Origin of the sequence: Achromobacter sp. RTa (assembly GCF_000757485.1) — a bacterium.
Lineage (GTDB): Bacteria > Pseudomonadota > Gammaproteobacteria > Burkholderiales > Burkholderiaceae_B > Achromobacter.
In genome coordinates, this window is sequence record NZ_JPYO01000045.1 from 196121 (window position 1) to 252991 (window position 56871).

The 56871-nt window shown below is 66.9% G+C and carries 49 protein-coding genes and 2 pseudogenes (1 of these 51 running past the window's edge); 26 read left to right on the plus strand and 25 right to left on the minus strand.

Features of this window, described 5'->3' with window-relative positions:
* Positions 1–113: 113 nt before the first annotated feature.
* Positions 114–1295, minus strand: coding sequence for a cyclopropane fatty acyl phospholipid synthase (gene cfa, locus JL37_RS25215; protein ID WP_043547720.1), 1182 nt, complete (start codon positions 1293–1295; stop codon positions 114–116).
* A 354-nt stretch (positions 1296–1649) separates the two neighbouring features.
* On the opposite strand from cfa, the gene JL37_RS25220 reads away from it, so the two are divergent.
* From JL37_RS25220 to greB, 3 genes are all read left to right on the plus strand, one after another.
* Positions 1650–2585: an alpha/beta fold hydrolase gene (locus tag JL37_RS25220; protein WP_043548201.1), complete on the plus strand. Its 936-nt coding sequence runs from the start codon at positions 1650–1652 to the stop codon at positions 2583–2585.
* A gap of 95 nt (positions 2586–2680) precedes the next feature.
* On the plus strand, positions 2681–3526 hold the full coding sequence (locus tag JL37_RS25225) for a 3',5'-nucleoside bisphosphate phosphatase (protein WP_043547721.1): 846 nt from the start codon (positions 2681–2683) through the stop codon (positions 3524–3526).
* A gap of 71 nt (positions 3527–3597) precedes the next feature.
* Entirely contained in the window at positions 3598–4149 is a 552-nt protein-coding gene (gene greB / locus JL37_RS25230) for a transcription elongation factor GreB (protein ID WP_043547722.1), read from the plus strand.
* A 399-nt stretch (positions 4150–4548) separates the two neighbouring features.
* Here the strand turns inward: greB and JL37_RS25235 are convergent, their stop codons facing one another.
* The 3 genes from JL37_RS25235 to JL37_RS25245 form a co-directional block, all read right to left on the minus strand.
* On the minus strand, positions 4549–5577 hold the full coding sequence (locus JL37_RS25235; RefSeq protein ID WP_043547723.1) for a DctP family TRAP transporter solute-binding subunit: 1029 nt from the start codon (positions 5575–5577) through the stop codon (positions 4549–4551).
* Between the two features lie 75 nt (positions 5578–5652).
* Complete coding sequence (locus JL37_RS25240; protein WP_043547724.1) at positions 5653–6951, minus strand: TRAP transporter large permease; 1299 nt, start codon at positions 6949–6951, stop codon at positions 5653–5655.
* Positions 6948–7499, minus strand: a complete 552-nt coding sequence (locus tag JL37_RS25245; protein ID WP_043547725.1) for a TRAP transporter small permease — start codon at positions 7497–7499, stop codon at positions 6948–6950. The genes JL37_RS25240 and JL37_RS25245 overlap by 4 nt, the downstream gene beginning before the upstream one ends.
* Positions 7500–7862: 363 nt before the next feature.
* On the opposite strand from JL37_RS25245, the gene purL reads away from it, so the two are divergent.
* Complete coding sequence (gene purL, locus JL37_RS25250) at positions 7863–11912, plus strand: phosphoribosylformylglycinamidine synthase (protein WP_043548202.1); 4050 nt, start codon at positions 7863–7865, stop codon at positions 11910–11912.
* 111 nt (positions 11913–12023) lie between these two features.
* Here the strand turns inward: purL and JL37_RS25255 are convergent, their stop codons facing one another.
* Positions 12024–12950 (minus strand): LysR family transcriptional regulator, encoded by a 927-nt coding sequence (locus JL37_RS25255; RefSeq protein WP_043547726.1) that lies wholly within the window; start codon positions 12948–12950, stop codon positions 12024–12026.
* Between the two features lie 172 nt (positions 12951–13122).
* Here JL37_RS25255 and JL37_RS25260 point away from each other — a divergent pair, with 172 nt between their 5' ends.
* From JL37_RS25260 to JL37_RS25305, 11 genes and pseudogenes are all read left to right on the plus strand, one after another.
* Entirely contained in the window at positions 13123–14334 is a 1212-nt protein-coding gene (locus tag JL37_RS25260; RefSeq protein WP_081955203.1) for an ABC transporter substrate-binding protein, read from the plus strand.
* A gap of 30 nt (positions 14335–14364) precedes the next feature.
* Positions 14365–14880, plus strand: a complete 516-nt coding sequence (locus tag JL37_RS25265) for a thiamine pyrophosphate-binding protein (protein WP_043547727.1) — start codon at positions 14365–14367, stop codon at positions 14878–14880.
* Positions 14881–14894: 14 nt separating this feature from the next.
* A complete protein-coding gene (locus tag JL37_RS25270; protein WP_043547728.1) occupies positions 14895–15491 on the plus strand; it encodes a thiamine pyrophosphate-dependent enzyme in 597 nt (198 codons plus the stop codon).
* A gap of 31 nt (positions 15492–15522) precedes the next feature.
* Positions 15523–16953, plus strand: a complete 1431-nt coding sequence (locus tag JL37_RS25275) for an aldehyde dehydrogenase family protein (protein ID WP_043547729.1) — start codon at positions 15523–15525, stop codon at positions 16951–16953.
* Positions 16949–17431 (plus strand): annotated as a pseudogene (locus tag JL37_RS31085) (NAD(P)-dependent oxidoreductase); the annotation flags it as partial. The gene JL37_RS25275 and the pseudogene JL37_RS31085, both read left to right, overlap by 5 nt.
* Before the next feature lie 78 nt (positions 17432–17509).
* Positions 17510–17920, plus strand: a pseudogene (locus JL37_RS31090) (NAD-binding protein); the annotation flags it as partial.
* A 102-nt stretch (positions 17921–18022) separates the two neighbouring features.
* Positions 18023–19651, plus strand: a complete 1629-nt coding sequence (locus JL37_RS25285) for a methyl-accepting chemotaxis protein (protein WP_043547731.1) — start codon at positions 18023–18025, stop codon at positions 19649–19651.
* Between the two features lie 404 nt (positions 19652–20055).
* Entirely contained in the window at positions 20056–21525 is a 1470-nt protein-coding gene (locus JL37_RS25290) for a M20 family metallopeptidase (protein ID WP_043547732.1), read from the plus strand.
* A complete protein-coding gene (locus tag JL37_RS25295) occupies positions 21522–22079 on the plus strand; it encodes a DUF1415 domain-containing protein (protein ID WP_043547733.1) in 558 nt (185 codons plus the stop codon). The genes JL37_RS25290 and JL37_RS25295 overlap by 4 nt, the downstream gene beginning before the upstream one ends.
* A gap of 146 nt (positions 22080–22225) precedes the next feature.
* On the plus strand, positions 22226–23212 hold the full coding sequence (locus JL37_RS25300; RefSeq protein WP_043547734.1) for a tripartite tricarboxylate transporter substrate binding protein: 987 nt from the start codon (positions 22226–22228) through the stop codon (positions 23210–23212).
* Between the two features lie 9 nt (positions 23213–23221).
* Positions 23222–24517 carry an acyl-CoA thioester hydrolase/BAAT C-terminal domain-containing protein gene (locus JL37_RS25305; protein ID WP_043547735.1) on the plus strand — a complete coding sequence of 432 codons (1296 nt, stop codon included), beginning with the start codon at positions 23222–23224 and terminating at the stop codon, positions 24515–24517.
* On the opposite strand, the gene JL37_RS25310 is transcribed toward JL37_RS25305, so the two are convergent.
* Positions 24514–25515 carry a DUF4105 domain-containing protein gene (locus JL37_RS25310; protein WP_043548204.1) on the minus strand — a complete coding sequence of 334 codons (1002 nt, stop codon included), beginning with the start codon at positions 25513–25515 and terminating at the stop codon, positions 24514–24516. The two genes, JL37_RS25305 and JL37_RS25310, sit on opposite strands and share 4 nt — an antisense overlap.
* A gap of 49 nt (positions 25516–25564) precedes the next feature.
* Positions 25565–26962 carry an HdeD family acid-resistance protein gene (locus JL37_RS25315; protein WP_043547736.1) on the minus strand — a complete coding sequence of 466 codons (1398 nt, stop codon included), beginning with the start codon at positions 26960–26962 and terminating at the stop codon, positions 25565–25567.
* A gap of 257 nt (positions 26963–27219) precedes the next feature.
* Between JL37_RS25315 and JL37_RS25320 the strand changes: the two genes are divergently transcribed.
* Positions 27220–27624: a DUF1801 domain-containing protein gene (locus JL37_RS25320; protein ID WP_043547737.1), complete on the plus strand. Its 405-nt coding sequence runs from the start codon at positions 27220–27222 to the stop codon at positions 27622–27624.
* 24 nt (positions 27625–27648) lie between these two features.
* Here JL37_RS25320 and JL37_RS25325 read toward each other — a convergent pair whose 3' ends face one another.
* From JL37_RS25325 to JL37_RS25340, 4 genes are all read right to left on the minus strand, one after another.
* Positions 27649–28584, minus strand: a complete 936-nt coding sequence (locus tag JL37_RS25325) for an SMP-30/gluconolactonase/LRE family protein (RefSeq protein WP_052097593.1) — start codon at positions 28582–28584, stop codon at positions 27649–27651.
* 32 nt (positions 28585–28616) lie between these two features.
* Entirely contained in the window at positions 28617–30008 is a 1392-nt protein-coding gene (locus JL37_RS25330; RefSeq protein WP_043547739.1) for an FAD-binding oxidoreductase, read from the minus strand.
* A gap of 276 nt (positions 30009–30284) precedes the next feature.
* Complete coding sequence (locus JL37_RS25335) at positions 30285–31586, minus strand: UDP-N-acetylglucosamine 1-carboxyvinyltransferase (RefSeq protein WP_043547740.1); 1302 nt, start codon at positions 31584–31586, stop codon at positions 30285–30287.
* A gap of 88 nt (positions 31587–31674) precedes the next feature.
* Positions 31675–32667: a GlxA family transcriptional regulator gene (locus tag JL37_RS25340; protein WP_043547741.1), complete on the minus strand. Its 993-nt coding sequence runs from the start codon at positions 32665–32667 to the stop codon at positions 31675–31677.
* Between the two features lie 190 nt (positions 32668–32857).
* On the opposite strand from JL37_RS25340, the gene JL37_RS25345 reads away from it, so the two are divergent.
* Positions 32858–33469: a cysteine hydrolase family protein gene (locus JL37_RS25345; protein WP_043547742.1), complete on the plus strand. Its 612-nt coding sequence runs from the start codon at positions 32858–32860 to the stop codon at positions 33467–33469.
* Positions 33470–33482: 13 nt separating this feature from the next.
* On the opposite strand, the gene JL37_RS25350 is transcribed toward JL37_RS25345, so the two are convergent.
* From JL37_RS25350 to JL37_RS25370, 5 genes are all read right to left on the minus strand, one after another.
* Entirely contained in the window at positions 33483–33797 is a 315-nt protein-coding gene (locus JL37_RS25350; protein WP_081955228.1) for a cupin domain-containing protein, read from the minus strand.
* Between the two features lie 100 nt (positions 33798–33897).
* Entirely contained in the window at positions 33898–35163 is a 1266-nt protein-coding gene (locus JL37_RS25355; RefSeq protein WP_043548205.1) for an FAD-binding oxidoreductase, read from the minus strand.
* A gap of 35 nt (positions 35164–35198) precedes the next feature.
* On the minus strand, positions 35199–36491 hold the full coding sequence (locus JL37_RS25360) for an MFS transporter (protein ID WP_043547744.1): 1293 nt from the start codon (positions 36489–36491) through the stop codon (positions 35199–35201).
* A gap of 87 nt (positions 36492–36578) precedes the next feature.
* The gene (locus JL37_RS25365; protein WP_043547745.1) at positions 36579–37193 is read right to left on the minus strand and encodes a helix-turn-helix domain-containing protein; all 615 of its coding nucleotides are present in this window, start codon (positions 37191–37193) and stop codon (positions 36579–36581) included.
* A 91-nt stretch (positions 37194–37284) separates the two neighbouring features.
* Entirely contained in the window at positions 37285–38067 is a 783-nt protein-coding gene (locus JL37_RS25370) for a DUF899 domain-containing protein (RefSeq protein ID WP_043547746.1), read from the minus strand.
* 277 nt (positions 38068–38344) lie between these two features.
* Between JL37_RS25370 and JL37_RS25375 the strand changes: the two genes are divergently transcribed.
* Positions 38345–38824, plus strand: a complete 480-nt coding sequence (locus JL37_RS25375) for a VOC family protein (RefSeq protein WP_043547747.1) — start codon at positions 38345–38347, stop codon at positions 38822–38824.
* A gap of 63 nt (positions 38825–38887) precedes the next feature.
* On the opposite strand, the gene JL37_RS25380 is transcribed toward JL37_RS25375, so the two are convergent.
* On the minus strand, positions 38888–39868 hold the full coding sequence (locus JL37_RS25380) for a DNA/RNA non-specific endonuclease (RefSeq protein ID WP_052097594.1): 981 nt from the start codon (positions 39866–39868) through the stop codon (positions 38888–38890).
* Between the two features lie 238 nt (positions 39869–40106).
* Between JL37_RS25380 and JL37_RS25385 the strand changes: the two genes are divergently transcribed.
* The 3 genes from JL37_RS25385 to JL37_RS25395 all read left to right on the plus strand — a co-directional run bounded on the left by JL37_RS25385 (position 40107) and on the right by JL37_RS25395 (position 43432).
* Positions 40107–41282, plus strand: coding sequence for a diguanylate cyclase (locus JL37_RS25385; RefSeq protein WP_043547749.1), 1176 nt, complete (start codon positions 40107–40109; stop codon positions 41280–41282).
* 15 nt (positions 41283–41297) lie between these two features.
* Entirely contained in the window at positions 41298–42161 is an 864-nt protein-coding gene (locus JL37_RS25390; RefSeq protein ID WP_043547752.1) for a prephenate dehydratase domain-containing protein, read from the plus strand.
* A 125-nt stretch (positions 42162–42286) separates the two neighbouring features.
* Entirely contained in the window at positions 42287–43432 is a 1146-nt protein-coding gene (locus JL37_RS25395; protein WP_043547754.1) for an alpha-hydroxy acid oxidase, read from the plus strand.
* A 24-nt stretch (positions 43433–43456) separates the two neighbouring features.
* Here the strand turns inward: JL37_RS25395 and JL37_RS25400 are convergent, their stop codons facing one another.
* The 4 genes from JL37_RS25400 to JL37_RS25415 are packed head-to-tail and all read right to left on the minus strand — an operon-like array spanning position 43457 to position 48220.
* Positions 43457–44347, minus strand: a complete 891-nt coding sequence (locus JL37_RS25400) for an NAD(P)-dependent oxidoreductase (RefSeq protein ID WP_043547755.1) — start codon at positions 44345–44347, stop codon at positions 43457–43459.
* Positions 44347–46089 (minus strand): dihydroxy-acid dehydratase, encoded by a 1743-nt coding sequence (gene ilvD, locus JL37_RS25405; RefSeq protein ID WP_043547757.1) that lies wholly within the window; start codon positions 46087–46089, stop codon positions 44347–44349. Before ilvD ends, JL37_RS25400 begins: the two co-directional genes overlap by 1 nt.
* A 26-nt stretch (positions 46090–46115) precedes the next feature.
* Positions 46116–46895 (minus strand): SDR family NAD(P)-dependent oxidoreductase, encoded by a 780-nt coding sequence (locus JL37_RS25410; RefSeq protein ID WP_043547759.1) that lies wholly within the window; start codon positions 46893–46895, stop codon positions 46116–46118.
* A complete protein-coding gene (locus JL37_RS25415; RefSeq protein WP_043547760.1) occupies positions 46892–48220 on the minus strand; it encodes an MFS transporter in 1329 nt (442 codons plus the stop codon). Before JL37_RS25415 ends, JL37_RS25410 begins: the two co-directional genes overlap by 4 nt.
* Positions 48221–48488: 268 nt before the next feature.
* Between JL37_RS25415 and JL37_RS25420 the strand changes: the two genes are divergently transcribed.
* Positions 48489–49460, plus strand: coding sequence for a LysR family transcriptional regulator (locus tag JL37_RS25420; protein ID WP_156124398.1), 972 nt, complete (start codon positions 48489–48491; stop codon positions 49458–49460).
* A 9-nt stretch (positions 49461–49469) separates the two neighbouring features.
* Here the strand turns inward: JL37_RS25420 and JL37_RS25425 are convergent, their stop codons facing one another.
* The gene (locus tag JL37_RS25425) at positions 49470–51737 is read right to left on the minus strand and encodes a hypothetical protein (protein ID WP_043547761.1); all 2268 of its coding nucleotides are present in this window, start codon (positions 51735–51737) and stop codon (positions 49470–49472) included.
* Positions 51738–51829: 92 nt separating this feature from the next.
* Between JL37_RS25425 and JL37_RS25430 the strand changes: the two genes are divergently transcribed.
* From JL37_RS25430 to JL37_RS25440, 3 genes are all read left to right on the plus strand, one after another.
* Positions 51830–52756, plus strand: coding sequence for a LysR family transcriptional regulator (locus tag JL37_RS25430; RefSeq protein WP_043547762.1), 927 nt, complete (start codon positions 51830–51832; stop codon positions 52754–52756).
* Positions 52757–52869: 113 nt separating this feature from the next.
* Positions 52870–53838, plus strand: a complete 969-nt coding sequence (locus tag JL37_RS25435; RefSeq protein ID WP_043548208.1) for a tripartite tricarboxylate transporter substrate binding protein — start codon at positions 52870–52872, stop codon at positions 53836–53838.
* Between the two features lie 74 nt (positions 53839–53912).
* On the plus strand, positions 53913–54713 hold the full coding sequence (locus JL37_RS25440) for a hypothetical protein (RefSeq protein WP_043547763.1): 801 nt from the start codon (positions 53913–53915) through the stop codon (positions 54711–54713).
* Positions 54714–54718: 5 nt separating this feature from the next.
* Here JL37_RS25440 and JL37_RS25445 read toward each other — a convergent pair whose 3' ends face one another.
* Complete coding sequence (locus tag JL37_RS25445) at positions 54719–55141, minus strand: hypothetical protein (RefSeq protein WP_043547764.1); 423 nt, start codon at positions 55139–55141, stop codon at positions 54719–54721.
* 122 nt (positions 55142–55263) lie between these two features.
* On the opposite strand from JL37_RS25445, the gene JL37_RS25450 reads away from it, so the two are divergent.
* Positions 55264–56013 (plus strand): SDR family oxidoreductase, encoded by a 750-nt coding sequence (locus tag JL37_RS25450; RefSeq protein WP_043547766.1) that lies wholly within the window; start codon positions 55264–55266, stop codon positions 56011–56013.
* 11 nt (positions 56014–56024) lie between these two features.
* Here the strand turns inward: JL37_RS25450 and JL37_RS25455 are convergent, their stop codons facing one another.
* Both JL37_RS25455 and hpaH read right to left on the minus strand, forming a co-directional pair.
* Positions 56025–56801: an HpcH/HpaI aldolase/citrate lyase family protein gene (locus JL37_RS25455; RefSeq protein WP_043547767.1), complete on the minus strand. Its 777-nt coding sequence runs from the start codon at positions 56799–56801 to the stop codon at positions 56025–56027.
* 9 nt (positions 56802–56810) lie between these two features.
* A protein-coding gene (gene hpaH / locus JL37_RS25460) for a 2-oxo-hept-4-ene-1,7-dioate hydratase (RefSeq protein WP_043547768.1) crosses the window boundary here: on the minus strand, positions 56811–56871 show its 3' portion. 722 nt of this gene lie beyond the right edge of the window; 61 of the gene's 783 nt are visible here — the last part of the coding sequence; its start codon lies beyond the right edge, outside the window — the gene reads right to left on this strand; the stop codon is at positions 56811–56813.

Sequence of the window (56871 nt, forward strand, 5' to 3'; positions counted from 1 at the left end):
CCAGGCTTGAGAGCGTGCTTCCGGGTGTCTGACACCCGGAGACGGCGTTGCGGCCTGACGGGCGGCGCATGGGGTGTCAGACACTGAGATGACCGGTGCAAATGGCACCGCATTCACCGCAGCGACCGATACGTTTCCTGGCGCTGCGGATGGGTCAGCATCACTTGCCAGAGCTGGCCCTCGCGTGAGCGGAAGAAGCCCGCGCAGCACATCAGATAGTATTTCCACATGCGGTAGAAGCGCGTGCCGTAGCGCGATTCCAGTTCGGGCCAGGCGCGTTCGAAATTCTCCCACCACGCCATCAGCGTGCGGTCGTAGTCGGCGCCGAAGTTGTGCCAGTCCTCGATGATGAATCGGCCTTCCACCGCCGTGGCGATTTCCCGGGCGGACGGCAGCTTGCCGTTCGGGAAGACGTAGCGGTCGATCCAGGGGTCGGTGCTCTGGCTGGTGGACGCGATGCCGATGGTGTGCAGCAGGAATGCGCCGCCTGGCGCCATCAGGCGCTGCACGTGGGTGAAGTAGGTGTCGTAGTTCTTGGGACCGACGTGTTCGAACATGCCCACCGACACCACCTTGTCGAAACTGCCCTGCAGGTCGCGGTAGTCCTGCAGCAGCAGTTCCACGGGCAGGCCCTTCACGCGCTCCTGGGCCAGCGCCAGCTGTTCCTTGGAGACGGTTACGCCGGTGACTTTCACGCCATAGCGTTCGGCCGCGAACTTGGCCAGTCCGCCCCAGCCGCAGCCGATGTCGAGCAGGGTTTCACCCTGCTTTAGCTGCAGCTTGCGGCAGATCATGTCCAGCTTTGCCAGCTGCGCTTCTTCCAGCGTCTGGGCGTGTTCCCAGTAGGCGCAGGAATAGATCATGCGGCTGTCCAGCATGGCTTCGAACACGTCGTTGCCGGCGTCGTAATGCTGTTTCCCGACTTCGAAGGCCCGGTTCTTGGATTGCAGGTTGAAGAGCTTGTGGCGCAGGTGTTCGGCGATCAGCTTGACTCGCGCCAGACCCAGCGCCGCCGACCCCATGTCGGCGCGCAGCAGCCGGGTGAACAGCTCGTCGAGCTGGTCGCAGTCCCACTCGCCGTCCATGTAGGACTCGCCCAGACCCAGCGACCAGCTTGCAAATACCCGGTCGTACATATGCTTGTCGTGCACCTGGATGTCCCAGGGGCGCGTGCCGTTGATCTGGACGTCGGCGCGGGCCAGGACGTCTTGCAGCACTTTGGGGGCTTGGGGCGGAGGGGAGCTGACCGCGGGATCGACGGAGGTCAGCGGGGAGGCGGGACTGCTTTGCTGCATACGGACTCCATATCAATTTGGGAAGACTGATCTGGCAATGCTCGAGACTGCAAACTGTGGCGCCAAATGGCGGGCAACTCCAATTTAATGATTGGATCGCGCCGATAGGCAACCGCAATTCCGCTGGCCGCCTTGGGAGGGCGGGCGTCGATCCGGATGGGATGATCGTAGCGACGACCGGGCCGATAGTCCAGGGCCGCGCGCACGGCGCGGTTGCCTGCCCGGCTGTCATGCGCCCGCAAGCCTGCGGCGATTAAACTACCGGGCCCGTCCGGCGTCCGGTATGGCCTGTCCTATAAGATACCGGCCTGGCACGCCGCCGTATCGGCGCGTGCGGACTTGTGGAGTGTATGGATAGTGGATGCCAGCCTGGAACCCCGTTTGGAATTCGTCACTTGCGCCAGCCCGGCCGGCCTGCATCGCATGGCCTACTGGGAGTGGGGCGATCCCGCCAACGACCAGGTGCTGGTCTGCGTGCACGGACTGACCCGCAGCGGCCGTGATTTCGACACGCTGGCCCGCCGCGTCGCGGGCCGCTACCGCGTGGTCTGCCCCGACGTGGTGGGCCGGGGCCGCTCGGACTGGCTGGCCAATCCCGCGTTCTACACCGTGCCGCAATATGTGTCCGACATGGTGACCCTGGTCGCCCGGCTGCGGCCGGCGAGGCTGGCGTGGCTGGGCACGTCCATGGGCGGGCTGATCGGCCTGGCGCTGTCCGGCGCGGCGGTGTTCGCCCGGGCGATGCTGGCCATGCGCCCGCACGCGGGCATGCTGCCGCCCGGCGAGGGCGTGCGCCTCGACAGGCTGGTGCTCAACGACGTCGGTCCCCGGCTGGAAACGGGCGCGTTGGCGCGCATTGGCCAGTACGTGGGCGAGCCCGGCGAGTTCGCCTCGTTCGAGGAGGCCGTCGCCACCATGCGCGCCAATTCGGAGACCTTCGGTCCGCACACGGACGCGCAATGGGCCGATCTGGCGCGTTATCTGTATCCCGAGCAGGGCGGCAAATGGGTCAAGCACTACGACCTGGCGCTGTCCCAGGCCCTGGCCGCGCAGACTCCCGAGGAACTGGCGGCGGGCGAGCAGATCCTGTGGCGCTCCTATGACTCGCTGGACTGCCCGGTGCTGATCGTGCGCGGCGAGCAATCCGACCTGTTGACGCGGGCCACGGTCGACGAGATGCTCCAGCGCAACCCGCGCGCGCAGGCGCGCGAGGTGCGGGGCGTGGGCCATGCGCCCACACTGATCGCCGACGAGCAGGTGGAGCCGGTGGCGGCCTTCCTGCTGGCCTAGGAATACTCACGCAGGAAGCGCTGCGCGCCGGCCCTGGCAAACCAGGGACGGACGGGGCGCTATCCACGCTGGCGGGCCTTCCCTACAATAGCCCCATGAACACGCGCACCCTCAACATCGACCTGCATTGCCATTCCACCGTCTCGGACGGCGCGCTCGCGCCTCGCGATGTGGCGCGGCGCGCGCACGCCAACGGCGTGGACGTCTGGGCGCTGACCGACCACGACGAAGTGGGCGGCCTGGTGGAAGCCGCCAGCGCGGCGCGCGAACTGGGCATGGAATTCGCCACCGGCGTCGAGATCTCGGTGACGTGGGCCGGCTTGACGGTGCACATCGTCGGTCTGCGGTTCGACCCTGAAAACACCGCGCTGGTCGAAGGCTTGCGCAAGACCCGCGCCGGCCGCGCCGAACGCGCCAAGCGCATCGGCGAGCGCCTGGCCGGCATGGGCATGCCGGGCGCCTACGAGGGCGCGCTGCCGTTTGCCGGCAACCCCGAGCTGATCAGCCGCACGCACTTCGCGCGCTATCTGGTCGAAGCCGGCTACTGCCCGGACGTGCAGACCGTGTTCAACAAGCACCTGGGCGACGACCGCCCCGGCCACGTGCCCATGCAGTGGGCCACCCTGGCCGAGGCGGTGGGCTGGATACGCGGCGCGGGCGGCCAGGCCGTCATCGCGCATCCGGGCCGCTATAAGTACACGCCCTTGCAATTCGCCGCGCTGTTCGATGAGTTCCTGCAACTCGGCGGCGTGGGCATCGAGGTCAACACGGGCAGCCATACCGTCGAGGAAGCCCGCCAGTATGCGGACGTGGCGCGCCGCTACGGTTTCCTGGCGTCGCGCGGCTCGGACTTCCATAGCCCGAAGGAAAGCCGGATGGACCTGGGCTGCCTGCCGGCGCTGCCGTCCGACCTTAAACCGGTCTGGCACGACTGGTTCTGACGCTGGCGGCCGACGCGCCGCCTTGCCCTGCAAATTATCGACTGTGACCGCGCCCCACCGGCGCAATCGCCATGAATAAAGCATTTGTCAAAGAATCCGACCACGAGGACGACGAGGACCTGCCGCAAGCCCAGGCGCTGCCGGCGGGTACGAAGAACTACATGACGCCCGGCGGCTACGAACGCCTGCGCGGCGAGCTCACGCACCTGATGAACGTGGAGCGCCCCTCCGTCGTGCAGGTGGTGTCCTGGGCGGCGTCCAATGGCGACCGCTCCGAGAACGGCGATTACCTCTACGGCAAGAAGCGCCTGCGCGAAATCGACCGCCGCATGCGTTTCCTGACCAAGCGTCTCGACATCGCCGAGGTCGTCGACCCCGCCGCCCAGCCCAACCGCGACCAGGTATTCTTCGGCGCCACGGTGCTGTATTCCGACAAGGCCGGCGAGGAACATTCCGTGACCATCGTCGGCGTCGATGAGGCCGAACCCCTGGCCGGAAAGATCAGCTGGATATCCCCGGTGGCCCGCGCCCTGATCAAGGCGAAGGAGGGCGATACGGTGGTCCTGCGTACCCCGGGCGGGGTCGAGGAACTGGATATCCTGGAGGTTCGGTATCCGGAGTAGATTTTTTTCGAGCGTGCCTGACACCCGGGGGATTCTTCCGAGGATGCCAGACGTTTGGAGGGTGTTTTTTGCGGGGGTGTCTGACACCCGGGGGCGCTGCTTCAGGTTGGGGCGGCGGCGCGTACGGGTGTCAGACACAAGAAATGGGCAGGGCGTCGGATGCCTCGGCATCAAACCGGTTTCTGACACTCCCATCAAAACAGTGTCTGACACCCCTACGGCAAGCCCCGCAGACTTGCGCCATTGCTCCCCGGGTGTCTGACACTCCCCCAAGAAACCCAAAAAATTACGGGCGCCAGCTTTTGGCCGGCGCCCGTTGGTGGGCGGGATCTGGCGTCCCTGCCTCGGTTGGCGGCTTGCGCCGCCGGTTCCCCTGGGGCTTGCAGTGTTCTTGCGGGCTTACTTCTTGCGGTTGGCGATCGACTTCTCGGCCAGGTTCACCAGGTCTTCGCCGATCTGCTTCTTCCACTTGTCGTAGACGGGCTTGGTTGCTTTCACGAAGGCGTCGTGGTCGGCCTGCGACAGCGAGCTCACCGTGACGCCGTGGCCTTCGATCTCCTTCAGCAGCGACGGATCCTCGGGCGTGACGCCCTTGCGCGCGATCACGATCTGCTGCTTGCCGGCATCCAGCGCAGCCTGGCGCACGATGTCGCGGTCCTTCTCGGACCAGGAATTCCAGACTTCGCGGTTGACCACGAAGACCAGCGGGTCGGCCACGTAGTTCCACAGGGTCAGGTACTTCTGGCCCACCGTGTAGAGCTTGGAGCCGGTGTAGATGGACAGGGGATTCTCCTGGCCGTCCACGGCGCCGCTGGCCAGCGCCGGCTGGGCGTCGGCCCAGCTCATCTGCGTGGGGTTGGCGCCCAGCGCGGTGAACGTGTCGATATACAGCGGTGAGCCCACCACGCGCAGCTTCATGCCCTTCATGTCCTCGGGCTTCTTGATCTCATGCTTGGAGTTGCTGAGCTGGCGGTAGCCGTTCTCGCCCCAGGCCAGCGGCACCACGCCGGCCTTTTCGATGAGCTTGAACATTTCGCGGCCCACGTCGCCCTGCACCAGCGCGTCGATGGCGGCGTAGTCGGGCATCAGGAAGGGCAGGGAGAACAGGTTCAGCTGCTTGACCTGCGGCGACCAGTTGATGGTGGAGCCGACGGCCATGTCGATCACGCCCTGGCGGATGGCGGTGAATTCGCGGGTCTGGTCGCCCTGGACCAGCGAGGTGCCGGGGTAGACCTTGATATTGATGCGGCCCTGCGTGCGCTCGCGCACCAGGTTCGACCAGATTTCGGCGCCCTGGCCCCACGGGAAGGTGGTGCCGACGACGATGGACAGCTTGTACTCGGGCTTGTAGTTCTGCGCATGGGCGGGCGCCATGCCCACCACTGCCGCGGCGCACAGGGCGGCGCCGATCAGGTTGCGGAATTTCATGTTGCGTCTCCTCTCTTTGCAAGTCTGTCTGTTGTTGTGTAATGCCTACCCGTCATGCCGGCGGGGTCCCTCTCGTCAATATCCCAGCTTGTGCGGCAGCCACAGCGCCAGCTGCGGGAAGGCCAGCACCGCGACCAGCACCAGGAACATCGCGCCCAGCAGCCATACCACCCAGCGCACCGTGGACTCCATCGGCACGCGCGCGATGCGGCACGACACCATCAGGTTCACGGCCAGCGGCGGGGTGAACTGGCCCAGCGCCACCTTCAGGGTGAGGATCACGCCGAACCACACCGGATCCCAGCCGTAGGCGTTGGCGATCGGCATGAGCAGCGGCACGAATATCAGGAAGATGGAGATGCCGTCCAGGAACATGCCCACGGTCATCAGCAGCAGGATCAGGAGCGCCAGCACGCCATACTCGCCCAGGCCCGAATTGACGATGGCGTGCGTGATGGGGTCGATGACGCTGAGGGTGGACAGCGCCCAGGCGAAGATGCCGGCCAGCGTCACCACCAGCATGATGACCGCGGACAGTTCCGCGGCTTCGCGCAGGATGACGAAGAGGTCGCGCAGCTTGATGGTGCGGTGGATGAACATGCCCACGAACAGGCCGTAGAAGACCGCGACCACGGCGGCTTCCGTGGGGGTGAACCAGCCCATGCGCATCCCGCCCAGGATCAGGACCGGCGCGGCCAGGCCCCAGGACGCTTCGCGCAGGCTCGCCCAGAAGGGCGGGCGCGGCAGGTGGGCTTCCAGCGCGCCCATCTTGTGCTTGCGCGCCAGCCAGACCGCCGGAATGATGAGCGCGAAACCGGCCAGGATGCCGGGGATCATGCCGGCCGCGAACAGGGCGGGCACGGACGCGCCCGGCACCAGCACCGAGTAGATGATGAAGGCGACCGACGGCGGGATCAGGATGTCGGTGGCGGCGCCGGCGGCCACCACGGCGGCCGAGAACGAGCCGGGGTAACCCGCGCGCGACATGGCGGCGATCATCACCGCGCCCACCGCCGCCGCGCAGGCGGGGCCCGAACCGGAGATGCCGCCCAGGAACATGGCCACGGCGATCGACACCAGCGGCAGCATGCCCGGGCCGCGCCCGACGATCGCGATCGCGAAATCCACCAGGCGCTTGGCCACGCCCGAGCGGTCGAAGATCGAGCCCACCAGCACGAACATGGGGATCGCCAGCAGCGGGTACTTTGCCAGGCCGGCGTAGAAGTTCTGCGGCACGGTCAAGAGCCCGTACCAGGGCGTGTCCAGGTTGGACAGCACGATGGCCACCGTGCCGCCGATGCCCAGCGCCACGCCGACCGGCACGCCGATCAGCATCAGGACGATGAAAACCGCGAAGAGGATGCCCGCGATCATGGCTGTTCCCCGCGGGCCGTGTCGACGGGCGCGCGCGCTATCCGGCGGATGATGCCCAGGGTGCGCAGCGAGATCGCCGCGGCCATCACCGGCAGCCAGATCGAATACCACCAGGTCGGCACGCCGATCGCGGGGGAGGTTTCTTCGTAGACGAATTCGTCCAACACCAGCTTGACCGATAGGACGGTCAGCAGCACGAAGAACGCCAGCACGCAGCTATTGGAAATCAGCGCCATGATGCGCTGGCGGCGCGGCGAGCCGTTGTCGGCCAGGATCTCGATCCGGATGTGGTGGTTGCGGACGAAGGCCATGCTGCCGCCCGCCATGGTCAGGACGATGAGCAGGAAGACCGAGATTTCCTCTGTCCACGCGAACGACTGGTCGGTGAAGTAACGCACCAGCACGTTCAGGAAGGTAATGATCGCCAGGGTCGCCAGCAGGATCACGGCCAGCCAGTCCTCGATGGCCAGCGGCACTTTTACGGCGGGATCGGTTTCTACGGGAATGATCGGTTCGACGGGCTCGGCGGGGGCTTCGGGGCGGGACATGTGAGGCAACGGCCAGCGCGCGGGTAGGCGCTATGCTTTTTTATTTGTGGGGTCGCAGCATCCTACCGTCGCGCCGGGGGCGGGGAAGTTCGTGTTTTCCCGCGGTGCGGGATGGCCGCAACATGATGCATTGCAGCATCAATTGGAGAAAATATCCCTCGGCCGCCATTGCAAAGACCTAATCTGCAAGGAAATAGGGCGCCATGCTGCTATGCATCATGCCGGCTTCCAAACGGCGGAATTCTTTTGTAACAATGGCCGGAATCGGAGATTCCCGGACGGATTGAACGGCGGCTCCGGGAAAACCCCCTAAACGGGTAAAATCACGTTTTGCACCTCTCTTCCTTATACGGCGCCCGCATCGTGTCCCTAGTTCAGCATCTGCCTGGTTCCTCCGTCCTGTCCTCCTTTCGTCGCGAACGCCTCCTGGCGCAGTTGAAGGAAGCCGGCTTGCCGGTGGCCGACATATCCGCCCGCTACGAGCACTTCGTCAGCACCGACGCCGCCCTGACGGCCGAGCAACAGGCTCAACTGACCCAGTTGCTGGACTACGGCACGCCCGCTTCCGGCGATGCGCCGGCCAAGAGCCTGGCGCTGCTGGTCATCCCGCGCCTGGGCACGATCTCCCCGTGGGCCAGCAAGGCCACCGACATCGCCCACAATTGCGGCCTGTCGTCCGTCCACCGCATCGAACGCGGCGTGCGCTACGTGATCACGCCGGAGCGCGGCCTGCTGGGCGCCAAGTCCTTCGACGACGCCATGCTGGCGCGCGCGGCCGATTGTCTGCACGACCGCATGACCGAAACAGTGGTGGACGCCAGCTTCGACGGCCAGGCGCTGTTCCAGCCGCTGGCGGGCAAGCCCATGCGCACCGTGGACGTGCAGGCGCGCGGCGCGCAGGCACTGGTCGAGGCCAACTCCACGCTGGGCCTGGCGCTGTCCGACGACGAGATCGAATACCTGGCCAAGTCCTTCAGCGACCTGGGCCGCGATCCCACCGACGTGGAACTGATGATGTTCGCGCAGGCCAACAGCGAGCACTGCCGCCACAAGATCTTCAACGCCCAGTGGGTGATCGACGGCCAGGAGCAGCCCAACACGCTGTTCGGCATGATCCGCGCCACGCACAAGGCGCAGCCGGCGGGCACGGTCGTTGCCTATTCTGATAACGCCGCCATCATGGAAGGCGGCCCCGCGCAGCGCTTCCAGGCCGGCGTGCCGGGCGTGACGGGCGAGGGCGTCGAAGGCGCCAAGTACATCCGCCGCGACACCACCGTGCACACGCTGATGAAGGTGGAAACGCACAACCACCCGACCGCGATCGCGCCGTTCCCCGGCGCGTCCACGGGCGCGGGCGGCGAGATCCGCGACGAAGGCGCCACCGGCCGCGGCTCCAAGCCCAAGGCCGGCTTGACCGGCTTCACCGTGTCGCACCTGCGCTTCGACGACGCCCTGCAGCCCTGGGAAGCCGACCATCACGGCCTGCCCGAGCGCATCGCCTCGCCGCTGTCCATCATGATCGACGGCCCCATCGGCGGCGCCGCCTTCAACAACGAATTCGGCCGGCCCAACCTGCTGGGCTATTTCCGTTCGTTCGAGCAGACCGCCGGCGGCACGCGCTGGGGCTACCACAAGCCCATCATGATCGCGGGCGGCCTGGGCAGCATCGACGCCGGCCTGACCCACAAGGAAGTCATTCCCCCCGGCGCGCTGCTGATCCAGCTGGGCGGCCCGGGCTTCCGCATCGGCATGGGCGGCGGCGCCGCATCCAGCATCAGCATGGGCAGCAACTCGGCCGAACTGGATTTCGACTCCGTCCAGCGCGGCAACCCAGAGATCGAACGCCGCGCGCAGGAAGTCATCGACCGCTGCTGGCAGCAGGCCGAGAACAACCCCATCATCGCGATCCACGACGTGGGCGCGGGCGGCCTGTCCAATGCCTTCCCGGAACTCGTCAACGACGCCGGCCGCGGCGCCATCTTCGACCTGAAGCGCGTGCCGCTCGAAGAGTCGGGCCTGTCGCCGGCTGAAATCTGGAGCAACGAATCGCAGGAACGCTATGTCCTGTCGATCCTGCCCAAGGACCTCGAACGCTTCGACGCCATCGCGCGCCGCGAACGCTGCCCGTACGCGGTGGTGGGTGTGGCCACCGAAGAGCGCCAGCTGCGCGTGGTGGACGGCGAAGGCCTGCCGGGCCTGGACACGACCCGCCCGCAGGGCGAGGCCGAGGTGCGTCCCGTGGACGTGCCGATCGACGTGATCCTGGGCAAGCCGCCGCGCATGACGCGCGATGTGAAGCGCCTGCCCGGCGTGTCCGAGCCGCTGGACCTGGCCGGCATCGACCTGACCGAAGCCGCCTACCGCGTGTTGCGCCACCCCACGGTGGCCAACAAGTCCTTCCTCATCACCATCGGCGACCGCACGGTGGGTGGGCTGTCCAGCCGCGACCAGATGGTCGGCCCCTGGCAGGTGCCGGTGGCAGATTGCGCAGTGACGCTGGCCGACTACGAAGGCTTCCGCGGCGAAGCGATGTCCATGGGCGAGCGCACGCCGATCGCCATGCTGGACGCGCCGGCCTCGGGCCGCATGGCCGTGGCCGAAGCCCTGACCAACCTGGCCGCCGCGGACGTGGCGCGCCTGGAAGACATCAAGCTGTCCGCCAACTGGATGGCCGCCTGCGGCGTGGACGGCCAGGACGCCGCGCTGTACGACACGGTTTCCGCCGTCAGCGAAATCTGCCAGGCCACGGGCCTGTCCATCCCGGTGGGCAAGGACTCGCTGTCCATGAAAACCTCCTGGGAACAGGATGGCGAGCAGCGCCAGGTGGTGGCGCCGGTGTCGCTGGTGGTCACGGCCTTCGCGCCGGTGGCCGATGTGCGCGCCAGCCTGACTCCGCAGCTGCGCACCGACGCGGGCGACAGCGTGCTGATCCTGATCGACCTGGGCCGCGGCCGCCATCGCATGGGCGGTTCGATCCTGGCGCAGGCCTACAACCAGGTCGGCGAGACCGTGCCGGACATCGACGCCCCGCAAGACCTGCGCGCGTTCTTCGTTACCATCCGCACCCTGGCGGAAGCCGGCACCATCCTGGCTTACCACGACCGTTCCGACGGCGGCCTGTTCGCGACCCTGGCCGAAATGGCCTTCGCCGGCCGCACCGGCATCTCGGTGAACCTGGACATGCTGACCTTCGATCCGCAATCGGCGGATTGGGGCGACTACAAGATCCGCCCCGAGCAGGTGGCGGTGCAGCGCGAAGAACTGACGCTGAAGGCGCTCTTCTCGGAAGAAGCGGGCGCCGTGATCCAGGTGCCGGCCTCGCAGCGCGACGCCGTCATGCAGGTGCTGCGCGGCGCGGGCCTGTCGGCTCACTCGCACGTCATCGGCGGCCTGAATGGCGCGGACGAAGTGGAGTTCTACCGCGATGGCAAGAAGGTCTGGGGCCAGCCGCGCGCCGAGCTCGGCCGCGCCTGGAGCGAAGTGTCCTACCGCATCATGGCGCGCCGCGACAACCCGGCTTGCGCCCAGGCCGAGCTTGACGTCTGGAACGACGCGACGGATCCGGGCATGAGCCCCAACGTGGACTTCGACCCCCAGGAAGACGTGGCCGCGCCCTTCATCAACACCGGCAAGCGTCCGCGCGTGGCGATCCTGCGCGAGCAGGGCTGCAACAGCCAGGTGGAAATGGGCTGGGCCTTCGACACCGCGGGCTTCGAAGCCATCGACGTGCACATGACCGACCTGCTGTCGGGCCGCGTGGACCTGGCGCAGGCGCAGGGCCTGGTGGCCGTGGGCGGCTTCAGCTACGGCGACGTGCTGGGCGCCGGCGAAGGCTGGGCCCGCACCATCCGCTTCAACAGCAAGCTGTCGGACCAGTTCGCCGCGTACTTCGCGCGTCCCGATACCTTCGCGCTGGGCGTGTGCAACGGCTGCCAGATGATGGCTGCGCTGGCGCCGATGATCCCGGGCGCCGAATTCTGGCCGCGCTTCACGCGCAACCAGTCGGAAAAGTACGAAGCGCGCCTGTCCATGGTTGAAGTGGCCAAGTCGCCGTCGATCTTCTTCGCCGGCATGGAAGGCGCCCGCGTGCCGGTCGCCGTGGCCCACGGCGAAGGCTATGCCGACTTCTCGCAGCAGGGCGACGCTTCCAAGGTGCTCGCCGCCGCGCGCTTTATCGACAACCGCGGGCAGCCGACGGAAGCCTATCCGTTCAACCCGAACGGCAGCCCCGGCGGCCTGACCTCGGTCACCACCGCCGATGGCCGCTTCACGGTCATGATGCCGCACCCGGAACGCGTGACCCGCAACGTGATGATGTCGTGGGCGCCCGAGAAGTGGGGCAATGCGGACAAGGGCGGCGCGTTTAGCCCCTGGATGCGCATTTTCCGCAACGCCCGCGTCTGGCTGAAATAAAGGGAAGGCCCCACACCGCGCCCGCCGCTGCGGGGCCGGCCCGGATAACCCCGCCGCCTGGATCTCGTGTCCGGCCGGCGGGGTTTGTGTTTTCAGGCCCTGAGGCTTCGCCTATTTTTTCTGCGGCTTCAGCGATTTCATGAACCGCTGCGCGCGTGTGACGGCGTCGTGCGCCTCGGCCGCGAGCGCGGCGACGAAGCGCTGCGCCGCCAGGCTGAGCGGGCGGCGCGGATGATTCACCACCACCAGCTGCCGCTGCATGTCGGCGTGGATCCGGCGCACCGACAGGGCGCCTGCGTCCAGCTCGTGCGCGATCGCGCTGATCGGCAGGATGGTGGCCCAGGCGCCTGACTTCACCAGTTCCAGCGTCGGGGTGAGGGCGTCCATCTCCAGGCGCGGGCGCGCGGCCGGGCCGCGTTTCTTCAGCACCGGATCGATGATCGCGCGCAGGCCCTGGCCCAGCGTAGGCACGATCAAGGCGTCGATGGACAGGTCGTTGAATTCCACGCTGCGCAACGGGCTGTCGGAAGCCGTGACCAGCACCAGTTCCTCGCTGACCAGCGGCGTGGTTTCCAGGCTGCGCACAGGCTGGATCAGGTTGACGATGGCCACGTCGAGCTCGCCCGCGTCCAGCCGTTCCACCAGTCCCGCGCTATAGGCCTCCGTCAGCCGGATGGTGACGTCGCGGTTGTCGGCGCTGTAGAGCGACAGCGCTCGCGGCACGATGCTCGCGCCCAGCGACGGCACCGTGCCGATCCGGATCAGGCCCGACGTGCCGCCGCTGAGATCCAGCATGCGCTGGCGCACGCTTTCGACCTCCTTGGACAGCGGCAGCAGCATCTTGTAGAGGTCGACCCCTGCGGCCGTGGGCGTCACCCCACGGCTGGAGCGCTCGAACAGCTGGACCTTCAAGGTTTTTTCCAGCTTGGCCAGTTGGGTGCTCAGGGCGGACTGGACGATGCCCAGTTCGGCGGCGGCGCGCGTCATGCCGCCGTTGCGGTACAGGCATAGAAAGCACTCGATCTGGCGTAAATCCATAGTGTGTCGCGTAGGTGGTTGATACCCGGATTATAGGGAGGCCAGGCCTCGACCAGGACTTGTCCTAGGGGTAAACGATATGATCAAAATAGATTGTATGTGAATATATTATTAAAAAAAGAGATGGCCTTGGCGATCCTGCGGCAAGGCCGACACAGCGAGGAGACAAGACGTGGAAACCAGGACGAAAGTGTTAGGTGCCGTCGCGTTGGCGGTAGTCGGCATTTGCGGGGCGGGGGCTGCGGCCGCCGAAAGCGACAAGGTGAAGATCGCCTTCGTCACGGACATGAGCGGTCCCTACTCGGACTTCGACGGCGCGGGCGGCCTGGACGCCATCCGCATGGCGGTCGCCGACTTCGGCGGCAAGGTGTTGGGCAAGCCGATCGAGATACTGGCGTCCGACCACCAGAACCGGGCGGACATCGCGTCGAACCGCGCGCGCCAGTGGTGGGACCAGGACAAGGTGGACCTGGTGATCGGCGGCTCGAACTCGTCGGCCTCGCTCGCCATCAGCACGATCGCCGCCGAGAAGAAGAAAGTCTTCATCAGCGCCGGGGCGGGCGCCGACAGCCTGACCGAGGAAGCCTGCACGCCCTACACGGTCCGCTACACCTATTCCACCTCGGCGCAGGCTCGCGGCACGGCGGCGGCCATGGTCCAGCAGGGCGGCAAGAGCTGGTTCATGCTGACGGCCGATTACGCATTCGGCTATTCGCTGGAGAAAGCGAGCATGGACGTCGTGAAAGCCAGCGGCGGTTCGGTTTCGGGCTCCACGCGGCACCCGCTGAACACGTCGGACTTCTCTTCCTACCTGATGAAGGCGCAGGCCTCCAAGGCGCAGGTGCTGGGGCTGGCGAACGGGGGCGGCGACCTGATCAACTCGATCAAGACCGCCAAGGAATTCGGCGTCAGCGACAAGATGCGCCTGGCCGGCCTGATGGTCTTCATCACCGACATCCACAGCCTGGGCCTGGAAACGACTGCGGGCATGTACCTGACCGACGGCTGGTACTGGGACCTGGACGAGCGCTCGCGTGAATTCAGCAAGCGCTTCTATGAACGCAACAAGAAGATGCCGACCACCTTCCAGGCGGGCGACTATTCGGCCACCACGACCTACCTGAAGGCGGTGGAGCGGGCCGGCACCACGGATGCGGACGCCGTCATGAATGCGCTGAAGTCCATGCAGATCGACGATATGTTCACCAAGGGGTACATCCGGGCGGACGGCGCCATGGTGCACGACATGTATTTGATGCAGGTGAAGACGCCTGCGACGTCCAAGGGCGAATGGGACTACTACCAGAAGGTGGCCACCATTCCGGGCGAGGACGCCTACGCGCCCACCCAGCCCGGCATCTGCAAGCTGAAAGCGAAGATCTGAGTTCCATCCACACACCGGAGGCAGGGAATCATGGCGGAAAGTTGGCCCGAGTTGGTCTATCGAAACTTGAAAGAGGCCGGGATCACGCAGATGGCGTACGTGCCCGACGCGGGGCATAGCCAGCTGATCAAGCTGTTCGAGGCGGATCCCGAGGTGGAGGCGGTTTCCCTCACCACGGAAGAAGAGGGCGTGGCCATGCTTGGCGGCGCCTGGCTGGGCGGCGCCAAGGGCGTGCTGCTGATGCAGTCCAGCGGCGTGGGCAACTGCATCAACATGCTCGCGCTGATACAGGAATGCCGCATGCCGTTCCTCTGCCTGGTCACCATGCGCGGCGAATGGGGCGAGTTCAATCCCTGGCAATGCCCCATGGGCCAGTCCGCCGAAGCCGCGCTGCGCGGGGCCGGCGTGTACGTGCAACGGGTGGAGCGCGGCGAGGACGTGCCGGAGACCGTGCGCGCGGCCAGCCTGCTCGCGTTCAATTCGAACCGGCCGGTGGCCGTGGTGATTTCCCAGCGCATCCTGGGAATCAAGAACTTCAGCAAGTAGGACGGGGCAACGATATGAACGCGAAAGCGACGATGAACCGGCGGGCGGCGGTGGCCCGGATACTCGAAAAGCGCGGCGATGCCCTGGTGGTGGCCAGCCTGGGCAATCCCACCTACGACACCTCGGCCGCTGGCGACGACGACCGCAACTTCTATGTGTGGGGGGCGATGGGCGGAGGCTGCATGGTGGCCTTCGGCCTGGCGCTGGCGCAGCCGGCGCGCCAGGTGCTGGCCTTCGTCGGCGACGGCGAGATGATGATGGGACTGGGGGCGCTCGCCACGATCGGCGTGCGCGCGCCTTCGAACCTGAAAATCATCGTGATCGACAACGAGCACTACGGCGAAACCGGCATGCAGGCGGCGCACTCCGGGCGCGGCGTGGACATCGCCGGCGTGGCGCGCGCCTGCGGCATCGAGGACTCTGCCACGCTGCGCAGCGAGGCCGAGCTGGCCGACCGCATTCCCGGGCTGCGGCAGCCCGGCCTGCAATGCCTGGTGTTAAAAGTGTCTTCGGCGCCGGAGCCCGGCAGCCTGCCGTCGCGCGACGGCCCCTACCTGCGGTCGCGGTTCCGCGAAGCGGTGCTGGGCAAGGGCAAGGGCGGCCACGCATGATCCCTCAACGATTCATGACCAGGAGCAGACAGTGACGCAGAAAGCAAACTACATCGGCGGCGCGTGGGTGGAAGGCGCCACCGTGCTTGAGAACCTGAACCCCGCGGACCCCGGCGACGTGATCGGCCAGTACGCCTGCGCGGACGAGGCGCAGATGCGCCAGGCGGTGCAGGCGGCCCGCGCGGCGGCGCCCGGTTGGGAACGCAGCACCACGCAGCAGCGCAGCGACATCCTGTTCCGGGCGGCCAACGAGATCCTGGCCCGCAAGGACGAGCTTGGCGCGCTGGTGTCGCGCGAGGCGGGCAAGACGCTGGCCGAGGGCGTGGGCGAAGTGATGCGCGCCGGCCAGATATTCCAGTTCTTCGCCGGCGAGGCGGTGCGCTATGGCGGCGAGAACCTGCCGTCCGTGCGCCCGGACATCGGCGTGCAGATCAGCCGCCATCCCGTCGGCGTGGTCTCGATGATCACGCCCTGGAATTTCCCGATCGCGATTCCGGCCTGGAAGATGGCTCCGGCCTTGGCTTTCGGCAACGCGCTGGTGCTCAAGCCCTCCGAGCACACGCCGGGCGCGGCCTGGGAACTCTTTGCCATCCTGGAACGGGCGGGGCTGCCCGCGGGCGTGGCCAACCTGGTCAACGGCGGCGGCGCGGCGGCGGGCCAGGCGCTGCTCGACGGCGTGGACGCCGTCAGCTTCACGGGCAGCGTCGCCACCGGCCGCAAGATCGCCACCGGCGCCTCCGAGCGCATGATACGGGTGCAGCTGGAGATGGGCGGCAAGAATCCGCTGGTGGTGCTGGACGACGCCGACCTGGACGTGGCCGTGGAGTGCGCGCTGAACGGCGCCTTCTATTCGGCTGGCCAGCGCTGCACGGCCTCCAGCCGGCTGATCGTGGCCGACGGCATACACGACCGCTTCGTGCAGGCGCTGACGGACCGGATGCGCAAGCTGGTGGTGGGCGATCCGCGCACGGCCGGCACCCAGATCGGCCCGGTCATCAACGCCGCGCAGCTGGAGAAGATCCTGGGCTACATCGAACTGGGCCGCGCGGAGGGCGCCACCTTGGCCGAAGGCGGCAAGCGCGCCGAGGCGTCCACCGCGGGCCACTTCCTGCGCCCGACGCTGTTCACGGAAAGCAGCAACGCCATGCGCATCAACCGTGAGGAGATCTTCGGCCCGGTGGCCGCGGTGATCCGGGTGTCGGGCTACGAAGAAGCGCTGGAAGTCGCCAACGACACGCCTTTCGGCCTGTCGTCGGGAATCTGCACCACCTCGCTCAAGCAGGCCAACCACTTCCGGCTGAACGTGCGCAGCGGCCTGACGATGGTGAACCTGCCCACCGCCGGCCTGGATTACCACGTGCCCTTCGGCGGCGTGAAGGCGTCCAGCTTCGGCCCGCGCGAGCAGGGCCGCTACGCCGTGGACTTCTATACCTCCACCAAGACCGCCTACATCGGCTATTGATCAATCGCGCCACACCGCCGGCGCGCGAGCGCCGGCACCAGAGGAGACAGGCATGGAAAAAATCGGTTTCATCGGTTTGGGCCGCATGGGCAAGCCCATGGCGCTGAACCTGCGCAAGGCGGGGTTCGAGCTCGTGGTCCTGGACATCAACAGGCAGGCCATGGAGGAATTGGCGGCGGCGGGCGCGGCGCAGGGCGCCGACGTGGCGGACGTGGCGCGGCGCTGCGGCATCATCGTGACGATGCTGCCCACGTCCAAGGAGGTCGAGCAAGTCGCCCTGGGCGGCGGCGGCGTCTTCGAGAACGCGGCCAAGGGCAGCCTGCTGATGGACATGAGCACCATCGACCCGCTGGCGACCGACCGGCTGCAGGAACAGGCGCAGGCCCACGGGATGTCCGTGGTGGACGCGCCCGTCGGGCGCCTGGCCGAACATGCGGACCGGGGCGAATCGCTGTTCATGGTGGGCGCGAGCGACGCCGATTTCGCCCGGGTCAAGCCGCTGCTGGACGCCATGGGCACGACCACCTACCACTGCGGCCCAGTGGGGGCGGGCGGCCGCACCAAGCTGGTCAACAACTACGTGGCGGTGACGCTGTGCCAGGTCAACGCCGAGGCGCTGGCGCTGTCCCAGCGCTTCGGGCTGGACATCACCAAGACCCTGCAGGTGCTGTACGGCACCTCGGCCTCCAACGGCCAACTGCGGATGAACTTCCCCAACAAGGTGCTGGTGGGCGACACCACGCCGGGCTTCACCATCGACCTGGCGCACAAGGATATGTCGCTGATCGTCGGCGCGGCGCATGCGGCCAAGGTGCCGATGCCCGTGGCCGCCGCCGTGCATGAGTCCTTCAGCCTGGCCCGGGCGGGGCAGTTCGGCGGGATCGACTTCTCGGGCATCGCCGACGCCATCTGCCACTTCGCCCAGATCGAGAAGCCGCGCGTGCCCGAGGGCTGGAAACCGGCCTGAAAAGGGGGCGGATAACGGCGTGTAACTCAATGAGATATTTAACTTTTCATTGCAGCGCGCCGTTATAGGGGGAAGCTTTACGCAACCCCCGGAGTGCCCCCCATGTTCAAGAATTTAAGTATCCGCGCGGTCTTGACGACCGCTTTAGTCGTTTTCTTTTCGCTTTTCCTGGCGACCGGCGTCGCGGTCCACCAGCAGCTCACCTCCAACCGCGGTTCCATCGAGCTGTTGCTGGACACCAACCTGGTCCGCGCCAATGCCGTGGACGGCGCCGGCGCCGAACTGCTGCGCGCCCGGCTGGTGCTGCTGGCGGCGCAGACCGCGTTGATGGAAGGCAAGCGCATCGACAACCTGGCCAGCATGCAGCGCCTGGAGGGCTACACCAAGAAGGCCGCCGACCTGATCCAGGCGGCGCGCCAGACGCCGGAGACCTCGGCCGAAGGCAAGCCGCTGTTCGACGCCGCGCTGGCGGCCTACGACGTCTACCACCGCGACGCCATCCTGCCCATGATCGCCGCCATCCGCGCCGGCAACGCGCAAGAGGCCGGCCGCCTGAACCTCGAGAAAGTGACGCCGCTGGGCCTGACCTTCACCGCCTCCATCCAGAAATACGTGGACTACGCTGACGAGGTCGGCCAGCGCGTGGCCCGCGAAGCCTCCACCCGCATCAACGGCGCCATCGCGCTGCTGGTCGCCCTGCTGATCGTCGTCGGCGTCCTGGTCGTGGGCCTGTACGCCGTGTTTGCGCGCTCGGTCTTCCGTCCGCTGCACGAGGCGGGCCGCCTGTTCGACCGCATCGCGGCCGGCGACCTGACCAACCGCATCGAGCAGCGCGGCAACAACGAAATCGGCGTGCTGTACGGCGCGGTCAAGCGCATGCAGGACAGCCTGGCCCGCACCGTGTCCGCCGTGCGCCTGGGCGTGGAGGAAATCCATACCGGCTCGCGCGAGATCGCCGCGGGCAATATCGACCTGTCGTCCCGCACCGAGCAGCAGGCCGCCTCCCTCGAGGAAACCGCCGCCAGCATGGATGAGCTGTCGTCCACGGTGCGCAACAACGCCGAAAGCTCGCGCAGCGCCTCGGAGCTGGCGATGGCTGCCTCCGAAGTGGCTACGCGCGGCGGCCGCGCGGTGGGCGACGTGGTCGGCACCATGCGCGGCATCGCCGACAGCTCCAACCGCATCGCGGACATCGTGGGCGTGATCGACGGCATCGCCTTCCAGACCAACATCCTGGCGCTGAACGCCGCCGTCGAAGCGGCGCGCGCGGGCGAGCAGGGCAAGGGCTTCGCGGTCGTGGCCAGCGAAGTGCGCGCCCTGGCGCAGCGCAGCGCCGCCGCGGCCAAGGAAATCAAGGGCCTGATCGACGATTCGGTGCAGAAGGTGTCGGTCGGTTCCGACCAGGTGGAGGCCGCCGGCGCCACCATGCAGGAGATCGTGACCTCGGTGCGCCGCGTGACGGACATCATCAACGAGATCTCCAGCGCCTCGGAAGAGCAGTCGCAGGGGATCCAGCAGGTGAACCAGGCCGTGTCGCAGATGGACAGCGTGACCCAGCAGAACGCGGCCCTGGTCGAGCAGGCCGCCGCGTCGGCGGCGTCGCTGGAAACCCAGGCCCAGCGCCTGCGCGAGGCCGTGGCGGTGTTCAAGCTGCAGGCCGGCCAGGTGATCGACGCCGAGGCTCCGGCCTTGGGGCATCGTGGCGCGGAACCGGCGTTGATCGGGGCTTGATTGCGGTGGGTGTCTGACGCCTAGTGTCAGACACCCGGGAAGGCCGGCTTCGGCGGGACGGGCATTGCGTACGGGTGTCAGACACAAACTCAGTCCAGTGTCTGACACCCGTACGAGAAGACCTGTGGCTAGCGGCAGCGCCGCCGGGTGTCAGACACAAACCAGTCCAGTGTCTGACACCCGTACGAGACGGCCTGTGGCTAGCGGCAGCGCCGCCGGGTGTCAGACACAAGCCAGTCCAGTGTCTGACACCCATACGAGACGGCCTGTGGCTAGTCGAGGTGCCGCCGGGTGTCAGACACTACCATCCCCCAAAAAACAATCAGGGACAAATAACGCCATGTCCTGCGCGCGGGCATAAAATAGCGGATTGCCCATCCCACCCGACCACAGGATCCCGCGCCATGAACGCACGCATCCCCGACGACGCTCTTCCGCCCACCCTCGACCCGGAGGCCTTGCAGGCTTTCGTGGACGACAAATGGGACAACGAGATCATCCCGGCGCTGACCGACTACATCGCGATCCCCGCCAAGAGCCCGGCCTTCGACGCCGACTGGGAAAAGAACGCGTTCATCGAGCGCGTGGTGCGCGACGCCGCGCAATGGGTCGAGGCGCAGAAGGTATCCGGCCTGAGGCTGGAAGTGGTGCGCCTGCCGGGCCGCACGCCCGTCATCTTCTTTGACGCGCCCGCCACCCGTAGCGACAACGGCGATACCGTGCTGCTGTACGGCCACCTCGATAAGCAGCCTGAATTCTCCGGCTGGCGCGCCGGCCTGGGCCCCTGGACGCCCAAGTACGAAGACGGCAAGCTGTACGGCCGTGGCGGCGCGGACGACGGCTATGCGGTCTATGCCTCGCTGACCGCCATCATGGCGCTGGACAAGCAGGGCATCCCGCGCCCGCGCTGCGTGGGCATCGTGGAAACCTGTGAGGAGTCCGGCAGCTACGACCTGCTGCCCTACGTGGACGCGCTGCGCGACCGCCTGGGCAACGTGGCGCTGGTGGTGTGCCTGGATTCGGGCGCGGGCAACTACGATCAACTCTGGATGACGACCTCGCTGCGAGGCATGGTGGCCGGCACGCTGGAAGTCCAGGTGCTGGACGAAGGCGTGCACTCGGGCGACTCCAGCGGCGTCGTGCCCTCGTCGTTCCGCATCCTGCGCCATCTGCTGGACCGCCTGGAAGACAGCGCCACCGGCTGTCTGCTGCCGCAAAGCCTGCACTGCGACATCCCCGCCGACCGCATCGAGCAGGTGCACGCCACGGCCCGCATCCTGGGTGACGAGGTCTGGCGCCGTTTCCCCTGGAGCTGCGGCGCCGAAGGCGGGTTCGTGCTGCCCATGACGACCGAGCCCGAAGAGGCCCTGCTGAACCGCACCTGGCGCCCGACGCTGTCCGTCACCGGCGCCGAAGGCCTGCCGCCGCTGTCCAGCGCCGGCAATGTGCTGCGTCCGCGCACGGCGTTCAAGCTGTCGCTGCGCCTGCCGCCGCTGGTGGACGCCGTGGCCGCTTCGCAGGAAATCAAGGCGCTGCTGGAAGCCGACGCGCCCTACAACGCCAAGGTCATCTTCAAGGCCAACGAAGGCGCGGCCACCGGCTGGAACGCCCCGGCGTCCGAAGCATGGCTGACCCAGGCGCTGGACGCCGCCTCCCAGCAGTACTACGGCGCGCCCTGCGGCTACATCGGCCAGGGCGGCACGATTCCGCTCATGAGCATCCTGCAGAAAGGCTTCCCCAAGGCCCAGTTCATGGTCTGCGGCGTGCTGGGCCCCAAGTCCAACGCGCACGGGCCCAATGAGTTCCTGCACGTGCCGTACGGCAAGAAGCTGACCGCCGCGGTGGCGCAGACGATGGCGGCGATGCCGGCATGATTTCCTCTTCCGATGCGTACGCCAATGTAGTCGCTGAAACCAGGCATTGGCTGAATCAGGCCGTCATCGGCCTGAACCTCTGTCCCTTCGCGAAAGCGGTGCAGGTCAAGGACCAGATCCGCTTCGCCGTCAGCGACGCCACCGACGCCGAGGGCGTATTGACCGATCTGCAGGACGAGCTGGCTCTGCTGGCCGAAACCGACCCCGAGCAGATCGACACGACCCTGCTGATCATCCCCGACGCGCTGGACGACTTCCTGGAGTTCAACGATTTCGAAGACCTGTCGGACCGCCTGCTCAAGCGCATGCGCCTGGTGGGCGAGCTGCAGGTGGCCACCTTCCACCCGCAATTCCAGTTCGCGGATACCGAGCCGGACGATATCTCCAACTATACGAACCGTTCACCGTACCCCATCCTGCACCTGTTGCGCGAAGACAGCATCGACCGCGCCGTGGACTCTTTTCCCGACGCGGCCGAGATCTACGAGAAGAACATCGAGACGATGCGCCGGCTGGGCTTGGAAGGGTGGAAGAAGCTGATGGCCAAGCCGTAGCGGGCCAGATTGCATACCAAATACCGCCCGACGGAATATTCATCGCGCCGGCGCGCCAGGGGGTATCGGGATATCCCTAGATAGCCTGCCCCTGGTATTGCATACAACATACGTTTTCCTCGTCCGTCCGTTGCCTGGAGAGCCGTATGCGATTCACCCGCCGCCATGCCCTGGGCGCGCTTGCCGCGCTGCCCCTGATCTCGCGCCCGGCCTGGGCCCAGAATACCTTCCCGACGCGGCCCGTGCGCCTGCTGGTGGGCTTTGCCCCGGGCGGGCTGACCGACATTGCCGCGCGGGCCCTGGCCGAGCGCATGGGCAAGACGCTCAAGCAGAGCGTGGTCGTGGAAAACCGCCCGGGCGGGCAGGCCATCATCGCCACCGTGGCGGTGGCGCGCGCCGAGCCGGACGGCTACACGCTGGGCTTCGCCGGCACCAACGGCATGATCCTGAACCCCTTGCTCTACAACAACCTGCCTTACCAGCAGTCGGATTTCAAGCAACTGGGGTCGATGGGCAAATCGCCCATGCTGCTGATCGTGCATCCCGAACTCGGCGTGAAGAACGTGCAGGAGTTCATCGCCCTGGCCAAGAAAAAGCCCGGCGACATCACCTGCGCGCATGCCGGGCGCGGCGTCATCAATCACCTGGCGCTGTTGCATTTCCAGTCCAAGACGGGCACGCAGTTCCAGGATGTGCCCTATAAGGGCAGCGGCCCGGCGCTGCTCGATCTCATGGCGGGCACCGTGCAAAGCACCTTCGATTTCCCCACCTCCGCATTGCCCAACATCAAGTCGGGCAAGCTGCAGGTGCTGGCGGTCACGTCCGACAAGCGCCTGTCCAGCCTGCCCGACGTGCCCACCATGAAGGAAGCCGGCGTGGACGGCTTCGAACTCTATACCCGCATGATGATTTCCGGCCCGGCCGCCATGCCGGCGCCCGTGGTCCAGGCGCTGGAGAACGCGGTGCGCGAAGGCACGCGCGATCCCGGCCTGGTGCAGCAGTTCGCCGACCAGGGGGTAACGGTGGAGTTCACATCGTCGGCTGACCTGGACCGCGTCATCGCCGAGGAATCCGCCATGTGGGCCCAGGTCATCAAGGCCAATGGCGTGCCCAAGACCGACCTGAAGAGCTGAGGAGCCGCCGTGACCGAACAGCCTCGCATCATCGTCAGCCCCGAGTGCGCCCTGATCGACGTGGCGCGCGATATCCGCATCGACGGATTCCCGGCCTACGCATTCATCACCGTCACGGCCAGCATGCGGATGTGCGGCGCGCCGTGGCGCTCGCAGGCCGTGTTCGTCGCCGGCCACGACGGCAGCCTGGACCTGTCGCGCGATTGCCCGGTGTCTGGCAGCTATGCCGAGCCGTCGGCCATGGGCATCGTGTGGTCGATGGCCTGCGGCGACATGGACCGCGTGGTGTTCCCGCCGGACCGCACCGAGCCGCTGACCATCCATATCGAGGCCAGCGACGGCCGCCACACGGCCACCGCCCGGCTGGTGCAGGAATTCCTGGCCGAAGGCGTGACCCACCGCCCGGTACGGGAGGAGCTTGGCGGCATGATGCTGTCGGGCGAACTCTACACGCCGGCGGGCCCGGGCCCGCATCCGCTGGTGATCTACATGAACGGGTCTTCCGGCGGCGTCAACGCGCCGCGCGCGGCCCTGTTCGCGGCCCGCGGCTACCAGTGCCTGGCGCTGGCTATCTTCAACTACGAAGGCCGGCCCAAGTACCTGAACGACATGCCGCTGGAGTATTTCGAGCAGGCCTTGCGCTGGGCCCGCGCCGAACTGTCGCCGCGCGATGGCTTCGTGGCGCTGTCCGGCATCAGCCGGGGAGGCGAGACCTCGCTGCTGGTGGCCTCGCACTACCCCGAGCTGGTCAGCGCCGTGGTCGCCTACGTGCCGTCGCCCGTGATGCACGGCGTGGTCAGCGCCGGCTCGCCGGGCACAGGCCGCAATGCCCAGGTCTGGACCAAGGCCGGGGAGCCGCTGGCGCACCTGTGGCAGGACAACGCCAGCGCCGATTGGGAGGCCGCCTACGCCTCGGATCCGCCGTACCGCCAGACGCACGCCTTCCTCAGCGCCACTCGCGACAGCGCCGCCTTCGAGCGGGCCCGCATCCCCATCGAACGCTATCCCGGCCCCGTCATGCTGGTCAGTGCGTCGGACGACGGCTTCTGGCCCAGCACGGCCTATTCCGAGATCGTCATGCGGCGGCGCCTCGCGGACGGCCTGCCGACGTTCCATCACGTCTGCATGGGGGCGGGCCACCACGTGCACTATCCCTACCTGCCCGCCACCCTGATCAGTAAGCCGCACGCGATGTCGGGGCTGCTGCTGGACGCGGGCGGCTCGCCGGCCGCCAACGCGGCGGGCAACGAAGGGTCGTACCTGGCGGTGCTGGATTTCCTGCGCCGGGAGTCTTCGGCGTCCTAGGCGGTATCGCCGCGCGCCTTTACGCCGGGCACGCCGATCCGGATGTTGCGGGAATAGTCCGCGGCATCCGGGGTGGCGCGGGCCCGCTCGGTATAGCGGCCGCCGCGCCGGTACGCTTCGGGGCTGTCCGCGCCACCGAGCGCGCCCAGCTGGTACAGGTATTCGGGCAGGTAGCCCGAGAGCAGCAGCCGGTAGTCCATCGGCAGGCCCGGCACGATCTGGTCGGCCAGGCGGTACACGATGGTGGTGCAGTTGGCGGTCAGGGTGTTGTAGAACCGCGGCTTGCGCACCAGCCGGTTGGCCGTGGCCACGTACGACAGCAGCAGCTTGCGGGCCGCGCCCTCGGGCATGCGCACGCGGTACAGGTAGCCGTCTTCGCCGCGCACGTTGGTGCGCACGCGCAGGCTGTCTTCCTCGGTGGACGCCAGCACGGCCAGCTCGTATTGCCGGAAGAAGCCGCCGACCTCCGAGAACGTGTCGTGCAGCTTGCGGCGGATTTCCACCGAAAACACCACGTACTGGCCGTCGTCGAACCCGAACGACACCATGGCATGGGCGATAGCGGGCCGGCCCCAGTAGGACAGCACCAGGTCCACCGAGTCCAGGCGCGACAGGTCGTAGACGCGGGTCACCCAGCGCTCGTCGTAGTCGTCCCGCGTACGCCATTCGAAGTCGCGCACGTTGTGCAGGGTGACGATGTTCCCGTCTACAGCGCCGTGGGTCTGGCGGGCGACTTCGGGCATCCATTGACGCTCGTTGGACGGACGCACGGCCAGGCGCCACCAGGCCAGCAGCCCCAGCAGCAGCGCGCCGAACAGCGCGGCGGGCAGCAGGCTGCCGCTGGCAAGGCCGGCCAGCGCGGCGGCCGCCAGCGCCAGCCAGGCGGCGGGCAGGGCGCCGCGGGCGCGAGGGCCGAATGGCGGCTGGAACCAGAGGGCAAGCGCGCCCCAGCCCGCCCCGGCCAGCACGGCCAGGCCAATCACGGCCGGCAGGATCATGGCGCGGCCGTGAAAGGGGCGGGGCGGAGGCGGCAAGCCCTGGCGGCTATCATGATCGGGCCTCTTGGGAGGATTCGTCGCGTGCGTTGCGGGCGATGGCCTCGCGATCCTGGTTCCGCCAGCCGGCGCGCAGGCGGGAAATCTGGCGCAGGGCTTGCTGCGACATCTTCCACCAGCCGAAGGGGCGGGGGTCGGCCAGCATGCTGAGAGCGCGCGCGTAGTCCAGCGTCAGGCCCGGGGTCCAGGCCATGGTCAGGGCGCGCTTGCGGATCTGCGCCGCCACCCAGAGTTCCGGCGTCAGCAACAGGCGCAGCAGCACGCGCCAGCCGGCGGTGGGGCCGTGCAGGCGGCCCACGACGCCGTCCAGCGCCGCTTCCAGGCCGTTGGCCACCGAACTGGAGCAGTTGCGGTGCGTGAGGTTGTAGGTCGTGTTCTTGCGGTATTCGTCCCAGAACGTCTGCAGTTTGGCTGCGTCGTAGTTGCGGATGCGCACCTGCATGGTGGACGGGCACCATGCCTTGGACTCGGTCGGATAATCGGGCTGGAACACGCCGGGGACGTTATTGTCGGCCGTGGCGCGCAATAAGGTGCCGAACTGTTCGGGGGAGTGGTCGATTTCCTGCGCCGGATAAAGGCTGATATATACGCCTTCAGGCGATTCCATCGCCGCGTGGCCGGTCGATACCACGCCATTGACGTCCACGGCCGCGATATAGCGGTCCACCACCGGATAATTGCGCGTTTCCGTCTTCGCCGAACCGGACGGCGTCCAGACGTGAACCGTCAGTGCGCGTTCGGACTCCAGGGGTGGGCCGTCGAATACCGTTTGCGGCGGGGCGTCGGCGCGCGTGGGCATGAAGTCCGGATGCGGGTTGGCGTCCAGGGCCGGATTCGAATCCAGGCGGCGGACCCGATAGGCGAGCGCCAACAGCTTCAGCCCCGAAAAGGCCAGGAACAGCCCCAGGCAGTACGGCACGGTTCCCACGTAGTGGGTGGGGTAGGGCTGGAAAAAGAAAATGGCCAGCAGTATTTCGGCCACGCCGGAGGCGAAAACGTAGCGCCAGCGTTCATAGCGCACCACATAGGCGGCGGTGCATTGCAACAATCCGTCCACCAGGAACAGCAGGCCGAAAATCATGGACAGCAGGAAATGCCCGTGATGGTGGCCGGCCAGCACCAGGATGCCGGCGGCCAACACGATGACGCCTTTGGCATAGCGCAGCACCCGCTGCCCGCCAACCCCCGACTTGGCGATGGCCAGCGTCGCCAGGCCCTCGATCACGAAGATCGCGGCAAAGACATTCAGCGGAAAATAAACCGCGTTGTCCAGCGCGTCGATGAAAAGCAGAACGCCCGCGATCAGGAACAACCAACCGATAACCAACAGGCCGCGAGCCCGTTTGCGCAGATATTCGACACCAAGCAGCAATAAAACCAGGTGGCCCATCTTCTCAGCGCTCCTGTCGCGTATTAAGGGGTAGGGATAGCGTGGATTTTCCTGTTTTCGGCTGCAGCTTCATGGCAAGCGCCGAATCGATCGAAAATAAGGGCCAGGGCAAATCCCGTCAACGAGATATTTTGCCAATCACGTTAATAAATGTTTCTTCGTGCCGCGCAAAGGCCCGTCAACGCTGGCGCGCCCTTTTTCTGCGGCGCTGCAAATAATGTCAGACTACGGTTTTGCCATGGCGACTCGAGGTCGATATGAATAATCGGGCAAGCAGTGCGCCGGAAGGCGAAGCTGGGCTTGATCCCGCTCGCCTGATCGATGCCAGGATCCGGGAGTTGAACGACTGGCGAGGGGCCATGTTGGCCCAGGTGCGCGCGGTGATCCTGCGGGCGGATCCCGGGGTGGTCGAAGAGTGGAAATGGCGGGGCGTGCCGGTGTGGTCGCACGGCGGCATTCTTTGCACCGGCGAAACCTATAAAAGCGCCGTCAAACTGACGTTCGCCAAGGGCGCGGCGCTTGCCGACGCCACCGGGCTGTTCAACGCCAGCCTGGACGGCAACACGCGCCGCGCGATCGATCTCCACGAAGGCGACGAGCTGGACGAAGAGGCCCTGGCGGCGCTGATACGCGCCGCGGCCGCCCTGAACACGGGATCCTGAGGCGCGGGCGCGCAGGCCCGGACCTCAGGGGCGCGCGGCGCCCGCCGTATCCACGTACAGCGCATAGAGGCACTGGCCCGCCACCATGAAAAGCCGGTTGCGCCGCAGTCCGCCGAAGCACAGGTTGGCGCAGCGGTTGGGCAGGGCGATGCGGCCCAGCGGCACGCCGTCCGGCGCGAATACCATCACTCCGTTCAGGGCGGGGTCCGGTCCCCAGCCCACCCAGACATTGCCTTCCATGTCGCAGCGCATGCCGTCCGGTATCCCCTGGTCGCCGGCGTCCACGAAGATCCGCCCCTGCGCGAGCGTCCGCTCGTCCCGGACTTCGTAGACCCGGATCCGATTGGGCCGGGAGCCGTTTTCGGCGATGTACAGCAGGCTCTCGTCGGGCGAGAAGCACAGGCCGTTCGGATTCAGGATGTCCGATGCGACCACCTCGAGGCGTCCCGTCTCCGGATCGAGCCGGTATACGTGGGTCGGCAGCTCGGGCTGCGACTTGTATCCCTCGTAGTTGTTGAGAATGCCGAAGACGGGGTCGGTGAACCAGATCGAATGGTCGCTCTTCACGACGACGTCATTGGGTGAATTGAGCCGCCGCCCCTCGTAACGATCGGCCAGCACCGTCAGCGTGCCGTCGTATTCGGTGCGCGCTACCCGGCGGCCGCCATGCTCGCAGGTGACGAGGCGGCCCTGGCGGTCCCGGGTATTGCCGTTGGCGAAGCCGGCGTTGCGGCGGTAGATCGACACGGCGCCGCTTTCCTCGTCCCAGCGCATGATGCGGCTGTTCGGGATGTCGCTCCACAGCAGATACCGGCCGTCGCCGAACCAGACCGGCCCCTCCCCATAGCGGATACCCGTGGCCAGGCGCTCGATCGCCGCATTGTCGATGCGGTATTTCAGGAAACGAGGATCGAGCACTTCGATGGCCGGATCCGGGTAGGTCTCGCTGGGTTGCCACATGGGTCTTCCTTCTGGGGCGGGGCCGGCCGTCGTCAGGACGCCGCTGGCGGGATGTTCTGGTTATGGCGGAACAGATTGCCCGGGTCGTAGCGGGTCTTTGCGCGCACCAGCCGTTCGAAGTTCTGCCCGTAGGCGGCGCCGAGGCGTTCCGGCTCGTCCTGAGTCAGGAAATTCACGTACACGCCGCCCTGGGAATAAGGCTCCGTCGTGCGGAACAGCGCCCGCGCCCACGCGATGCAGCGGTCGTCATCCTGCGGGGCGTCCCAGCGGCCATGCACGTTCATCGCGAACTGCGCGGCGCGGTGCGGATAGGCCGTGGCTGGAACGGGCACGCGCATAGCGACGCCGCCGATATGGCCCAGGAAGATCTCGCATTGCGGCGAAGGCAGGTTTTCGACGGCGTCGATGATGGCGTCGATCAGCCCATCCTGCAGCGGGCCCAGGTTGTGCGATTTCCAGTAGTTGCGCGCCCCGGGCATCAGCAGGGGATCGAAGGCCTTCTGCCATGCCGTGTAGGGCATGGGCCCCAGATGCTCGCCATACGGCTGGCCCCAGCCGCGCACCGCCTCGACGGCGGCCGGCCCCTGGTCCGGATCGCCCGAATAGCAGATGGCGAAGGCGAGCATCGGCTTGCCGTGCACGGACTCCGGCAGGAAGGGCAGCGGGGGCGCCTGCCGCAGCACTGCCCACACGGTCAGATCCTCCGGCATGGTTTTGAGCGCCTCGCGGTATTTCAGCAGGGCCTGCCTGCCCTGTTCCAGCGGCAGCACCACCAATCCCCCATACACCATTGGCCCGACGGGATGCAGCTGGAACTCGAACATCGTGACCACCCCGAAGTTCCCGCCGCCGCCCCGGATCGCCCAGAACAGGTCTTCGTTGTCTTCCGCGCTGGCGTGCAGGAGCCCGCCGTCGGCAGTGACGACGTCGGCCGAGACCAGGTTGTCGATGGTCAGGCCATGCCTGCGGGTCAGCCAACCGAAGCCGCCGCCCAGTGTGAGGCCCGCCACTCCGGTCGTCGAATTGACGCCTAGCGGCACGGCCAGGCCAAAGGCCTGGGTTTCGTGGTCCAGGTCCGCCAGGGTCGCGCCGGGTTCCACATAGGCCCTGGCGCGCCGGGGATCGACCCGCACGGACTTCATCGGGGAAAGGTCGATCATCATGCCGCCGTCGCAAACGGCGGTGCCGGCGATGTTGTGGCCGCCGCCGCGGACGGCCACCACCAGGCCGTTGGCACGCGCGAAATCCACCGCCTGGCGCACGTCTGCGGCGCCAGCGCACCGGAGGATGACCGCCGGGCGACGGTCGATCATGGCATTCCAGATTTTGCGGGCGTCGTCATAGCCCGCTTCGCCGGGGGCCAGCACCTGGCCCCGCGCGGACGCCCTGAGGGCGTCCAGCGCGTCATTGGACAATTTGCTCATCACACACCTCCTTGAAGGTGCCGATTCCTAGACTGTGTCTAAAACGAGCCGTCTCTGTATGCGGGGCGCGACATGGCATCCGCCTCCTGTGAAAAGGGCCATGACCCTGGTGCACCACGCATCCGGCGCGTCGCGCCAGGAGCAAGTCGGCGGGCTCCCATTACGCGGAATGGAGCGTGCGTGTCTGCAAAGTATAGGCCTGCGCCGGCCGGCTGGCAGCATCTCTTCGGGGCGCCTCCTGCCGGCGGGCCCGGCCGAGGGCAGCCCTGGCCGGGCTTATTCCTCGCTGGTCCACTCGACCTGCACGCCGAGGCTGCGCAGGTTTTCGACGAAGCGCGGGTGCGCGCGGCGGATCGGCGTGGCGTTGCGGATCTCCGAACGGCCGTCGATGCTGCTGGCGATCATGAAGAGAGCGATCGCGACCCGGATGATGTAGGGGCTTTCCACCACCGCCGGGGTCAGCGGCGTGCCGCCGAAGGTGATCACGCGGTGAGGATCCGACGAGAACACGTGGGCGCCGAACTTGGACAGTTCGCCCGTCCAGCCCAGCGCGCCGTCGTAGACCTTGTTCCAGAACATGGCGTTGCCCTCGGCGCACACGCCCAGGGCGATGAAGATAGGCAGCAGGTCCACCGGGAAATACGGCCACGGCGCGGCCTCGACCTTGGTCAGCACGTTGCTGGTGAAGGGCGTTTGCACCTTCAGCGGCCCCTGGCGCAGCGCCCGCGACCAGCCGTTTTCGTGCACGATCTGCACGCCGAATTTGGCGAACGTGCGGTCGATCAGCGGGAAATTGCCGGGGGTGCTGTTGCGCACCACCACATCGCCGCCCGTGATCGCGCCCAGCGCGAGGAAGGTGGTGATTTCGTGGAAGTCTTCCTCGAAGGTGAATTCACCGCCCCGCAGGGTGGCGCCGCCGCGCACCGTGAGGCGCGAGGTGCCGATGCCGTCGATATCGGCGCCCATCATCGCCATGAAGCGGCAGAACTCCTGCACGTGCGGTTCGGAGGCGGCGTTGGTCAGGGTGGATTCGCCCTGGGCCGCGGCGGCGCACAGCACGAAGTTCTCGGTCGTGGTCACCGAGGCGTAGTCCAGCCAGTGGTGGGTCGGCTTCAGCGGGCCGCCGCTGCGCACCAGCAGCGAGCCGGCTGCGCGTTCCACCTCGCCGCCGAACGAGCGGAAGATGTCCACGTGCGGATCGATCTCGCGCACGCCCAGCGTGCAGCCCTTGACGTTGTCCTCCAGCCGCGCCACGCCGAAGCGGGCCAGCAGCGGCGGCACCAGCATGATGGACGAGCGCATTTCCTCGGGCAGCCGGTGCAAGGCGGCGTCGAAGACCGTGTCGCGGTGGTGCAGGTCCAGCGTGCGCGTGGCCTCGTCCAGCCGGACGTCGCTGCCCAGCGTGCGGAAGATGTCCAGGATCTTGCGGACGTCCGTGATGTCCGGCACGCCGTGCAGCCGCAGCGGCTGGTCGGTCAACAGCGTGGCGCACAGCACGGGCAGCACCGCGTTCTTGTTTGCCGAAGGAATGACGCGGCCGCGCAGGGGCGTGCCGCCGTGGACGATGAGATTGGACATGGGGAAAGAGGGCGCCGGGTTGGATAGCGGTGCCGGGAATTGTAGCGTCCGCATGCCGCCGCTGTTTTTGGAGGGATTGCCAATCGTGTCAGATGGCGAGTGGTTGCGGCTCCTCGCGCGGGGCGTGGGCCGGCGTGGCGCAGAACTGCCGGCGATACGCCGACGGAGACACCGAGAAGGCAGCCTGGAAATGCTGTCGGAACGAGGCCGGCGAGCCGAAGCCGGCCAGTTCCGCGATCCGGTCCACCGCCTTGTCGCTCGTTTCCAGCAGCCGCTGGGCCGCCGCCAGCCGGTGGTTGAGCACCCACTGCGACACGGTGGCGCCTGTCTTGGCCTTGAAGCGCCGCGTGAAATTGCGGCGGCTCATGCCGGCGCGATCGGCCAGCAGATCCAGCGTGAGGGGCTGCTCCAGGTGCTCCAGCGCCCAGTCCAGCGCGGCGCCCAGCCGGTCCGTCCCCATGATGCCGGGCAGGGGCTGCTCGATGTACTGGGCCTGCCCGCCGTCCCTGTGCGGCGCCACCACCATGCGCCGGGCCACGCGGTTGGCGATTTCCGCCCCATGATCACAGCGCAGCAGGTGCAGGCAGCAATCGATGGCGGCGGCGGTGCCGGCGGAGGTGAGGATGTCGCCGTCGTCCAGGTACAGGGATTTGCGGTCAAGCCGCACCTTGGGATAGCGGCGCGCGAAATCCTCGCCCCAGGCCCAGTGCGTGGCCGCGGCGCGCCCGTCCAGCAGGCCGGCGTCGGCCAGCACGAAGGTGCCCAGGCACAGTCCCGCGATCCGGGCGCCCCGGCCATGGCCCGCGCGCAGCGCGTCCAGCAGGGCCGCGGGCGCGGTTTCGTCGGGGTCGCGCCATGCGGGCATGATGATGGTGTCGGCCTGTTCCAGCGCGGAAAGCCCGTGCTCAACCTGGATCTTGAATCCCGACATGGTGGGAATCAGGCCAGGCTTCTCCGCGCAGATCAGCAGCTGGTAGCGCGGCACGCCAAGGCGGGCCAGATCGTCGCCGAACACCATGCAGGGGACGGACAGGTGAAAAGGGCTGATGCCCTCGAAGGCAATGATGGCGACGGTATGCATGCAGAGGCCCGGCGGAATGCGCAAAGGGTTGAAACCCGGTTTGGCCCGATTCTAGCAATTGTTGTCCATCGGGCCACTATCGCCAGGCCGGCCTCGGCGGGACACTGTAGTCCTCCGCCCCACCGGGCGCAGGACCGGCCCGCGGCACCGCGCGGCCCCGATTCCATCCGACACCGCAAAGGAAAGCATCATGAGCCATCCCACCATCCGCACCCTGGCGGGCGCCGCAGCCCCGGCGTCCCTGGACGCTTCCAGCACCGCGTTGCTGGTCATCGATTTCCAGAACGAATATTTCACCGGCAAAATGCCGATTCCCGACGGCAAGGCCGCCTTGGGCAATGCGCAACGCCTGATTGCCCATGCCGACCAGGCCGGGATGCCGGTATTCCACATCCAGCACCTTACGCCCGAAGGCAGCCCGGTCTTCGCCGAGCGCAGCGCCACCGCCGAATTCCATGCCGAGCTGCAGCCCGCGCCGCATCACACGGTGCTGCGGAAGACTTCGGTAAGCGTGTTCCCGACCACCGACCTGGACCAGCGCCTGAAAGCCGCGGGCATCAAGACGCTCGTCATCACGGGCTTGATGACGCACGCCTGCGTGGCCGGCGCCGCGCGCGACGCCGTGCCCCTGGGCTACGGCGTCATCGTGGCCGAGGATGCCTGCGCCACCCGCGATCTGGACCGCGCGGACGGCAGCGTCGTGACCCACGACAGCCTGCACCGCGCCGCCTTGGCGAGCATCGACGATACCTTCGGGGATGTGCTGACGACGGAGCAGGTGCTGAAGCTGCCGCTGGCCTGATCCAGCCGGGGCGCTACTGCGTGACGCTGATGAAGTAGATCTTCTTTACGGCCTGGTCCACTTCCCAGCGGCCCGAATAGCCTTCGGGCATGACGAAGGCGTCGCCCACTTCCAGCGCGTGCACGGTGCCGTCGGGATCGACCAGCCGGCACGCGCCTTCGACGATGTAGCCGAACTCGATGTAGCCCGCGTTGTTCGCCTGGAACGTGCCGGCCGTGCTTTCCCACACGCCGGCGCGCGCCTTCTGGTGGTCGAATGCCTTGACGCTGAGGAAAGAGGCGTCGCCGGTAAGCGGCTGCTTGGGTTTGCCGGGAACGGGGTCGACCATCGGGCCGCCGTTGAAGCGGATCAGTCGCGCGTTGTTGTCAGGCACTGCGTTTTCTCCATGAAACTAGGGTGAAAAAAATGGGGACCAGGGCGAGCCGGCCCTAGGCGAAGCGCGACAGCCGGAAGGCGGCCGGATCCACACTGGGCGTCTTGCCCTGGACCAGCTCGCTCATCAGCTCGCCGGCCGCCGGGCCGATGCCGAAACCATGGCCAGAAAAGCCGGAAGCCAGGAAGAATCCCGGCACGGAATCCACGGCGGACATGACGGGCAGGGCGTCCGGCGTAACGTCGATCATGCCGGCCCAGGCGCCGGCCACCCGGGCCGCAGCGAATGCGGGGAAGGCTGCCTTGAGTTTTTCCAGGGCCGTGGAAATGGCCGCCATGCCGGGCTGCGGGTCGAGAATCCGGTGCTGCTCGAATGGCGTGGGCGCGTCCAGCGCGAAACGGCGCGGCATCATCAGTTCCTCGAAGAAGCGCCGGCCCACGCGCAGCTTCAGGTATTTGCGCTCGGCCATCCAGGCGGGCAGGAACTGGCGCATCAGCCGGATGCTGTCGGGCGTCAGGTCGGCCGTGGAAGCGCCAAGCTGCGAAACCGTATAGCCCCCGTCGGCGCGCTTGCGGCAGGTGAAATCGCCGCCGTTGATGGCCAGGTCCATGCCGGTTTCGAGCGGTGTGGTGCGCAGCACCGACGCGTGCACCTTGAGCTGCGGAAACGACACGCCGCTGTTGCCGCAGAACAGCCGCGACCACGCGCCGCCGGCCAGCACGACGGCAGCCGCGCGGACCGCGCCTTTCTCGGTGACGACGCCGCCGACCCTGCCGGCAGCCACGTCCAGGCCGCGCACGGCGCAGCCTTCGAATATCTGGCAGCCGGCCGCGCGCGCCAGTCCGGCGATTCCCGCCGTGGCCAGTTGCGGCTCGGCCACGCCGTCGTCGGCGTTGTACAGGGCGCCGGCCCAGTCGCGCGCGCTCTGCGCGCCCAGCAGGGCGGGCAGGCCGGCGGCGTCTATCAGCTTTGCGGGCACCGCATACGGGCGCGCGGCTTCCAGCCATTTGGCATGGCCCTGCATGTCGGCGGCGCTGCTGCCCAGGTAGGCGAGGCCGCGCTGCCGGTAGCCCACGTCGACCTGCTGCTGCAATTCGCGCCACAAGGCGTTGGCGCGCAGCGCCAGCGGCAGCTCGCGGTGGTCGCGTCCGACCGAGCGGATCCAGCCCCAGTTGCGCGAGGATTGTTCGCCCGCGATGGCGCCTTTTTCGAAGACGGTCACACGCAGGCCGGAACGGGCCAGGGCCCAGGCCGTGCTGATGCCGATGATGCCGCCGCCGATGATCGCGACGTCGACTTGGGTGGGAAGTGGGATGTCCATGAAACGGATGGCGTTCGAAAGAGGTTGGCGGAAGTTCAACGGACCTTGGCGCGCACGCTGGCCAGCGCCACCATCGCGACAAGCCCGATCGCGATCAGGTAATAGGCGGGCGACATGATCGTGCCGGTGCGCGTCACCAGGAAGCCCACCACTACCGGGGTGATGCCGCCGAAGAAGGTCTGCGACGCGACGTAGGCGATCGACACGCCCGTGGTGCGGCACGAGGTCGGGAACAGCTGCGCCAGGAGCGAGCCGACCGGCGCGAAATAAAAGCTGTAGAACACCAGCGACATCAGGCACTGGAACAGCACCAGCGAGCCGAACGAGGGCGTGCCGGTCAGCATCTTGAAGCTGGGCACGATGATGATCAAGCCCAGCACCAGGGCGCCTGCCATGGTCTTTACCGCGCCGTAGCGGTCGGCGGCCAGCCCGCCGAGCATCGGCAGGAAGGTGCACACCAGGCCGCTGCAGATCGATGCGACGAAAGCGTCGTCCTTGGAGATGCCGAGATTGTTGATGGCGAAGGTCGGCATATAGATGTTGAGATAGCTGGCCACGTTGCCGGCAGCCACGATCAGCGCGCCCAGCAGCAGGTAGCGCTTGTGCAGGCGGAAGGTCTCGCGCAGGGGCGCCGCGCGTTGCGCCTTTTCTCCGTCGAATTCGGGCGTTTCGTCGATCTTGAAACGGATGTAGAGGGCGACGGGGCCGATCAGGCAACCGAAGATGAAGGGCAGGCGCCAGCCCCAGCTGTCGATCTGCGCCTGGGTGAGGTAGTGGTTGATGAAGTAGGCGAACATCGCGGACACCACCAGCGCCAGGCCGGTGGTGGAGAATTGCAGACTGGCCAGGAACGCCTTGAGCTTGGGGTTCTGCTCGGTCAGGTAGGAATTCGCGGTGCCGAATTCGCCTCCTGCCGAAAAGCCTTGCAGCAGGCGGCCCGCCACCAGCGCCACCGGCGCCAGCGCGCCGATGGTGGCGTAGGTGGGGATGAGCGCCATCAGCGCGGTGCCGATCAGCATCAGCGTGGCGGTCAGGGACAGGGCGGCCTTGCGCCCCTTCTTGTCGGCGTAGATGCCCAGCAGGACGGCGCCCACCGGGCGGATCAGGTAGGAGCTCGCGAAAGTCAGGAAGCTGAACAGCAGGGCGGTCTGCGGGTCGTCGGACGGGAAGAACAGCCGCGAGATCGGCAGCGCGAACAGCGCGTAGACCAGCAGGTCGTACCACTCGAAGAAGGCGCCGATGTTGGCGGCCACGATATCGCGCAGCTTGCCTTTGCGCGCGGGAACGCGCGCCGGGCGCGCGCCGATCGATGCTGAAGACGAATTCATTGCGGTGTTGTCCCTTGCAAGGCCGCGTGGCGACCCTTTATTTGCCGGTATTGGCTGGAATGAGGTGTAGAAAACGAGGAGGGGGAATCAGACGTAGAAATGGGTGCTGTTGACGACCAGGAAGACGGTCTTCTGGTCCCACCCGTTCTGCCACCGGTACGGGTGGCTGCCGGAAAAGCCGTAGCTGTCGCCGGCTTCCAGCAGAAAGGATTTGTCGTCGACGAAGACCTGGAGCTTGCCGGTAAGCACGTAACCGATCTTGTCGCTGGCCTGCACCAGGAAGCCGGGGTCGGAGGCGGCGCCGGGCTCCAGCTCCATCAGGAAGCCTTCGAGGGCGGCGCAGCTGCTGGGCGTAATGCGGTACTTGGTGACGCCGTTGTTGCCCAGCTTCAACGGTTTGCGCGCGGATACCCGGACCGTGAATTCGTTCTGATCGTCGTTTACCGGTCCGGCCGGAGCAGGGGTCAGCAGGCTGGCGCCGTCGATGTCCAAGGCGTGGCAGATCGCCCGCAAGGTGCGAATGGACGGTGAACTGATGCCGCGCTCTACCTGGCTGATCAGCGCGATCGACATCTCGGTGCGCTCCGCCACGTCCTTCAGTTTCAGGCCCTGTTGCAGGCGCGCCGCCCGCAGGCGTTCGCCCAACGCCTTGTCGTGTTCGTCGGCGGAGTTCGGGCTGTCTTCAGGCTTATCGATTTTCATGAAACTCTGGTTCGTATTTCACTCTCACTTCAAAAATATTAAGTAAATTTCACTCTTGCCACAATATCAGGTCGGGAATACCCCTAGACGTTTACTTATCCTTGTTCCGGAACGCCGCCTCGCCCGCGTCGGATATCTCGACCCATTTCTGGTCGGGCGCCGCGCCCACGACATAGCTGTCGTGCCAGTTCCACCATTTGTAGGTCGGCGTCTGCGGATAGCCTTCGGGCGAGTCCTCCCAGGCCTCCTGGCGGCCCAGCGGCGTAATGTCCAGGTAATTCCAGGTGCCGCCCATCTGCTCGTCGCCGCGGTTGTTCAGGAAGTAGGTGCGGAATATGCGATCCCCATCGCGGAAGAACACATTCGTGCCGTGCCATTCATCCACGCCGAAATCGGCGTCGAAGCTGTCCGTGAGGGTGAACCACGGCATCTTCCAATCCATCCGCGCCTTCAGGCGCTCGATGTCCGCCTGCGGCGCCCGGGAAACGAATACGAGGGTGGTGTCGCGGGCGTTCAGGTGGGCCAGGTGCGCGACCTGGTCGGCGACCATGGAGCAGCCGCGGCAGGCGTGCTCCGGCCAGCCATACACGCCGGGCTCGAAGAACGCGCGGTAGACGATCAGCTGCCGGCGGCCCTCGAACAGGTCGAGCAGGCCGCGCCGGCCGCCTGGGCCGTCGAAGGCATAGGCCTTGTCCACTTCCATCCAGGGCATGCGGCGGCGCTCGGCCGCCAGGGCGTCGCGGGCGCGGGTATGGGCTTTTTCCTTCACCAGCATCTGCGCGTGGGCGGCTTCCCACGCCTGGGGCGACACGACCGGGGGCGTGCGCATGGCGGCCCGTCCGCCGGGCTTGGCTTTGTCGGTTGATGCAGTCATGGCGTATTGCCTCCTGATGTAGACCGGGCGCCGATGGGCCGGCAGCCCTGAGGACAGTGTGGCACCGTGGGCGCGGCGCCGGGAGTAACAAATATGGCGGCATTCGGCCCAGGACACCCATGCCGCGCCGCGCGCGGAGCCATTTCGAGCCCTGCACCTTCAATCTGTTGCGTGGCGAATACCTGGGCGGGAACAACATTTTCCAAAGCTTCGTAACGCGCGCGGGCGCGGCGAGGGACTATCCTCGACCTACCGGATTTCCCCCAGGAGAATCACGATGCCCAGCAAGAACACGATTTGCCTTTGGTACGACCGCGACGCCCTGGACGCCGCCGAGTTCTACGCAAAAACGTTTCCGGACAGCGCGGTGGGCAAGATCCTGCGCGCGCCGGGCGACTACCCCTCCGGCAAGCAGGGCGACGTGCTGACGGTGGAATTCACCGTGATCGGCATTCCCTGCGTGGGCCTGAACGGCGGCACCGCGTTCAAGCACAGCGAAGCCTTTTCCTTCCAGGTATCCACCGAGGACCAGGCGGAGACGGACCGCCTGTGGAACGCCATCGTCGGCAACGGCGGCCAGGCGAGCGAATGCGGGTGGTGCCGGGACAAGTGGGGCCTGTCCTGGCAGATCACCCCGCGCGTCCTCATCGAGGCCATCTCCGATCCGGATCCCGCGGCGGCCAAGCGCGCTTTCGAGGCGATGATGACGATGGGGAAGATCGATATCGCCACGATCGAGGCCGCCCGGCGCGGCTGAGGCGCGGCGCTGCAATGGAGTGCTGCGCGCGCTGGATCACCGTCGCGGCGCTGGGGCGGGGCTTCAACCGCCAGTCGGCAACAGCTTCAATCCGGTGCGCCGCACGAATTCCTCGTAGCTGATCGGCGGCCCGGCCTTGGTGCTGGCGGCGTTCGCCTGCCAGTGCACCCAGGAGCGCCCCGAGGTCGCGTCGTACACGACCTTGTAGATATAGCTGGGCACGGCCACGCCGGAGCCTATCGTCTTCGGCTTGTCGGAGTAGACCGGCCCCGTGAACACATACACGTCGCCGGCGGCCCGCATGACGTATTTGCGGGTGTCTTGCTCGATGCTGCTCCACGCGCCGCCATTGTGCGTCTGGTCCTGCGGCACCATATTGGCCAGGGAAAAGCTCTGCGCCATGCCTTCGGCCGTGGACATGTCGGCCGCCGGCGCCATGTGGCCGCGCGAGAAGCCGGATCCGCGGTAGTCGTCCAGCTCGGCCCGTTCCGCGCGCGGCAGCCGGGCCTCGGCATAGAACTTGTCGGTCCTGCGCTGTCCTTGCGCCTGCGTGAGCATCTGGCGATTCAGCCGCTCCGCCACGAAAACCGGCGTCTTCGTCTGGCCGTTGTGCAGGATCGCGAAGGCCGAAAAGCACACCTCCCGCAACTTCTGGCTGCCGGGCACTTCCGGCGGGCGCGAATGCGGGAAGAACTGCCGGCATTCCGAAAACATCGTTTGAGCGGGCGCGCCCGTGGGCGCCGCCGGCACCGCAATGGGCGCCGTCTGCTCCCGCTGCTGCCCGCGCTGCTGTTCCCGCGGTGATTCCCGGTGAGGCGCCCGGTGCTGCGGCCACCCCAGCTGCGTCAGGGCCTCCTGCACCGGCGCGGGGATCCGCCATTGCGGATTCAGGACATAGGAGGCGGCGCCGAAGCTGGCGAGCGACGAAAACAGCAGCGCCTTCAGGAAACGGGGGAAACGGCCGCTGGAGCGGGCGCTGGCCCGGCCCGTGGATCTGCTGGTGGAACCTTTCTTCTTGGCAGGGGATTTCTTCGCGCGCGTCATTACTACCTGTGAGCTACTGCCCGGCCGCATCGGCGGCCGGCTCGGCCAAGGATTGTAGATGAGTGGCAAATTTGCCACGCACGCGCGTCCGGCTGGCTGGCCGCCGTCCCTTGTGAGACCTGGCCGAGCTTCTTTGCTGCGGGCATTCCCGGGGCTTTGTTACGCTTTTTTGCAGTATTTCCAACGTAAAATTCCGGCTGGCCGCCGCGACACGCCGGCGCCATACCCCACGGCTCCGATGTACGTCGATCTCCTTACTCTTTACTTCATCATCATCGGAACGCTGCTCGCCACGGCTGGCCTGACGTTCTGGGAGCATCGGGCCCATCCCAAGCGCAGCGGGTCGCTGCGGATCCTGTCGGCGGGCTTCGCCACGCTGGCGCTGGGCTGCACGGGGGCGCTGTTCCGCAGCCTGCCGCCCAGCCCGTTCGGTTCCGCCGGGGCCAACCTCGTCGTCCTCAGCGGCTACCTGCTGGTCATGAACGGCGCCGCCTCCTTGCGCGGCAAGCGATACCGCGTTGCGCCGCTTGCGCTGCTTGCCGCCATGGCCGTGATATGGGCGGTGGCGGGCGCGCAAGGGGAGGATCTCGTCTGGAAGTACATCAGTGCGTTCCCCATCGCGCTCGTAAGCGCGTGGACCACGTGGGAATTGCTGCGCTGCGGCGATCTGAAAGCGCTGAAGCCGCTGCGCATCGCCGCAGCGGTCACGGGCATCCACGCGCTGATCTATGCCGCCCGGGCGTTCATCCTGCCCTGGTGGGTGGCGGCGCATGGCACAGGGGTGCAACTCACGGCAAGCACCCTCACCATGTACGAAGGCGTGCTGTATTCCATCCTGCTGCCCATGACCCTGATCAAGCTTGTCCGCGAGGAGACCCATGTCGAACTCGTGCGCGAATCGCAGACCGACTATCTGACCCGGCTGGGCAACCGCCGCTGGTTTTTCGAGCAGGGCGCGCGCCTGATCGGCGAGGCAAAGGGGCGGGCGCCGGTTGCGGTGCTGGCGTTCGACCTGGACCAGTTCAAGTCCATCAACGACCGTTACGGCCATCAGAAGGGCGACCAGGTGCTGCAATGCTTCGCGGAAACGGCTCGCGGCATGCTGGGGCCCGGCGCGATCCTGGCCCGCATCGGCGGCGAGGAGTTCGCCGCGCTGCTGTCGGGCGACGCCGCGGACCGCGCGGCGGCGCTGGGCGAGTCCGTGGCGCGGCGTTTTGCCGAAACCATATCCAATCGGATCGACAATATCGGAATACCCGCCACCGTCAGCATCGGGCTCGTGCTGTACGAGCTTGACGCGCCGCCGCTGGCCGACGCGCTGGCCGCGGCGGACCGGGCCCTGTACCGCGCCAAGGCGCTGGGCGGCAACCGCCTGGTCTCGGCGGGAGCGGCCCTGCGGGTGGCGGCGGGCTGACTCCTGGAGCGGAAAATGAAAATCTTCGCATCGCTGACCGTCATAGGCTCGCTTACCTTGAACCTCTCCGCCAGTCCGGCTGCCGCCGGCTCCATCGGCTACCTGGGCCCAGCCGGCTCCTGGACGCACCAGGCCTGCCTGGACCTCTACGGCGACAAGGACCTGGTCCCGCTGTCGCGCGACGACCTCTTCAAAGACTACGCCAGCGGCAAGCTGGAACGCGCCTGCGTGCCCGTCACCACCTCCGTCGTGGGCGTCACGCCGTACCTGGACGCCGTGCTCGACCTGCCCAACGCAACCATCGTCGCCGAGTATCCCAAGATGCTGGGCTACAGCCTGCTGGCGCGGCCCGGCGCCAAGCGCGAGGACATCAAGGAAGTGCTGGCGCATCCCGTCGCCTTCGAGGAAGTGAAACCCTGGGTGGACCGCGAGATGCCCGGCGTGCGCAAGACCAACGCCGCCAGCGGCGGCGCCGCCGCCCAGGCCGTCGCCAACAGCCCGGCGCTGGACAAGGCCTCGTTCGGTCCCAAGGTCGGCGCCACGGTCTACTCCCTGGTGTCCCTGGTGGACGGCATCGAAGAGGGGCCCCACAACGTAACGCGCTGGTGGGTGCTGGGCCGAGACATGCCCGCGCCCACGGGCCACGACAAGACGTCCCTGCTGCTCGATACCTCGGACGACCGGTTCGGCGCCTCGCTGGCGTCGCTCATCGCCGCCGGGGTCCAGATCCTGACGGTATACGAGCGGCCCAGCAAGAAAACGCTCGATACGCACCGCTACCTGATCGAGGTGGCGGGGCACGCGAAGGAAGGCAAGCTGGCGGAGTTCCTGGCGGGCAACCCGGGATTCCGGGTGCTGGGGTCCTATCCCAGGAAGTAAGGCCGGCCCGGGGCGGCGCATGGAAACGCCCGCCGGAGCATTTGTTGCGGCGGCGGTTTGGTTGTTACTCTCTGGGGCGCCGTTTCCCGCCGTTTCCCATACGCAGCGTTGACAAAGGTCTTCTGATGCGCCTGAACCAGTGCCAGAATTTCCACGACTTTCGCCGCATGGCGCGCCAGCGCTTGCCGGGCCCCATCTTCAACTACATCGACGGCGCGGCCGACGATGAAACCACCTACCGGCGCAATACCCAGGCCTTCGAGGCCTGCGACCTGGTGCCGGACGTGCTGCGCGGGGTGGCGGAGGTGGATATGTCGGTAACCGTCATGGGCCAGAAACTGGCGCTGCCGGTGTATTGCTCGCCGACCGCGCTGCAGCGCCTCTTCCATCATGACGGCGAACGCGCCGTGGCCGCGGCCGCAGGCAAGTTCGGCACCATGTTCGGCGTGTCGTCGCTGGGCACCGTCAGCCTGGAGGAAGCCCGCAAGATCAGCGGCGGGCCGCAGGTGTACCAGTTCTATTTCCACAAGGATCGCGGCCTGAACCGCGACATGATGGCGCGCGCCAAAGAGGCCGGCGTCCAGGTCATGATGCTGACCGTGGACAGCATCACCGGCGGCAACCGCGAACGAGACAAGCGCACGGGCTTCGCGATCCCGTTCCGGCTGAACCTGTCCGGCATCGCCCAATTCGCCGTCAAGCCGGCCTGGGCCATCAACTATGTCACGCACGAACGCTTCAGGCTGCCCCAACTGGACGGCCACGTGGACATGGGAGGAGGGGCGATGTCCATCAGCCGCTATTTCACCGACATGCTGGACCCCGCCATGTCCTGGGACGACGTGGCCGCGATGGTGCAGGAATGGGGCGGCCAGTTCTGCCTGAAAGGCATCATGTCGGTAGAGGACGCCAGGCGCGCCGCCGACATCGGCTGCACCGGCATCGTGCTGTCCAACCATGGCGGCCGCCAGCTCGACGGCTCGCGCAGCGCCTTCGACCAACTGGCCGAAATCGTCGACGCCGTGGGCGACCGCATCGACGTGATGATGGACGGCGGCGTGCAGCGCGGCACCCACGTGCTGAAGGCCCTGGCGCTGGGCGCCAAGGCTGTGGGGCTGGGCCGCTATTACCTGTTCCCGCTGGCGGCGGCGGGGCGGCCCGGGGTGGAAAGGGCGCTGGAACTGATGCGGATCGAAATCGAGCGCGCCATGAAGCTGATGGGGTGCAGGACCGTCGCGGAACTACAGCGGCGGCACCTGCGGTTCCGTTGAACGGCGGGGATTTTCCGCCATCGCTTAGGCGCCGGATTCACTCTCCGTCTCGCCGATCCGGAATACTTGGGACAGATCCCAGTCTCCCATGCCGCGCTGCACGGCGTCCCGCAGCAGGCGGCGCACTTCCGGCAGCACGCGCTGCATCGTAGTGCTGGCCTGCGCGAGTTCGGCAATCGCGTCTAGATCCTTGAGCATCACGCGCACCGTGCCGGTGGCATGTTCGGGCGGCGTCACCATGCGGGGCCATAGCGTTTGCAACAGCACGGAATCGGCCCAGCCGCCTTGCAGGGCCGACGGCAGGGCGGCCGTATCGATTCCACTGCGCTTGGCCAGCACGAAGGCTTCGGCCAATCCGGCGAGCGTGGTCGCGACGATGGCCTGATTGGCGAGCTTCGTGGTCTGGCCCGCGCCGGTGTCGCCCATGCGGGTGACGCGCGAGGAGAAGGCGCGCAGCACGGGTGCCACGGATTCGATGGCATCCGCCGGGCCGCCCGCCATGATGGCCAGCTTGCCGGCCGCCGCGCCGTCCGTGCCGCCCGAGACGGGAGCATCGATCCATACGCCGCCGGTTGCCGCCGTCCAGCGGCCAGCCAGCGCGCGCGTGAGCGCTGGCGACAGGGTCGAATGGTCGACGAGATAGCGGGGCGGCGTGGCGGAGTGCGCAAGCCCATGCTCGCCGAACACCACGTCTTCCACGGCCTTGCCGTCGCCCAGGCAAAGCAGGACGATGTCGACTCGCCCGCCGAGTTCCTGCGGCGTGCCACGGGCGACGGCCCCGGCGGCGGCAAGCGGACCGAGTTTCGCGCTGGATCGGTTCCAGACGGCGACGTTGTGTCCGGCGGCCAGCAGCCGCCGGACCATGGGTTCGCCCATGCGGCCGATGCCGCAAAAGCCGATGCGCGGCGCCGCCATCATTTCCTGCTTCCGTTAACGTGCGCTTCCCCGAGAGAGGCTTCATAAGGCCAGGCCACGGCCCCCGAATGGGTCACCGCGCCCAGCTTGGCCGGGCGCACCAGCGCTTCGTACTTTTCGAGTACGCCGCCAAGATGCCCGCGCGCGAACGGCCGGGTGACAGCCGCCCGCTGCGCGAGCTCCTCGTCGGAAAGCTCGACATCGAGAGTTCCCTTGATCGCATCGATGTGTATGCGGTCGCCATTGCGCAACAGCCGTATCGGTCCACCCGCCGCGGCTTCGGGGCCTACATAGCCGATGCACATGCCGCGGGTCGCGCCCGAGAACCGGCCATCGGTAAGCAGCGCGACCTTTTCACCCATGCCTTGTCCGTAGATTGCCGCCGTCACGCTCAGCATCTCACGCATGCCCGGGCCGCCCTTGGGGCCTTCATTGCGAATCACGAGGACGTCGCCTTCCCGATAGGTTCCGGCGGCAACGACCGCCATGCAGTCCTCTTCCGTCTCGAACACCCGCGCCGTGCCCGAGAACACCAGCTGCTTGAGGCCGGCGGTTTTCAGCGCGGCGCCGTCCGGGGCAAGATTGCCGCGCAGGACCACCAGCCCTGCGTTGGGCGAGAGCGGTTCGTCATGCGGCTTGACCACGCGGCCGTCGGGGCCCGGGAAGGCGCGCAGCGCCGCTTCCAGCGTTTCGCCGCTTTGCGTGAGGGTGTCGCCGTGTATGTGGCCGCCAGCCAGCAGGGCGTTGAGCACCGCCGGCACGCCGCCGACATGATGCAGGTCCACCGCCAGATAGCGCCCGCCGGGCTGCATGTCGCCGATAAGCGGCGTGCGCGCCAGGACTTCAGAGACATCATCGAGCGTGAATGCTATGCCGGCTTCGTGCGCGATGGCGGGGATGTGCAGCATGGCGTTGGTCGATCCCCCAGTGGCGGCGACGGCCGCGCAGGCGTTCTCCAGGCTCTTGCGGGTCACCAGGTCGCGCGGCAGCGGCCCGCCATTGCGCAGCGCGCGCATGACGCTTTCTCCGGCGCGGCGGGCGATCGCGATGCGTTCGCTGTAGACGGCGGGCACCATCGCCGAGCCGAGCGGCGCCAGGCCGAGCACTTCGGCGACCATCGCCATCGTGTTCGCCGTGAACTGCCCCGGACAGGAGCCGGCGGTCGGAGTGCAGCGCTTTTCGATGCCGCGCAGCGTTTCGGCGGACATATCGCCACGCTGCGCCGCGCCTACGGCTTCGATGGCGGTCAGGATCGTGGCTTGCGAGCCGTCCGGAGCCACGCCGGGCAACATCGCGCCGCCGAACAGGAATACCCCGGGGACGTTCACGCGCACCATGCCCATCAGAATGCCGGGCAGGGTCTTGTCGCAGCCCGCCACGCCGACGAGCGCGTCGTAGCAATGGGCGCGCACGAACAGTTCGACGCTGTCGGCAATCGTCTCGCGCGAAACCAGCGAGAACCGCATGCCCGAGTGATTCATCGAGGTTCCGTCGGATACCGAGATCGCCGAGCCGCGTATCGGCACGCCGCCGCCGGCCGCGATGCCGAGGCGAACGTTGTCGGAAATCTGGTTCAGCGACATGGAGCAGGGCGTGTTCTCGCCGAAGGTGTCGACGATGGCGACGAATGGCTTCTCGATGGCATCGTCGTCGAGGCCCGTGGCGCGCAGGAAGGCGCGGTGCGGCGCGCGCGTCACGCCCTCGGTCACCGTGCGAGAGCGGTGTTTGTGCAGATCTTTCATCGCAGGAATTCCTTGTGTCGTGGGGCTCAGGTGTTGAGCAGCAAGCCGTTTTCGATGGCCAGGACCTGCCCGGTCATCGCGGGCGCGCGGGCGGCGAGGAACCAGGCGAGTTCCGCGACTTCAGAAGGTTGGGACACCCGCTTGAGCGGCGCGTTCTCGCGCATGCCATCGATCACGCGCGCGTAGGCGTCGTCGCCGAGCATCCGCCGCAGCAGGCCATCGTCGACCATGCCCGGGGCGATGGCGTTCACACGGACGTGCGGGGCGAGGGTGCGCGCGAGCGACAGCGTCAGCGAGTTGACCGCGCCCTTGGACGCCGCGTAGGCAATCGAGGATCCCGTGCCATTGAGGGACGCCAACGACGAAATGTTGATGACGCTGCCCGATGCCGCGCCCGCCGGGCGGCCGCGCAGCAAGGGCGCCGCGGCGCGCGTCATCTGGAACATGCCGATGAGGTTCACGCGATAGATGCGTTCGAACTCGCCGGCGTCAATGGCGTCGAGATCGGCGTGTGGAACCACGCGAGTGGTCCCCGCGCTGTTCACTAGCGCGTCCAGCCGTCCCCATTGTGCGGCGACGGCGTCGACGATGCGGCGGCAGGCTGCGTCGTCGCCCACGTCGGCGTCGACGACGATCGCCTGGGCGCCGGCGTCGACGCACTGGGCGGCCACCCGCTCGGCGGCCGCCCGGGTGCCGTGATCGAAATTGTTGATGGCCACGGCCCAGCCCTCGCGCGCGAAACGCAGGGCAGTGGCGGCGCCGATGCCGGTTGCCGCGCCGGTTACCAGGCAGACGGGAGCCTTCATGCCTGGCTCCGTTTCGTGCCTAGCGACATCACGATGACGGCGCCGCCGACCAGCGCGCACGCCAGCATGATCATGCCCGGCAGCAGCTGCCCGGTGCTGTCCTTGAGAAAGCCGATAACGTACGGACTCACGAAGCCGGCCAGGTTGCCGACCGAGTTGATCAGCGCGATGGCCGCCGCCGCGCCCGCTCCGCTCATCATCGCCGTGGGTATGCCCCAGAAGACCGGCGCGATCGAGTTGATGCCGATGGCGGCCACGATGAGCGCGGCCATCGACCACCAGAGGTGTTGGGCGAGCAGCACCGAAGCGAGCATGCCGGCGGCGCCCAGCAGGCAGCACACGGCGACGTGAATGCGGCGTTCGTTGCTGCGGTCTGCATGGCGTGCAATGAGAATCATCGCAACGGCGCTGACGAGCGACGGCACGGCCGATAGCAGGCCGATGTTGCCGAGGTTGGCGACGCCCGCGGCGCGTATCATCGTAGGCAGCCAGAATACGAGCCCGTAGTTGCCCATGGCGATACAGAAATAGAGCAGCCCAAGCAACCAGACTTTGCGGTCGCGGAACACCTGCCGCACGCTATGGCGGGCGCGGGTGCTGTCGTCGGCGGCGAGATCCTGCGCCAGCAGGCGCTTCTCGTCTGCGCTGAGCCACTTCACGCTTTCGATCCGGTCCTGCAGCACGAAGAAGGCGGCGATGCCGACGACGAGCGACCCGAGGCCTTCCACCAGGAACAGCCACTGCCAACCGGCCAGGCCATGCGCTCCGCCGAACCGCTCCATGATCCAGCCGGACAGCGGGCCGCCGATGGCGCCGGAAACCGGGATGGCCACCATGAACAGGGCGATGATCTGCGAGCGGCGGCTCGACGGGAACCACGTGGCCAGGTACAGCACGATGCCCGGGAAGAAGCCGGCTTCGGCCACGCCCAGCAGGAATCGCAGCACATAGAAGGAAGTCGGCCCCTGCGCGAACATCGTCAGGCACGAAATGATCGACCACGTGACCATGATGCGCGCGATCCAGATGCGCGCGCCTACGCGATGCAGGATCAGATTGCTGGGCACCTCGAAGAGAAAGTAGCCCAGAAAGAAAATGCCGGCCCCCGCGCCGTAGACGGTTTCCGATAGCGAGAGGTCCGCAAGCATTTGCAGCTTCGCGAAGCTCACGTTGACGCGGTCGATGTACGCAACGATGAACGACAGGAACAGGAACGGCATGATGTGCCAGGCCAGCTTGCGGTACAGCGTGTCGAGCTGCGCCGGATGCTGCGCGGCCTGAGAGCCGGCATGCGCCTGCGCGCCGCCGGAAAGGGACGTGCTCATGGGTATTGTCTCCGTGGGTGTGTGCCATGGGGCACATCGAGTTATTCGGCAGCCTGTGAGTTCGGTTATGTGTATGGTGTCGATGCGGGATCAATGCCCAGGCTCGCGCCATCATCGATTCATCAAAAAATGCCCGTACTACAGTGCTATCGGTTCGAAGGGTAAGGGTTGCTCGGGCCAGGCGGCAAATCACACTTTCAGCATTTGGTATTACTGTTTAGTTATGATTGACGCGTTGAGCCCGATTCCCGGCCTTTCCCCCCCTGATATGTCCGCCAGCATCCCGTCCGATAATTCGATAGAGCGCTTTTTCCGTAGCGGCCTGAAGCTGGGGCATCTGCGCATCCTCGTAACGCTGGGCGAACTGCGCCAGGTCACGCGGGTGGCGGCGGCGTTCCATGTCACCCAGCCTGCCATCTCCAAGCAGATCGCCGAGATCGAGGATGCGCTGGGCACGCCGGTCGTGCGCCGCGTGGGCAACGCCGTCGAGCTGACGCGCATAGGGCGCGTGCTGGTCGAACGCGGGCGCGAGATCCTGCGCCAGATCGAACTGGCGCGGCGCGACGTCACCGCGCTGGCCTCCGGCACCGCGGGCCACGTGAGGTTCGGCGCCGTCGTGACGATTCCCCAACCCTTGATCGCGCATGCCGTCGAATTGTTCATGCGGCGAGCGCCGAATGCGTCGTTCTCGTTCGTGGAAGCCACGCTCGACCGCCTGCTCAAGATGATGGACGAAGGCAATCTCGACCTGGCGCTCGGCCGCAACCGCGTAGCCGGTTATCTTCCCGTGATGCGCCACGAGTCATTGCATCACGAGCCGTTCGTCTTCGTGGTGGGCACGAGGCATCCCCTGGGCGGCCCCGATACCCCCGTGGCCTGGAGCGACTTGCAGGACGTGCGCTGGATCACGCCGATGCAGGGTTCGCCCGCGTTCGCGACCATGGTCGAGATTCTTGCCGAGCATGGCGTGACCTTGCTGCGTCCGACCATCGAGTCGAGCTCATTGGCGCTGAATCTGTCATTGCTGCGCGCGGGAGGATTCGTCTCGATCCTTCCGCTTTCGCTCGCGCGGCGCTATGTGCAGCGCGGGACGATGCGGATGTTGCCGCTGCCGCCGCTGGGGCCGTTGGGCGAGGCGATCCTGTATTGGCGCGAAGACACCACGACGTCCACCACGCAGCTGTTCGCCGATTGCCTGAGGGAGTCGTCGGCGGAGTTGATCGACGCCGCGGGAGCGTAGCGTCCTTCCTTATTCCATCCCGGGCGCGCCCCGTTCCACATAGATCGGGCTGGAATAAATGAAAAACCCATCCTCCGTGGTGATGCGCAAGTACACGGCATTGTCGGAACCCGTGTGCAGCGGCACGCGCACGCGGGCCTGCATCCGCCGCGCCGGATTTTCATCCGGCAGGCGATAGACCTGCAGCCGGCGCCGGATACCGCCGTTTTCCACAACCACCGGTTCCAGCCCGATCTGGTCGACCGGGATCTCGGTGCGCACGATGGGCGTGTCGATCTTCAGCACGCCGGCGCGCGGATCGCGCAGCCGCACGTCGATGCCGCTGAAGCCGCCGGTGGTCAGCGACCGCCAGCTCAGCATGTCGGGCCGCGGTTGCTCCAGGGTTTTGTCCAGGTTCCAGAAATTGATCGGCAGCGGGTCCACGAAGGCGTTGCCGTCGAGCGTCGCGTTGCCGTCCCACACGGTCTGGCGGCCGCGGCCGCGGTACTCCGACCCTTCCCAGACGATGCGGATGCGGCTGCCCAGCGCGGCCTCGTCGTAGGGATACAGCGTCTGCACGACCTCCATGCGGTTGCGGATCTCCACGCGCTCGATTGCGCCATGGGTCAGCACCTCGAAAGACAGCTCCAGCGAGTCGCCGTCATACGACAGGATGGCGCCCATGTCCGCCTGGGCGACCGGCTCGCGCGTCACCGGCGCGCCCAGCTTGGGATCGTCGGAATAACGTAGCGCGGACCGCTCGAAATGCGCCCGCACGTCCAGATAGGCGCGGCAGCCGGTGGTGGCGTAGTGGCGGCGCTGGCGCAGGCACTCGGCGATCGAGTGCCGGGTCAGGCGGTCGGCGATCAGACAGCTCAGCCCGCCATACGCGCCGAAGAGGGACGCGCCGGGGTGGCTGGCGCCATGCCGGCCCTTGTGTCCGTCGCTGTTGGCCAGGATGCCGACACGGTAGCCCAGCCGGAACGCGTCATCCAGCAGCCATTCGAAGGTGCCCCAATCGGAGTGGATTTCGATCGAGCGTTCCAGGCGGGCGTCGTGCGAGCGCGTGATGTCGGCGTAGCGGCCGCCGATGTGCGCGAACACCACCACGTCCTCGTCTTTCAGCGCGTCGAACAGCGCGTCCGCGTCGTTCGCGTCCAGCGCCAGGTCCGACAGATCGTCGATCAGGGCGTGCGACGAGCGGTGGATGGGGCGGCCTTCCTTCAAGTACAGCACGTTGCGGTCGCCGCCCAGGCCGGTATTGCCCGACCATTCGTAGCCCGGGAAGATGATGAACGATCCATCCTCGTTGTATCGGGCCGTCAGCTTGTTCAGCTGTTCCCAGAACGGCGTGGTGATCTGGAAGTCGTTGCCCTGGTGGCTCATCACGTCCAGGAAGGCCCGGTCGCGCGCGAACAGGATCAGTTCTTCGGCGGAGTTGGTGCCTATCGTTTCCTCGGACTGCCCATGCAGGTCGGCCCAGTAATGCCGGCGCGCTCCATCGCCGGCCGCCACGATGCGGCACGGCGTGCTTTGCGCCACGGCTTGGCCGTCGCGCAGTACCTCGATGCGCAGTTCGCCGGGCGCTTCCGCCACCAGCCCCTCCAGCCGTAATGAGAGTTCGCCCTCGCGCATCGAGAACGCGGAGGGCAGGCCGCGCAGCGGCAGGTTGCTGCGCACAGTGAATTCGCCGGACACGCGGTCGCTGGGGTTGCCCCATTTGTCTTCACCCTTGAAACCCAGGCTGAAGGACTCGCCCGCAACCGCCAGGCTGGGCAGGATGGCCTTGTAGGCCACCGGCGGCCCGGCCACGACTGCGATGGTAGGCGAGTGCTCGAGTTCGGTGTAGTTGTAGGTGGCGAAGGCGTCCACCAGCACCTTGAACTCGAAAGTCGGCTCGCTGAACGTCTGCACCCGCATGCCGGGCGAGCCCCGCCGCGTGTCGCCAAAGCGCACCACGATGCGGTCGCCTTCCTCCAGGTAGCCGCGAACCACCCGGATGAACAATGTCTTGTCCCACGGCCGGATGTTGCGCTTGCCGTCGTACTCCACCTGCAGCACCGCGCCGTTGGAAGCCTCGACCGTGGTGTAGTTCCAGCCGTCGGGTTGGTCGAACTGCGGCTTGCCCATGTCGCTGGCGAAGCGGTGCACGATCTTGATCGACCCGGTGTCGTCGATGCCGAAGTAGCCCGCGGTATAGGTCAGCGTGAACGACGCCAGGCTGCCCGCCTCAAAGCGGCCGGAAGGTTCGACGGTGGCCGATCCCATGCGGTCGGCGGCGTAGGAAGAGTGCGGCATTGCGGTTCCGTGCGGGTTAGGGAAATCCCATCTTAGGGAGCGCGCACCCATATAGCTATAGTATGCAAACTATTCCATCATGACGTCGCTACATGGCCGACCCGGTCGAATCCGTCTCCCTGCGCCAGCTGCGCGCTCTTGTCGCGATCGGTGAAACCGCCAGCTTCACGGCCGCCGGCGAACGCCTGGGCCTGTCGCAGCCCTCGGTCAGCCACCTGATCCGCCGGTTGGAAGCCGAAGTCGGCCAGCCGCTGGTCGTGCGCGGCCGCGAGGTCTCGCTGACGCGCGACGGCCAGGCCATGGTCGACGTGGCGCGGCGAGCCATCCTCGCCATCGACAGCTCGATCCAGGAATGCCGCGAGCACTCCGACCTGAAGCAGGGCAAAGTCATGGTCGCCGTCGGCCACGTCAGCGCAGCCACCTTGCTGCCGCACATCCTGATGGAGTTCCGCCAGCGCCATCCCCAGCTCGACCTGATCGTGGTCGATTGCATGGTGCAGCAGATCCGCACGCGGCTGCTCTCGCACGAGGCCGACATCGGCCTGGGCGCGGTCATGCCGGACGACGACTCGCGCATCATGGTGGAGCAGCTCTCGGACGGCGGCGTGGCGCTCTTCGTGCGCACCGACCATCCGCTGGCCCGGCTGGACGAGGTCGACGCCAAGGTGCTGGCCGAGCTGCCCTGCATCCAGCTGAACCCGGAAGCTCCCGCCTGGCTCAACATCAGCCGCCGGCTGATCGCCGCCAACATCTATCCGCGCGTGGAGCAGCGGGTCATCCTGCTGTCCACGGCGATCGGGCTGATACAGGCCGGCATGGGCGTGGCCATGCTGCCCCAGATCGCGCGCGGGCAGATGCCCGCCGGCCTCAAGGGCATCGCGCTGCGCAACCCCTCGCTGGAATGGCCGATCTCCATAGCCCGCCTGGCCAACTATCCCCTGTCGCCCGCCGCGCAGGCCTTCGTCGCCGTGGTCCGCTCGGTCTCGCAGCGGCTGCGCCGCGGCGCGGCCATGCCATGATGGCATGACGCTATAGCGCCCCGCGTATTTTTCGGAGGCGCCTCCTCGGATACGCTGCTTCGCATCATGCAATGCCGCATGGTTTCCACAGCTCGCGCCGTCGCGGAGGCATCATGAAAACACTATTGGGGATTCTGCTGGCCTGTGCGTCGCTTGCCGTTGCGCCGGTTGGCGCGGCGTCGTTTCCCGACCGTCCCATCACGCTCGTCGTGCCGCTGGCGGCCGGCAGCACGGCGGACATCCTGGCGCGGGCGATCCAGCCCGGCCTGAGCCAGCTGCTGGGGCAGACCGTGGTCGTCGAGAACAAGCCCGGCGGCGGCGGGCAGATCGCCATGAACTACGTCGCCAAATCGGCCCCCGACGGCTACACGCTGGTCCTGGGCTCCAACAACACCTGGGCCATCAACCTGGGATTGTTCTCGAAACTATCCTACAACCCGACCAAGGACTTCGTGCCCGTCGCCTATCTGGCTGGCGGCTCCAACGTATTGGTCGTGCCGTCCGACAGCCGATACCGCTCGGTGCGTGAACTGGTCGCCGCCTTGAAGGCCCAGCCCGGCAAGCTGATGTATTCGTCCGGCGGCAACGGCACCACGCACCATCTATCGGCCGAGCTGCTGCTGTCGATCACCGGCACCCAGGCCGCGCACATTCCCTATCGCGGCGCCCCGCAAGGCGTGGCCGCCGTGATGGCGCATGAAGTCGCCTTCGCCTTCTACAACACGCCCAGCGTGTCCGGCCTGGTCAAGGAAGGCAAGCTGCGGGCGCTGGCGGTCACCGGCGAAGCCCGTTCCCCTTTGCTGCCCGACGTGCCCACCATGATGGAGGAGGGCGTGCCCGGCTACGTGATCACCGTCGACCTGGGCCTCATGGCTCCCGCCGGCACGCCGCCGGACGTCGTGGCGAAGCTTAACGCGGCCGCGCGCAAGGCCATGGACAGCGGCGAGCAGCGCCGGCGCCTGCAGGCGCTGGGCTACGAGATATTCCACGACGGGCCGCCCAGCGGGCTGGCGGCGTTCATCCAGGCGGACATCGCCAAATGGGTGCCGCTGGTGCAACGGTCGGGGGCAAAGGTGGATTGAGGTTCCGGTCGTGACAAGGCCGACCGTTGCCATGTTAAAAAGGGGCGCCCGAACTTCGAACGAACCATTCGCCCATGTCCGAACATCACCAGTTTCTATGTCCGCGCGATATGCACCTGCCGCCGCCTGATTGGCGCGCGCTGGAAGCCAAACTGCTGAAAGGAGGATACGTGCTTGAACCGCGGGGCGACGGCATTCCGTACCGCGCCCTGTTGAACCTGAGCTTCGGCCTGGCCAGCCTGAACGAAGGATCGCACCAATATCAAGAAGACCTGCGCACCACTGGCGACGTCATCGCCATGTATGTGCGGGCAGGGCATCTGCCCGCCGACATACCGATACGCCACAACGACACCATGGAAGAAGCCCTGGCGCTGCTGGCCGAGCACGGCATCACGCCTGGGGACCTGTATGTCGACAACGAGGGCAGCGACTGGAACAGCCCGCAGTACTGCCTGGGTCCGGCGGCACGAGCCTATCTGACGGACGACACGCGGGCTTCGTACGACGCAAACCCAAAGAATTTTCCGTTGATGCTGCTGGCCTACGACGGCCCCGAGCCGCACGTGGCGGTAGGGGAGAATCTCTCCGAGCCCAGCCTGCCGGGGTCGGACGAACTGCTGGAATCCATGCCGCCGTTCGATTCGCATGTCGACTTCATCGGCGCCGCGTACGAGGATCCCGCCGCGCAATGGCGCTGCCCGGATAATGGCCGCGATTACCGGATCCTGGAACTGGATTGGCAATTCAGCCTGGCGATGGGCTTTCGCATGATCCGGACGGAATGGCTGGACCAGGGTAGCGCCGATGGCTTGGCCGGCTTGATCGGAGAGCTTGCCGGCCTGGCCATGGTCAGCAGCCATCGGCATTTGTGAAGGCCCTAATCCTCCTCGCGCCAACCCTTCCGCCGCCGAGCCTTCGGCCTTGGCGCGACCCCCAGGCGCGGGTCCCGCGCCAGCGCAAGCTCCGCTAGCCGCGCGGCCGTCGATTCGAAATCCTCGTCTTCCTGCGGCAGGTACAGCCATTTGCCCAGCACCGGATGCTGCAGCAGATTGGGCACGTCTGCAAGCAACGCGGCGTGGCGCTCCTTCGATGTGCATACCAGTACGCCGTTCCAGGGATCTTCACGGTCCGACGCAATCAAGTACAGCAACCCATCCAGATAGGCGGCATCGCTGCCGAACATGCGCCGATGGGCGTAGTTGGGGTCGCGCGCCAGCGGTTCCAGGACCCAGGCGAGCGAGTTCTGGCGCGAGGAGGCTTGCCTCGTGGGCGGAGCGAAGGGGGCAGGGGGGCGAGGCATGGGAGGAGTTTAATCGACCGAGCTGTCCTGGGATGAGGCCGGGCCTGGCCGCAAGAACCGGATATCCGCCCGGACGAACGCTCTGGAGAATGGCTACACGCCATTCATACCGGAGCTTCGCCATGGGTTTGCTGCAGGATAAAGTCGCCATCATCACGGGCGCATCGTCGGGAATCGGCCGTGCCGCCGCGCTCTTGTTCAGTGCCGAGGGCGCCGCCGTCGTCTTGAATGCCAGGGGAGAATCGGCGCTGGAAGAAGTTGCGGCGCGCATCCGGGATCAGGGCGGGAAGGCGCGGGCGGTTGCTGGCGACGCCAGCCAGCCCGAGACCCACCGGCGGTTGGTTTCGGAGGCGGTCGGGGAATTCGGAGGCCTGGATATCGCGTTCAACAACGCCGGCGCCACTGGCTCCATCGCGCCGCTGGCCGACATCGCCTTCACCGATTGGCAGGCAACGATAGCGGCGAACCTGCACTCGGCCTTCCTGGGCAGCGTTAATCAAATCCCCGCGATGCTCGAGCGTAAGGGCGGGGCGATTATCTTCACTTCCAGTTTCGTCGGCACCAGCGCGGGGCTGCCCGGCATGGCCGCGTATGCCGCCGCCAAGGCCGGGCTGATGGGGCTGGTCAAAGGAATCGCCGCCGACTATGGCGACAAAGGCATCAGGGCCAACGCGCTTTTGCCCGGCGGCGTCGACACGGCGATGGCCGGCGACAGTGCACAAAAGGAATGGGCGGCGGGATTGCACGCGATGAAACGGATCGCCCGGCCGGAGGAGATCGCTTCCGCCGCCTTGTTTCTGGCGAGCTCGATGGCAAGCTTCGTCACGGGCTCTGCCTTGTTCGCGGATGGAGGAAATGCGGCGGTGAAGTGACGGCTTGCGTGCTATGCCGGCGCGGCAGCGGCAAACCGCGCCGCGAGCTGATCGCAGTGCCGCGCCAGAATCGCTGCATCCACGCCCACCGCCGTATACAGGCTCCCGGCAGCCATATACCGCCGCGCCAGCGTTTCATCCGGCGTCAGCACGCCCGGCGCCTTGCCGGCCGCGCGCACCCGGCTGATGGCGCGTTCGACCTCGGCCACGACATTCGGATGCTGCGGCTCTCCGGGATAGCCCAGGCTGGCGGCCAGGTCCGCCGGCCCGATGAAGACCCCGTCCACGCCATCCACCGCGATAATCGCGTCCAGGTTTTCCAAGGCCTCGCCGGTCTCGGCCTGCACCAGTAGGCACAACTCGTCCTCGCAGCGGCGCATATAGTCGTGCACCCGGCCATAGCGCGTGGCGCGCATGGTGCCGCTGACGCCTCGCACGCCGCGCGGCGCATAGCGCATGCCGGCCACGGCGCTCTCAGCTTCGGCGGCATTCTGTACGTAGGGCAGCAGCAAGGTCTGTGCGCCGATGTCCAGGTATTGCTTGATCTGGACCTTGTCGTTCCACGAGGGGCGCACGACGGGATGGCTGCCGTAGGCGGCCGCAGCCTGTAGCTGGGCCATGACGGTCGGCAGCAGCACCGGCGTGTGTTCGGTATCGAGCAGCAGCCAGTCAAAGCCGCTGGCGGCAACCAGTTCGGTGCTGTTGGGATGGCCGAGCGTGACCCACAGACCGGTCTGATGGCGCTGTTCGCGCAGCGCGCGTTTGAACGTATTGACGGGAAGTTCCATGCGCCGTACCTAGGAGAAATGGACCGAAATGCTGCCGAGCTTGCCGTAGTCGGCATGCAGCGTGTCGCCG

Bases quoted from the DNA above. Each gene is read 5' to 3' on its own strand.
- cfa (WP_043547720.1), bottom strand. From the start codon at position 1,295: ATGCAGCAAAGCAGTCCCGCCTCCCCGCTGACCTCCGTCGATCCCGCG.
- JL37_RS25225 (WP_043547721.1), top strand. From the start codon at position 2,681: ATGAACACGCGCACCCTCAACATCGACCTGCATTGCCATTCCACCGTC.
- greB (WP_043547722.1), top strand. From the start codon at position 3,598: ATGAATAAAGCATTTGTCAAAGAATCCGACCACGAGGACGACGAGGAC.
- JL37_RS25235 (WP_043547723.1), bottom strand. From the start codon at position 5,577: ATGAAATTCCGCAACCTGATCGGCGCCGCCCTGTGCGCCGCGGCAGTG.
- JL37_RS25240 (WP_043547724.1), bottom strand. From the start codon at position 6,951: ATGATCGCGGGCATCCTCTTCGCGGTTTTCATCGTCCTGATGCTGATC.
- JL37_RS25245 (WP_043547725.1), bottom strand. From the start codon at position 7,499: ATGTCCCGCCCCGAAGCCCCCGCCGAGCCCGTCGAACCGATCATTCCC.
- JL37_RS25255 (WP_043547726.1), bottom strand. From the start codon at position 12,950: ATGGATTTACGCCAGATCGAGTGCTTTCTATGCCTGTACCGCAACGGC.
- JL37_RS25265 (WP_043547727.1), top strand. From the start codon at position 14,365: ATGGCGGAAAGTTGGCCCGAGTTGGTCTATCGAAACTTGAAAGAGGCC.
- JL37_RS25270 (WP_043547728.1), top strand. From the start codon at position 14,895: ATGAACGCGAAAGCGACGATGAACCGGCGGGCGGCGGTGGCCCGGATA.
- JL37_RS25285 (WP_043547731.1), top strand. From the start codon at position 18,023: ATGTTCAAGAATTTAAGTATCCGCGCGGTCTTGACGACCGCTTTAGTC.
- JL37_RS25290 (WP_043547732.1), top strand. From the start codon at position 20,056: ATGAACGCACGCATCCCCGACGACGCTCTTCCGCCCACCCTCGACCCG.
- JL37_RS25295 (WP_043547733.1), top strand. From the start codon at position 21,522: ATGATTTCCTCTTCCGATGCGTACGCCAATGTAGTCGCTGAAACCAGG.
- JL37_RS25300 (WP_043547734.1), top strand. From the start codon at position 22,226: ATGCGATTCACCCGCCGCCATGCCCTGGGCGCGCTTGCCGCGCTGCCC.
- JL37_RS25310 (WP_043548204.1), bottom strand. From the start codon at position 25,515: ATGATCCTGCCGGCCGTGATTGGCCTGGCCGTGCTGGCCGGGGCGGGC.
- JL37_RS25315 (WP_043547736.1), bottom strand. From the start codon at position 26,962: ATGGGCCACCTGGTTTTATTGCTGCTTGGTGTCGAATATCTGCGCAAA.
- JL37_RS25320 (WP_043547737.1), top strand. From the start codon at position 27,220: ATGAATAATCGGGCAAGCAGTGCGCCGGAAGGCGAAGCTGGGCTTGAT.
- JL37_RS25325 (WP_052097593.1), bottom strand. From the start codon at position 28,584: ATGTGGCAACCCAGCGAGACCTACCCGGATCCGGCCATCGAAGTGCTC.
- JL37_RS25330 (WP_043547739.1), bottom strand. From the start codon at position 30,008: ATGAGCAAATTGTCCAATGACGCGCTGGACGCCCTCAGGGCGTCCGCG.
- JL37_RS25335 (WP_043547740.1), bottom strand. From the start codon at position 31,586: ATGTCCAATCTCATCGTCCACGGCGGCACGCCCCTGCGCGGCCGCGTC.
- JL37_RS25340 (WP_043547741.1), bottom strand. From the start codon at position 32,667: ATGCATACCGTCGCCATCATTGCCTTCGAGGGCATCAGCCCTTTTCAC.
- JL37_RS25345 (WP_043547742.1), top strand. From the start codon at position 32,858: ATGAGCCATCCCACCATCCGCACCCTGGCGGGCGCCGCAGCCCCGGCG.
- JL37_RS25350 (WP_081955228.1), bottom strand. From the start codon at position 33,797: ATGGTCGACCCCGTTCCCGGCAAACCCAAGCAGCCGCTTACCGGCGAC.
- JL37_RS25355 (WP_043548205.1), bottom strand. From the start codon at position 35,163: ATGGACATCCCACTTCCCACCCAAGTCGACGTCGCGATCATCGGCGGC.
- JL37_RS25360 (WP_043547744.1), bottom strand. From the start codon at position 36,491: ATGAATTCGTCTTCAGCATCGATCGGCGCGCGCCCGGCGCGCGTTCCC.
- JL37_RS25365 (WP_043547745.1), bottom strand. From the start codon at position 37,193: ATGAAAATCGATAAGCCTGAAGACAGCCCGAACTCCGCCGACGAACAC.
- JL37_RS25370 (WP_043547746.1), bottom strand. From the start codon at position 38,067: ATGACTGCATCAACCGACAAAGCCAAGCCCGGCGGACGGGCCGCCATG.
- JL37_RS25375 (WP_043547747.1), top strand. From the start codon at position 38,345: ATGCCCAGCAAGAACACGATTTGCCTTTGGTACGACCGCGACGCCCTG.
- JL37_RS25380 (WP_052097594.1), bottom strand. From the start codon at position 39,868: ATGACGCGCGCGAAGAAATCCCCTGCCAAGAAGAAAGGTTCCACCAGC.
- JL37_RS25385 (WP_043547749.1), top strand. From the start codon at position 40,107: ATGTACGTCGATCTCCTTACTCTTTACTTCATCATCATCGGAACGCTG.
- JL37_RS25390 (WP_043547752.1), top strand. From the start codon at position 41,298: ATGAAAATCTTCGCATCGCTGACCGTCATAGGCTCGCTTACCTTGAAC.
- JL37_RS25395 (WP_043547754.1), top strand. From the start codon at position 42,287: ATGCGCCTGAACCAGTGCCAGAATTTCCACGACTTTCGCCGCATGGCG.
- JL37_RS25400 (WP_043547755.1), bottom strand. From the start codon at position 44,347: ATGGCGGCGCCGCGCATCGGCTTTTGCGGCATCGGCCGCATGGGCGAA.
- ilvD (WP_043547757.1), bottom strand. From the start codon at position 46,089: ATGAAAGATCTGCACAAACACCGCTCTCGCACGGTGACCGAGGGCGTG.
- JL37_RS25410 (WP_043547759.1), bottom strand. From the start codon at position 46,895: ATGAAGGCTCCCGTCTGCCTGGTAACCGGCGCGGCAACCGGCATCGGC.
- JL37_RS25415 (WP_043547760.1), bottom strand. From the start codon at position 48,220: ATGAGCACGTCCCTTTCCGGCGGCGCGCAGGCGCATGCCGGCTCTCAG.
- JL37_RS25420 (WP_156124398.1), top strand. From the start codon at position 48,489: ATGTCCGCCAGCATCCCGTCCGATAATTCGATAGAGCGCTTTTTCCGT.
- JL37_RS25425 (WP_043547761.1), bottom strand. From the start codon at position 51,737: ATGCCGCACTCTTCCTACGCCGCCGACCGCATGGGATCGGCCACCGTC.
- JL37_RS25430 (WP_043547762.1), top strand. From the start codon at position 51,830: ATGGCCGACCCGGTCGAATCCGTCTCCCTGCGCCAGCTGCGCGCTCTT.
- JL37_RS25435 (WP_043548208.1), top strand. From the start codon at position 52,870: ATGAAAACACTATTGGGGATTCTGCTGGCCTGTGCGTCGCTTGCCGTT.
- JL37_RS25440 (WP_043547763.1), top strand. From the start codon at position 53,913: ATGTCCGAACATCACCAGTTTCTATGTCCGCGCGATATGCACCTGCCG.
- JL37_RS25445 (WP_043547764.1), bottom strand. From the start codon at position 55,141: ATGCCTCGCCCCCCTGCCCCCTTCGCTCCGCCCACGAGGCAAGCCTCC.
- JL37_RS25450 (WP_043547766.1), top strand. From the start codon at position 55,264: ATGGGTTTGCTGCAGGATAAAGTCGCCATCATCACGGGCGCATCGTCG.
- JL37_RS25455 (WP_043547767.1), bottom strand. From the start codon at position 56,801: ATGGAACTTCCCGTCAATACGTTCAAACGCGCGCTGCGCGAACAGCGC.